This is a genomic window from Pseudomonas sp. SWRI77 (assembly GCF_014269105.1).
GTDB lineage: Bacteria > Pseudomonadota > Gammaproteobacteria > Pseudomonadales > Pseudomonadaceae > Aquipseudomonas > Aquipseudomonas capeferrum.
Map to the genome: position 1 here is coordinate 1 of NZ_JABWRV010000014.1, position 57,355 is coordinate 57,355.

The window sequence follows — 57,355 nt, forward strand, 5'->3', positions numbered from 1 at the left end:
TCCCATCCCGAACTCAGTAGTGAAACGATGCATCGCCGATGGTAGTGTGGGGTCTCCCCATGTGAGAGTAGGTCATCGTCAAGATTCATTTCGCAAAACCCCTATCTGCGCAAGCAGGTAGGGGTTTTGTCTTTCTGGCGTTTTTATAGCTCTAGCCCTGTCCCCCGGCAAAGATGTTTTGTCCGTCCTGTACCTCTTCAACTGCGCTCAAGGGTGCGACAATTAATCCTGTTCGTACACGTGACTTTGCCCTGCCTAGCCTGCGTCAAGACTTAGGTTCGGGGCAACCTCGCGCCCGGATAGAGCGATGCCAGCGTGCCGTGCTGCGCATTTATGGACTTTCACCGTCCTATCACTTGAGGTAGAGAGCAAGATGGCCAAGGCCGCCGATGTCGTTGTGCAATGCCTGGAAAACGAAGGTGTCGAGTATGTGTTCGGCATTCCCGGTGAGGAGAACCTCGACCTGCTGGAATCCCTGCGCAAGTCGAAGATCAAGCTGGTACTGACCCGTCACGAGCAATCCGCGGGCTTCATGGCCGCTACCTATGGCCGCCTGACCGGCAAGACCGGCGTCAGCCTGTCGACCCTCGGCCCCGGCGCGACCAACCTGGTCACCGCCAGTGCCTACGCCTACCTCGGCGGCATGCCGATGATGATGATTACCGGCCAGAAGCCGATCAAGAAGTCCAAACAGGGCCGCTTCCAGATCATCGACGTGTGCGGCATGATGGACCCCATCACCAAGTACACCCACCAGTTCGCCTCGGCCGACAACATCCCTTCGCGCATGCGTGAAGCGTTCCGCCTGGCCGAAGAGGAAAAGCCCGGTGCCGTGCACCTGGAGCTGCCGGAAGACATCGCTGCCGAGCAGACCGATGCCATGCCGATCCCGCGCAGCCTGCACCGTCGTCCGCTGGCCGAACATGTGGCCATCGAAGCCGCCATCGAGAAACTGCGCACCGCGCGCAGCCCGATCCTGGTGATCGGCGCCGGTGCCAACCGCAAGATGACCGCCAAGGTCCTCAAGCAATTGATCGACAAGACCGGTATCCCATTCGTCACCACTCAGCTGGGCAAGGGCGTGGTTGACGAGCGCAGCCCGCGCTTCCTGGGTAACGCTGCGCTGTCGTCCGGTGACTTCGTGCACCGTGCGATCGAAGCCGCCGACCTGATCATCAACATCGGCCACGATGTGATCGAAAAGCCGCCGTTCTTCATGGTCCGTGGCGGCACTGAAGTCATTCACATCAGCTTCCGCTCCGCCGAAGTCGATGCCGTGTACTTCCCACAGGTTGAAGTGATCGGCGACATCGCCAACGCCGTCTGGCAGATCGCCGAAGGCCTGGGCGACACCTCGCACTGGGACTTCACCCGCCTGATGGCCATCCGTGAAGCCAACGAAGCCCAAATCGCCGAAGGCGGCGACGACGACCGCTTCCCGATCTACCCGCAGCGCCTGGTGGCCGACATCCGTCGCGTACTGCCTTCTGAAGGCATCGTGGCTTTGGACAACGGCATCTACAAAATCTGGTTCGCCCGCAACTACAAGGCGCACAAGCCCAACACCGTGCTGCTCGACAACGCCCTGGCGACCATGGGCGCTGGCCTGCCGTCGGCCATGGCAGCGCATCTGGTGTACCCGGACCGCCCGGTGATCTCGGTGTGCGGCGACGGCGGCTTCATGATGAACAGCCAGGAGCTGGAAACTGCAGTCCGTCTGGGCATGCACGTTACCGTGGTGATTCTGCGTGACGACGGCTACGGCATGATCCGCTGGAAGCAGGCGAACATGGGCTTCACCGATTTCGGCCTGGACTACGGTAACCCGGACTTCGTCAAATACGCCGAAGCCTACGGTGCCAATGGCCACCGCGTGGATAGCGCCGAAGGCTTGCTGCCGCTGCTCGAGCACTGCATCAAGACCCCAGGTGTGCACGTGATCGACTGCCCGGTCGACTACAGCGAGAACGACCGCATCCTCAACAGCGAGCTGCGTGAGCGCGCGCTGGCGGTGTAAGGCCTAACCCCTTTGCGAGGCAAGTCGGAGCATCATTCCGACTTGCCCCGTGAATACGTTGGGTCAGCATCGAGTGGTATTAAATAAACACCGCTCTTGCCTACGTAAGCTCCGCCATTCTCATGTTCCCCAACCCCTTGGCGAACATGAGAACATGACTATTGGATCAACGCACAACCACCCCGCTCACTTGGCCATCGAGCCTTCAGCCCCGTCCCAGCCATGGGCTGCACGTTATCCCAATCCACCGGACCTTTGTTTTGATTACCGCCGTTTGATCAGTCAAGCGGGAGGTATAGCCCGTGCCACCCAACCGGATCATCGGATATGCATTATCGGCGCCGGTGTTACTGGTTTGACTGTGGCACGGGAGCTGTTGCGCTGCGGTTTTACCCATATCACCTTGATTGAGCAGTCGCAGCGTATAGGCGGGCGTCATTTGACAGTGGTCAACACGCTTGGAGATCACAAACATCCTACTACCCCATTCGAGATGGGGGCCATGCGCATGCCGTTCTTCAACAGGACAGGAGAGGCGCCCAAGGACGGATGCTCGCTCATGGCCTACTACGCCAGTTTGTTCGAGTTGCGCCTTTCCGACTTTCCCAATCCCGGTACACCTTGGGTGAATGCCACCGGAATCTATCTCCGAGAGGGGCAATTGGATGGGAAGGGTGAGCCCACGTTGTTGTTATGGCGTAACCCAGAGGGGCTGACGCCACCGCCCACGCTCACGCTGCAGAGGGTCTATAACAAATGGCGGCGCTTTGCTGAGCAGTTCGCCGCTCAGGTCGCTGCTCACTATGGCACCCGGGAATGGGAGTCGATGTGGTCTGCCATCGTGGAACGCTATCACCGCCTGTCATTTCGTGATCTGGTGCAATTGCCTGCCCTGGAAAACTGGAGTCCTGAACGTCCGGAAGACTTCGGCGGGTTAGGCATGAACAGCGACGAGTCGGCAATTTTCTACGCGATCGGCATCGGTGATGGCAGTTGGGGAGCATTTTACGACGTTTGTTGCTTGTATCCGCTTCGTACCGCGATCTTTGGTTTCAGCAGCCATTTGCAATTGGTACACGGGCGGGTTGATGAAAGCGGCATACCGTACGCAGCACCTTATTTAGGGGCCGGCCGTCTACCTGATAGCAAAGGGCTCATGTTTCAGGGGCCATCCTATCTCGGTCTGGCATCGATGGATGACTGTCTTCTGTTCATGGAGGTCGGCATACAAGGCACATCGCTGTATGACCACTTAATTCAACGACCCAATGGCCTGCTGACTAATAGTTCAGTCTGCGGGTTGCACAAGCTACCTGATGGCCGTATCCGGGTCGAATATCACTGGCAGCAAAGTAATCCGGAACACAGCCAGCGCTTGGATGATGAATTCGACAGCGTGATTCTTACCACGCCTTCCTGGCTAATTGAAACCCAGATACAAATCAGTGGTTTCAATAGGGAGATTCTGCCACAACCGATCATTGATGCTTGGAAGCAGGCCCATTGGGAAACGAGTTGCAAGGTCTACGCCCCACTGAAGAAAAGCTTCCTCGACTCCAATTTGACGCTCCCGCAGATACTGGTCACTGACAGCTTCGTTCATGATGTTTATGCTTATCGCTACAACGAAAGCTACCCCGATGACTGCATCTTGCTCAGTTACACATGGGAAGATGATGCAACCAAATTGGGTGCATTATCTGACGGGGAATTGGCCCACAAATGCATCAAGGAACTCGACCGAATTCTCCTGCGCTGCTCCAACATGGGGGAGGCAATATCCCCTTATATAGATACTCGAAATATCTGCATACAGCGTTGGATGACAGATAGAAATGCCCTCGGCTGTGCAAAGCTGTATAGAGCTGGCACATATTACGATGCGGTTAGGCTGATGAAGTACAACCGCGATCTGAGTGCTGCTTCTGGCCTTTACCTGGCGGGAGAGTCCTTCTCTGTTGACGCAGGTTGGACCGAGCCATGCCTGCGTACGGCGGTCGATACCGTTATCAACCTCTGCGATCGCACGGCAGCAACGTTCAATGGTGGCTTCACCCTGGAGCATTATCCCCATTATCAAGTGCGGTAATGCGGGCACGGGTAGTCCGTAAGTAGGAACTTTCCTTCAATGTGTGCTCTTTTTCCCTACGAGTGTATGGGAGTGACCTGGCTATCATTCCCAAGCTGAACCCCGCTTTACTGGCGCCCTTCCACAACAACAGAAAAGGAAGCCGCCATGTCTGAATATCGCGTCCCTGTTAGTCCGGTACGAATCGCAGTTATCCAGTGCGACCCTCAGGTGGGGATCGACCACTGTGATAGTAACTTGAGCAGGGGGTTGGCATTGGCCCGCCGGGCTGCGCGAGAGGGTGCCAATCTGATTGTGCTACCGGAACTTGCCAACACCGGTTATACGTTTCAATCGCGGCACGAGGCCTATGCCCATGCGGAGAACCTGCAGGAAGGCCGCAGTCTTCAAGCCTGGGCGGGCTTTGCGCGGGACCATAACGTTTACTTGGCTGCTGGATTCGCTGAGCGAGACGGTATGAAGCTCTATGACAGCGCAGTCCTCTTCGGCCCTGAAGGTATGCTTGGGCACTATCGCAAAGCGCACCTATGGAATCAGGAAAAGCTGTGGTTCACCCCAGGCGACCTCGGTTTCCCTGTTTTCGAAACGCCTATCGGCCGTATCGGCTTGCTCATCTGCTGGGATATTTGGTTTCCTGAAGTCCCTCGTTTGATGGCTGCGCAAGGCGCCGACATTCTCTGCAGCCTTAACAACTGGGTGTGGACGCCGCCGCCGCTATTCGATGAGGCCGGGCGCTGTATGGCGACCTACCTGACCATGACCGCAGCACACGTCAATAACGTTTTTATCGCCGCTGCCAACCGTATTGGCAGTGAGCGTGGTGGGCGCTTTTTGGGCTGTTCACTCATTGCGGGCACCAACGGTTGGCCGATCGGTGAGATTGCAAGTGCAGAAGAGGAGAGCGTCATCTATGCCGATGTCGATCTCAGTGCGGCGCGTTCTGCCCCTATTTGGAACAGTCTCAATGATCTCCCACGAGACCGTCGTACCGACCTCTATGACCCAACCCTCGGTTATCGGCTGCATGCTCCGATGCCGCGCTGAGGACTTGGACATGAAAGATCTAAGATTCCCTATTAGGCAATGGCCATCGCTGTTGATGCTGGTGTGTCTGGCGGCGCTGCTGATCGGTAGCCTGTTATTCGGGCAATGGCCGGACTACACGCAAATGACCGCCACTCTTGATCAGCCGCTAAGCCGGTTACGCTGGATCGTCGGCGACATCAGCGAAGTCGCTTTCTATAAGCACGAGTTGCCGGCGCTGGGCTTACTTCTGGGTGCCTGTCTGGCGCATTGGGCCTATGTTCGTGGCTACCGCTGGCAAGGCTTTGCCATTTGCTATGGCAATGGTCTGTGGCCGTGGGTTTTCACAAGCTCCCTGTTGAGTCTGTTGCTCAGCCACCTGTTGTGGGGGTGGACCCTGGCCGGGGGAGACTGGCAACCGACCTTCGTTGCCTTCGTGTCGTTGCCGGCTGCCATGGTCCTGCTGTTTGGCGGCGGCTGGCAGGTGACAATTAGCGGTGCGGTGCTCGGAGCGCTGTTGGTTACGCCTGCAAGCCTACTGCTGGTCAACTATGTATGTGTCCCCCTGGGGTTGCCGGTGCTCATCGGTAACGTTAGCGGCATGGCTGCGGCAAGCGTTGCGGCCTTCATGATGTGCAAGCGTTTCCCGTCATGGGTGAAGCAGGGGCAAAGGCCTAATGGATTGCAGGCAGTCTGCATTCAGCCTGACTACGGTGTGGTCTGGGTCCTTCGACGCGTCTTGGCTGATTTCAGCGAAGCCCCTTTTTTCGGTAATGAGCTTGCCAGTCTCGGCTTGTTGCTGGGCCTGCTGTTGGCTTACGTGATTGCCCCCGCTGCACCTGCCTACGGCTCGCAAATGGTCGTGCAGATGGTGGCAGGGCAAGCTCTGGCGTCATTGGTGGGTGTGTTGGTGTGGCGTCGTCAATGGCAAGCGCGTGGCTGGTATCCCACATACATACCCATTGTCTCGATCGTTCCTGTTGCCGTACTGACTCACGGCGGTGACTGGCAGGTTGTAGTGATCAGCGCAGTGCTGGGGGCGCTGCTCTCCCCGCCGTTGGCGACGGCCATCAGTGAGCGGCTGCCGAGCCATGTGCATGGCTATATCGGTAATGTCCTGTCCATGGCCATCAGCACGTTGGCAATAGTGCCGTTGGTAGGACTCATTGCAGAAGGTGGGGTATGACTGAGGCTACTACACGACTGCCTCGGCTGGCGATCGCCAGCCTGGGTGGCACAGTGAGCATGCAGACTGGTGCGGTGGAATGTGGTGTAACGCCAACGCTCGATTGTGAGAAGCAATTGTCAATGCTGCCGGAGTTGAGGGAGATGGCGCTTCTCGAAGTGGCGACGCTGGGTATGGTACCCAGCGCTTCACTTGGGTTCATGATGCTTCTTGAAGTACTGGCATGGGCGCGCGATCAGGTGGAGCGGGGTGCACAGGCCGTGATTCTCACCCAGGGAACGGATACGCTGGAGGAGACGGCTTATTTCTTCGACCTGCTTTGGCCATTGGATACACCTTTGGTGCTGACCGGTGCGATGCGCTCGGCAAGCCAGCCGGGAAGTGATGGGCCGGCGAACATACTGGCAGCAGCACAGGTGGCGTTAGCCCCTGCCAGCCATAGGCGCGGCGTGCTGGTCGTGATCAACGACCAGATCCACAGCGCGGCGAGCGTTCGCAAGACTGCCAGCTTGGCGATGGCTGCTTTTGAGTCACCCGGCAGGGGTCCCCTTGGTGAAGTGGTCGAGGGGGTTGCGTTCTATCATCAACAGCCTCCGCCACGCTTCGTATTGCCACTCCCCCATCGTCTAGAGCATCGCGTTGTACTGTTGGAGGCCTGCCTGGATGCGGATACTGCCCTTTTGCAGGCCCTGCCGATGCTGGGCTACGAAGGTTTGGTCATTGCCGGCTTTGGTGCAGGGCACGTCTCTGGCAACTGGTCCGAGATGCTGGAGCAACTGCTGCCGAGCATGCCGATCATAGTTGCTAGCCGCACAGGCAGTGGCCCTACGGCGCGGGCGACCTATGGGTTTGTCGGCGCCGAGATTGACCTGCAGAAACAGGGCGTGCACATGGCGGGGCAGCTTTGCCCGCGCAAGTGTCGAATTCTGCTTTGGTTACTGATCGGCACGGGGAGACAGTCACTGTTACATACCTGGCTTAATCAGTAGAGAAACTGCCCGCAGCAGCATAGCTGTGGGCAGTCTTCCGGTGCTTGCTGTGCTAGGGTGCTTGCACTTTTGCTTAACAGGTAATCTCGATGCTCCGCGCCCTCAGCGAAAAAGAACTCCACCGCCTTGAAGACCTGCTGATCACTTACGGCAACGATTATTCGGTGATCAACCTGGCCGAGCTCAATGGCTTTTTCACCGCCCTTGCCAGCTCGCCGGTCACTGTCCACCCCGAACAATGGTTACCTGCCGTTGCAGGTGGCAAGGTGCCAAACTTCAAGAAGCCTGCGCACGAAGAGGCCTACACGGCGCTGATGTTGCGTTATGCCAGCCAGGTGGCGGAAGAGCTCGCTGACAACGTCGATCACTTCGAGCCGGTATTCGAAGAAGGTGAAGACGGAGTGATCATCATGGAGGAGTGGTGCTTCGGTTACATGCGCGGCACCCAGGTCGCAGGCTGGAGCGAGTTGCCTGCGGAGCAGGATCCCCTGCTCAAAGCGATCTCGCTGCACGGCCTGGAAGACAATTTCGAGTTGCTCGACCAAATGAGCGAGGACGACATTCAAGCCTGTGTCCCCCATGTAATCGACGCGGCACGCGCGTTGTACCGTTTCCATCGTCAGCGTCATTGAAGCGACCGCATCCCCTGTAGAAGCGGCCTGATGTCGCTTCTACCCCGATTGTTTCGCTGATCGAAATTATCGTTTCCCTCCCGCGCTAATTCTGTTGCCTGTCGAATCAGTTCAACATGGCCTCCATCAGCCCATTCCGGTGCTGTCCAGGAGCCAAGCCCATGTCGAGCCCAATCAAACTCTACAACTTCCCCAAGTCCGGCCACGCCCACCGCATTGAGCTGATGCTCTCGCTGCTGAACCTGCCCACCGAGCTGGTCTTCGTCGACCTGGCCAAGGGTGCGCATAAGCAGCCCGAGTTCCTTGCCCTCAACCCGTTCGGCCAAGTCCCCGTCATCGATGACAACGGCACGGTCGTCGCCGACTCGAATGCCATCCTGGTGTACCTGGCCAAGCAGTACGACAACGGCACCTGGTTGCCCGAGGAACCCGCAGCCGCAGCCCGCGTGCAACACTGGTTATCGGTTGCAGCAGGGCCCTTGGCGTTCGGCCCGGCCGCCGCTCGCCTGGTCACCGTGTTCGGTGCTTCGTTCAACACCGATGAAGTCATCGGTCGTGCCCATACCCTGCTCAAGGTGATTGACGCCGAACTGGCCAAGTCCCCCTTCCTGGCTGGCAGCACGCCCACCATCGCCGACGTCGCCAACTATTCCTATATCGCCCACGCACCGGAAGGCAATGTCTCGCTGGAGCCTTACGCCAACGTGCGCAGTTGGCTGGCGCGGGTCGAGGCGTTGCCAGGTTTCGTGCCGATGCCACGCACTGCGGCGGGCCTGCAAGCCACCGTTTAAGCCCCAACCCTTCCGAGGAATGCCACCATGCATCAGCTACCAGGCCATCGCTCGTCACCTTGGCACAGCGGTGAGAAGACCCTGCAGGAAAAGGTCGGTGTGTCGGAGCGCATGGAGGTGTTCGGGCAGAAGGTAATCCGCGACCACATGCCCGATCAGCATCGCGCGTTCTATCAGCAACTGCCGTTCATGGTGGCGGGCAGCGTGGATGCCTATGGCAAACCGTGGGCGACGCTGCTCGAAGGCCCGGAAGGCTTCGTCAGCTCGTCCCACCCGCGGCAGCTGATGATCGATGCGTACCTGAACGCAGATGACCCTGCCACACAAGGCCTGGCGGGCGGGCAGGCGATCGGGCTGCTGGGCATCGAACTGCATACCCGCCGGCGCAACCGCATCAACGGCATGATCAGCCAGGCAACCAACGGCCAGCTGCAAGTAACCGTGGAGCAGTCGTTCGGCAACTGCCCGCAGTACATTCAACGGCGCGACTACACCCGTATCGATGAGCCCGCACAAGGTCGCTTCGATGCGACAGCACTCGATGCCCGCGCCGTTGCCATGATCGAGCTGGCCGATACCTTCTTCGTCGCAAGCTACGTGGACCACGAAGACGGCCAGCGTTCGGTGGACGTGTCCCACCGCGGCGGCCGGCCAGGGTTCGTCAAGGTCGAAGGCAACCGCCTGAGCATTCCCGACTACGCTGGCAACCTGCATTTCAACACGCTGGGCAACTTGCTGGTCAACCCCATGGCTGGCTTGCTGTTCATCGACTTTGCCACGGGCAATGTACTGCAGTTGTCCGGGCGTGCCGAGGTGATACTGGACAGCCCTGCCATCACCGCCTTCGAGGGGGCTGAGCGGCTGTGGACCCTGGAGGTCGAGCAGGTGGTGTGGCGCCCGGCAGCGGTGTCGTTGCGCTGGGCGTTCCAGGAATACGCGCCGACCAGTCTGATGACCGGTACCTGGGCAGAGGCCGACGCGCGCCTGCAGCAGCGCGAGCGCCAGCGCCAGTGGCTGGCGTGGCGCGTGGTGCGCCTGGAGCAGGAGAGCCGGGATATACGCTCCTTCTACCTGGCGGCAGATGCACCCGTGCAGTTTGCGCCGGGGCAGCATATCCCTGTGCGTATCGCGCTGGGCAGTGACGCCCCGCTGGTTCGCACTTACAGCGTCTCCAGCGCGCCGTCGGACGGCTACCTGCGCATCAGCGTCAAGGCCCAGGGCCCGGCCTCGCGCTATCTGCATGAACGCATCGCCGTGGGGGATCTGCTTGACGTGCGGCTGCCCATGGGCAGTTTTACCCTGAATGAGCAAAGCGAACGGCCGATCGTACTGATCGGCGCGGGCGTGGGCATCACCCCACTCATCGCCATGTTGCGCGAGCAATTGGCCAAGCGTCAGGCACGGCGTATTCACCTGTTTCACGGTGCCCGCAGCCTGGCGGATTTACCGTTCCAGCAAGAGCTGGCCAGCCTGCAGCAGCAGGCTGGCGCGCTGTTAGGCCTGTACCGCTGCCTCAGCCAGCCTGAAGCAGAGGCTGTGCTGGGCCGCGATTACGAACATGCTGGCCGGTTGGGCATCGAGCAGGTGAAGGCTACGCTGACGCTGGATGACTATGACTTCTACCTGTGCGGCCCCGCCCGTTTTACCCAGGACCTGTACGAAGGGCTGCGCACCGTGAACGTGCCCGACGCCCGCATCCATGCCGAAGCCTTCGGGCCCTCGACGCTCAGGCGGCACACCGATGACGACCAGCCTGTGCTGCAACAGCCGCCGGCTGCCAGCGCACCCGTGCCGGTGTACTTTGCCAGCTCGGCCAAGGAGGCGCGCTGGGCACCGGGCAGCGGGACCTTGCTCGAACTTGCCGAAGCGCGCGGGCTGTCGCCGGACTTCAGTTGCCGGGGCGGTTCGTGTGGCACCTGCAAGACCCGGGTAGTGAGCGGCCAGGTGCATTACACCAACCCACCAGCGGAAATGCCTGATGAGGGCACAGTGTTGATCTGCTGTGCAGTGCCTGCCAACGTGGGGGAGGGCGGGCAGGCCCTGGTGCTGGAACTTTGATGCGGTCTGCAAGGGCTCTTGCAGCAGCACAAAACCTGCTGATACCCGATAATCCCCCAACCCCCGACGCCCAGGAGCTGGCATGGACCACATCCACCTGATGAAGGTATTCGTCGCGGTCGGCGAGCTGGAAAGCTTCGCCGCCGCCGCCCGCCGGCTGGACATCTCGCCTGCGGCGGTGACGCGTGCCGTCAGTGCACTGGAAGAGCAGTTGGGTGTCAAGCTGCTGCTGCGCACCACGCGCAGCGTGCGCCTGACCGAGGCGGGAGGCCGCTACTTGGAAGACACCCGCCACATACTTGCCAGCATCCTCGAAGCCAACGAGGCGGCCGCTGGCATCAACGCCACGCCCAAGGGCGACCTGGCCGTCACCGCGCCGATCCTGTTCGGCAAGAAGTTCGTCATGCCGTGCATCGTACGGTACTTGCAGCAGTACCCCGAAGTGGATGTATCTGCCTACTTTCTCGACCGCATCGTCAACATGGTCGAGGAGGGCATGGACGTGGCCGTGCGCATCGGCCCGCTACCAGACTCGGGGCTGAAGGCACTGCGGGTGGGCAGGGTGCGGCGCATGCTCTGCGCCTCGCCCGACTACCTGGCGCGCCACGGCGTACCGCAGCACCCCTCGGATTTGCCGGACCATGCGGTAATCGGCACCACCAACCTTTCACCCCGGGCGGGTTGGCGCTTCGGCGTCACCGATGAACCGACCTTGGTGCGCATGAAGCCCCGGCTGACGGTGACCAGCAATGACGGGGCGATTGCCGCAGCCAGCGGTGGGTTGGGGATTGCACGGTTGTTGTCTTACCAGGTGGCGGACGAGGTGGCGAGTGGGCAATTGCAGGTGATTCTTGCCGAGTACGAGGAGGCGCCCTGGCCGATTCATGTGTTGCACCGTGAGAGCAAATACGGATCGGCCAAGGTGAGGGCATTCATCGACATGCTGGCCCATGAACTGCGGGCTCAAGGATTGGATTGAGGTCGTACAACTAGCCATTTCTCTGCCGGAAGTGCCGGTGCTGCCTTGGCCACGGGCTAGCAGAGCATGGTGTTCACCTTGGTGTTCGGCATCCTGGTGACGCAGATTGGTTACAGCCCGCTGCAGGCAAACCGGTTACAAGGCCTGGTATTGCATCCTGAAGCCCAGGCTCATTTCTTCACCCTGTTGCAGCAAGCGCAAGCCTGGTCGCCCGGGCAGGTGGTGCGCATTGATCGGGTGGCTGACCGGTTCAAAGCAGAAGAACGCCTTGCCCGGTGGGCAGAACAACAAAAAGTGCTCGCAGCCACTGGCCGTGCAGGCCAGCGAATAGCCCGCGCTGGGCTGTTCGATCACGCAACTGCCAGGCCAACCCCCAAACGCATGATCGACACCCGTCGCTGGCAACGCGCCCGGCGCCTCGAAGCACCAGTCTGCAGGCACCTCTGCCAGGTGTGACGGCAGCCGGCCGTCTTCCGCCAGCCACACATGCTGCGCCGCTGCCCGTAGCCGGGTGTCGGGGTAGCGGGGGAAGTAAGGGTGCAGCCCCAGTCCGTACCAGGTGGCAGCTTCGTCCAGGTGGGTCACATGCAAGTCAAGGTTCAGGCAACCCTCATGCAGGTGTACATCCAGCGTCGCCCGGTAGGCAAATGGCAGCGTACTGTCGAGCGACAGCCGGGCGCGGCGCTCGCTGTGGTGGTCCACATGCCAGGCCTGCTGCCAGGCGCTGCCATGAATCGGGTAAGGGTCGTGGGCGGTGTTGGGCGGCAAGGCCAGCCAGCCCTCGGGCCGTGCGAAGCCCCCTTCGGCAATCCGGTTGGACCACGGCGCCAACGGGTAGCAGGCCAGCTGCCGCGGCGTACCGCTGGCCAGCGCGGCGGGGTCGGAGTGGCGCAGTAGCGCCTGCCCGGTCGCCTTCACCTGCCAGTTGATCAGGCTGGCGCCCAGGTCGGGCGTTAGGCTCAATCGGGTCAGGTGGTCTTGCAGGTGCAGTTCGGTCACAGCCATCAGTGGCTCCTTCGAAAGTGTGTGGTCAGCTCGCCCGGCGGTAGGTCAGCAGCACGATGCCGCACACCACCACGGCCCCGCCGATCAACTGCAGGGTGCTCAGGCGTTGATCGAGCAACGCCCAGCCCAGCAGCAAGGTGGCGATCGGCTCGATATTCATCACCGGCGCGTTCTGCGCCATGTTCAGCCGTGGCACACAGACGAACAGCAGGGTAAAGGCCACGCCATACAGCACCACCAGGCTGGCCAAGGCCGCCCAGCCGCTGGCGCTGACGGGCATCGACAACCCCGAAGGCATCACCCCGCTGACGCCGGCGACCAGCATGCTGGAGAACACGATCAGCAAGGTCAGCAGGCTGCGTACCGGGCCGCGCACGGCTGCCAGTTTGTGATCGGTGATCCACAAGGCGCAGGCGAAGACACATGCAGCGCAGAATGCCAGGCTGACACCCAGGGCCCAGTGCGGGTTGGCATCGCCACTGTCGGCCAGCCGTGCCGGCACATCCAGCGCCAGCACCAGGCCACAAAGGATCAGACCCATGAACAGCACGGTACGGCCGGTCGGGCGCGCACCGCCCAGCGCCCAGCTAAGCAGTGCCAGCAACATCGGGAAGGTATTGCCCACCAGCAGCGCCAGTGCCACCGGAATGCGCGCCACCGCCGAATACAGGCACAGGCTCTGCGTGGCAATCAGCAGGCCGAGCAGCAATTGCCAGCGCCGTGTGCCCGCCGGCATGCCGAGTGCCTGGCGCTGCCACAACAGCAGGCCAGCCAGGACCAGGAAGGTAATGCCTGAGCGGCAGAGGATCGCCAGCAGCACGCCGGTGCCGTCATCGAACGCGATGCGCGCGGCGATGTGGTTGGCGGCGAACGCGCACGCCAGCAGCGCCAGCAGTGCAATTGCCAGCTTGCGCGGAAAGAGGGTTGCGACAGAAGAGGGAACAGCCATGTGCAGGATCCATTTGCAGAGAACGGGGCTGCAGCGCAGCCCCATTGGCATTTACAGCACGACGCTCGGCAGCCACAGCGAGATGGCCGGGATGTAGGTCACGGCCATCAACACCATGAACAGCGCCAGGTAGAACGGCAGCAGCGCCTTTATCGTGGCCTCGATGCTCACCTTGCCGATGGCCGCCCCCACGAACAGCACCGCACCCACCGGTGGTGTGATCAGCCCGATGCCGAGGTTCACCAGCATGATCATGCCGAAGTGCACCGGGTCCACGCCGATGCCGGTAATCACCGGCAGCAGGATCGGGGTGAGGATCAGGATCAGCGGCGCCATGTCCATCACCGTGCCCAGCAGCAACAGCATGAAGTTGATGCACATGAGGATCACATAGCGGTTGTCCGACAGGGTCAGGAACGCCGTGGTGATCTTCGAGGGAATCTGCATCAGCGTCATCACGTAGCCAAAGCTTGCGGCAAAGCCGATCAAGATCATCACGATCGAGATGGTGCGTACCGTGCGGTGCATCAGCTTGGGCAGGTCACGCCACTTGTAGTCGCGGTAGATGAACATGGTCACGAAGAACGACCAGACCACCGCCACGGCTGCCGACTCTGTCGCGGTGAACACGCCCGACAGAATACCGCCGAGGATGATGACCATCGCCATCAACCCCCACAGCGCCTCACCGGCGATCTTCAATGCCTGGCGAAGCGGGATCACTTCGCCTTTGGGGTAGTTGCGTTTCTTCGCGAAGATCAGGCACAGCCCCATCATCACTGCGCTCAGCAACAGCCCGGGCATGACCCCGGCCATGAACAGCGAGGCGATCGACACCGTGCCGCCGGCGGCCAGCGAGTACAGCACCGAGTTGTGGCTGGGCGGGGTCAGCAGCGCCTGCACCGAGCCACTGACGGTCACTGCGGTAGAGAACTCACGCGGGTAGCCCTTGCGCTCCATTTCCGGGATCAGCACCGAACCTACCGACGCGGTGTCGGCTACGGAAGAGCCAGAGATTGCGCCAAAGAACGTCGAGGCCATGATGTTGACCAGCGACAGCCCGCCGCGCACGAAGCCTACCAGCACCCCGGCGAACGCCACCAGCCGGCGTGACATGCCGCCTTCGGCCATGATCGCGCCGGCCAGCACGAAGAACGGAATCGCCAGCAGCGAAAACTTGTTAACCCCACTGGCGACCTGGATCATCATCGCCTGCAGCGGGATGTCGATCCACCAGGCGCCGATCAATGCCGATAGGCCCAGCGCATAGGCCACCGGCATGCCGATCAGGATCAGCGCGATGAAACTGCCCAACAGAATGAACGCATCCATTTACGCAGCTCCTTCGTTTTCTTCGACCAGGTCAAAGCGCACCACCTTGCGGTTGCTTTGATCGCCCAGCAGGAGTCTTTCCAGCACGAACACCAGCGTCAGCACGCCACCGATCGGGATCGGCGCGTAGGTCATGCCCACCCGCACACCGGGCAGCGAGGCCAGCGACTGGTTCCAGGTGGTGATGCACAGCCTGGTGCCGTAGTAGGTCATGAACACGCACACCACGATCATCAGCAGTTGCACCAGCAGCGCGACCAGCTGGCGCTGCAGCGGTGGCAAACGGTCGGTGATCATCCCCACCGCCATATGCGCCCCGGCGCGGTAGCTGGCGGCGGCACCGACGAAAGTGAACACCACCATCAGCAGGATCGAGACTGGCTCTGGCCAGCTGGAGCCGGTGCCCAGCACGTAGCGGGCGAAGATGCCCCACGGAATGATCAGCGTCATGGCCAGGATCGACAGGCCCGCGATCCAGATGCAACTGCGGTACAGCGTGTCGTTCACGCTCAGGAAAAGCGATTTCATAGGCATCACCAAAGCGGCAGTGCGGCGGCCGCCGCACTGCCGAGGTCGTCTTGGAAGGGGCGGTATTACTGGACGGCGTCGATACGCTTCATCAGGTCGGCGTACGGCGCGCCGTACTTCTCGCGCACCGAAGCAGTGGCCTCGAAGAACGGTTTCTTGTCGACGGTGATGAACTCGACACCTGCAGCCTTGAGCTTCTCTTCGCTGGCGGAGGACTTGGCGTCCCACAGCGCACGTTCTTCCATCTGCGCCTCACGCGCGACCTTCTTCACCAGTGTTTGCTGTTCGGCGGTGAGTTTGTTCCAGGTGGTCTTGGACATCACCACCGGCTCCGGCAAAATCAGGTGGCCGGTAAGGGTGTAGTATTTGGCGCTCTGGAAGTGGTTGTGTTCGAGCAGGGTCGGCGGGTTGTTTTCGGCGCCGTCGATCACGCCCGTCTGCAGGGCGCTGAAGATCTCGCCGGTGTCCATGGCGATGCCGTTGCCACCCATGGCGTTCATCATGTCGATGAACAACGGGTTGCCCTGCACGCGGATCTTCATGCCCTTGAGGTCTTCCAGGCTGCGTACCGGTTTTTTCGTATAGATGCTGCGCGAGCCGCCATCCATCCAGGCCAGGGCTACCAGGTTGAATTCGGAGTTGGTGATCTTGTCGAGGATCTCTTGGCCGATGTCGCCGTCGATGATCTTGCGCATGTGCTCATGGTCGCGGAACACGAACGGCATGTTGAACACGTTCACATCCGGCACCACCGGGCCGACGATACCCAGGCTGACCCGAGTCATCTGCACGGCACCGATCTGCGCCTGCTCGATCACTTCCTTCTCGGAGCCGAGTACCCCACCGGCGAACATCTTGAAGGTGATTTCGCCATTGCTGGCGGCTTCGAGCTTCTTGCCCATGTTCTGTTCAGCGACCACGGTCGGGTAGCCGGCCGGGTGGATTTCGGCGAACTTGATGTCCAGCGCGGAGGCCGGCATCGACAGGCTGAAGGCGAAGGGGAGTACGGCAAGGAGCAGCTTGCGTTTGAAGGTCATGATGAAACTCCGTGGTTTTTATTATCCGGTTTCGTTTGTGCGAGCGTTGTTGGCAGTGCGGTTGTTCAGCCTCGGTAGGCGGGCTCCTCCAGGCCTTTGACGCCGAGTTCGAAGGCAAATACCCCACCGGCCAGCGGCTGGTCGGAGAGGTCGATGCCCGCAGGGCGGATCGAGGTGACGAACAGGGTGTCCAGGTTGGCGCCGCCAAAGGCGCACATCGCGGGTTTCTTCACCGGTAGGTTCAGTGAGCGGTCGAGGCGGCCATCGGGGGTGAAGCGGTGGATCTGGCCGGCGTCGTTGCCGCAGATCCAGTAGCAGCCATCCTGGTCGATGGCGGCGCCGTCTGGGCGGCCGGGGAAGGCCTGCATGTCGACGAACAGGCGTTTGTTGTGGGGCGTGCCGCTGTCGATGTCGTAGTCGAAGACCCAGATCTTATGCACGTTGGGGTGCGAGTCCGAGAGGTACATGCGCGTGCCATCGGGGCTGAAGGCCAGGCCATTGGGCACGATCATGCCGTCCTGCTGCAGGTGCAACTGCCCTTCGCCGTCATGCCGGTACAGCGCCCCGACCGGGGCGCCCTGGGGCATGTCCATCAGCATGGTGCCGGCCCAGAAACGGCCTTGGCGGTCGCAGCGGCCATCGTTGAAACGCATGCCGCCCATGGCATGTTCGACGCGACTGAGCAAACGGCTGTCGAGGCTGCCATCGGCCTGGGTTTCGAGCGCGAAGATGCCGCTTTCCATTCCTGCAACCCAGCCCTGTTCGGTGCGTGCGATGCAGGCCAGCATTTCGTCACCTTGCCAGGTGTGGTGGGCACCGTCGGGCTGCCAGCGATGTAGCTGGCGGGCGGGGATATCGACCCAGTACAGGGCTTGTTCGGTGGGGTGCCACACAGGGCTCTCGCCGGTACCGTTGCGGGCGTCGACGATCAGTTCGCAATTCATGGCCGTGTCTCCTGGCGCGCTGGGGTCAGTTGAACGGTCCGGCCACGGCGAAGGCGCCGCCCTGATAGACCATGCTCGGGTCATCGGCGGCAGGCGCCGGTTGCGCTTCAACCGCTTCGCGGAACACCTCGGAGGTGTCTTTGGGCTCATAGCCCAGGTGCGCGGCATGGCGGTTGTCCCACCACATGGTGCGGTTGTCGGAGGCGCCATAGACGACGGTGTGGCCGACGTCGGGCGTGAACAGCCCGCGTTCGATCAGTTGCACCAGGTCGTCGTAGCTGAGCCAGGTGCACAACATGCGCGGGTTCTGCGGTTGCGGGAACGACGAGCCGATGCGGATGCTCACGGTCTCGATGCCATAGCGGTCGAAGTAGAAGCTGGCGACATCCTCGCCATAGCACTTGGACAGCCCGTAGTAACTGTCGGGGCGGCGCGGGGCGTGGGCGTCGATGCGCTCGTCCTGGCGGTAGAAGCCGATAGTGTGGTTGGAGCTGGCGAAGATGATGCGCTTGACCCCATGCTTGCGCGCCGCCTCGTAGACGTGGAACACGCCGCAGATGTTGGGGCCTAGGATGTCTTCGAACGAATGCTCGGTGGACACGCCGCCGAAGTGGATGATGGCGTCTACGCCTTCGACCAGTGCATGCACAGCGGCTTTGTCGGCGAGGTCGCAGGTCACGACTTCTTCATGCGGGCCCGCGGCGGGCGCCATCGGGCTGATATCGGAAAGGCGCAGGACCTCGGCGTAACCTTGCAGGCGTTCGCGAAGGACCTTGCCCAGGCCGCCTGCGGCTCCGGTGAGCAGCAGGCGATTGAGGGGGGTAGTGGTCATGGCCGGCTCATTGTTAGTTGTTGTAGGTTGTCGTATGACTTCGTTGATTATTGGCAGTGGCGTTGGCTGTTGTCAATGAGGCGTGTGCGGCTTTCGCCTGGCTAGGTGGTCAACTGTAGGAGCGGCCTTGCGTCGCGAAAGGGCTGCGCAGCGGCCCCGGAACTCTACCGGCCCCGCCATTGCTGGGCCCGCTTTGCGGGCCTTTCGCGACGCAAGGCCGCTCCTACAGGGAAGCCTGGGTTACAACAGCGACAGGGGGTAGTTGAAGATCAACCGGTTCTCATCGAACTCGTTGTTGCTGTAATCCCGGCGAATACTCGAGTTACGCCACTTCACACTCAAGTCCTTGAACGCCCCGCTCTGGATCACATAGGCCAGCTCCGTCTCGCGCACCCATTCCTTGCCATCGGTAACCGCCCCTGTGTGCACATCCTGCCCGCTGATGTAGCGGTTCATCAATGTCAGCCCAGGCACCCCGACGGTGACGAAGTTGAAGTCGTGCCGCACCTGCCACGACCGCTCATTGGCGTTATCGAAGCTTGAGTTGTAGCTGTCGTTGGCCAGCGTCCCGCCGCTGGTGCCGTTGACCCGCATCCAGGTATCGCCATCGACCTTCTGCAGGCCGACCCAGAAGGTGTTGCCGCCGTACTTGGCCGAGAACATCCCCGAATAGGTCTTGTTGTCCAGCTGCCCGGCACGTTCGGAGCCGTCTTCATCGCCATGGAAGTAGCCCAGGTTGGCACCCAGGGTCCAGTCACCCACTGGCTGGCTGTGGCTCAACTGCAGGTACTGCTGCTGGTAGACGTCCTTGAGCACTGCATTCCATAGCCCGACCAGCGTGCGGTCCTGGTTGAACTTGTATTCGCCGCCGACGAAGTTGAAGCGGTCCGAAAGCCCACCGCCGTAGCTCATGTCCTCCATGCTCGCGTCGTTGCGCGGGCTGTTGCCACGGAACTGCCCGCCATACAGCGTCAGCCCGGCGATCTCGTTGGAGGTGACCTGCCCCCCGCGGAACGTCTGCGGCAGCGAACGGCCATCGTCGGAACGCAGAATCGGCAGCACCGGCATCCATTCCCCGATCTTCAGCTCGGTCTTCGAGATGCGCGCCTTGCCTGCCACCGCCAGCCGCCCGTAATCATCGGCCGGCTGCCCATCGTCGTGGCGCGGCAGCAGCGCGGTGCCGTAGGTGCCGCCACCGCCATCGAGCTTGACCGACCACAGCCCCAGCACATCCACACCGAACCCCACCGGCCCCTCGGTGAACCCCGAGCGGGCATCGAGGATGAAGCTCTGCGTCCATTCCTCGGCCTTGCTTTGCGGGTTGCTGGGGTTGGTGAAGTTGCGGTTGATGTAGAAGTTGCGCAGGCCGAGCGTGGCCTTGGAGTCTTCGATGAAGCCCGCCGCCACGCTGGTGCCCGGCAGGCTCCCGAGCATGCCGGCGCCCAGCAGGGCAAAGGGGAGGGTTTGGCAGATTTTCATTATTGTTGTGCTCCACAAAAGGGTGTGGCAGCCCGTCCACCGGGCACGCGCAAGCGGCCTGCGGCGAGGGCGGGTGGGTAATGGACCGGTCAGGGCCTAGGGGGTGAAAACGGGACAGGCGAGCGGCGAGGGTAGTGCGCGAGGTGTGTCGACATGGGATTTTCCACTGATTGTTGTTTTTGTTATGCGTTGTCGTACAACTTGGGCGATTTTTAGCAAGTGGGGAGGGGGATGTCAACGCTTTGTGGTGCGATGGCTTTGTAGAGGTACTATGACTTTGGTTTTGGTGCAGGTTCTCGACGGGGATCGCGAATAGGCTGGCGGGTGTATGCCTTGAGAAAACGGCACCCGAAGGCGGCGGCAGCCAGCCCCTATTTCACCCGCGCAAACACCTTCGCCAGCGCCTCCACCGCTACCCGCATCTCGGCTGGCGTCTGCGCCGCGAACCCCATCAACAGGCCGGTATCATTGCGCGGCGTCGCATACAAACTGCCGAGCCCCAGCAGATCAATCCCTACCGCGCGCGCCGCCTTGACCACCGCCTCTTCAGGCAAACCCTGCACGAAATGGCAGGGCATCTGCAGCCCGCCGGCCGGGATGCACGGCGCTAGAAACGCCCCCAGATGCTTGTGCACGAGTTCAGCCAGCACGTCCCGTCTCTCGGCATACAGCGCCCGCATGGCCCGCACATGAGCCGTGTAATGCCCGCCCTCCATGAACCTTGCCAAGGTCAGTTGCGCAATGGACGCGTTATGCCCGTCCTGCAGCGTACGTGCGCTGGTCATCGGGGCGACGAGCGAGGGGGGCAACAGCAGGTAGCCGATACGCAGGCCGGCAAACAGCGACTTGGTGAAGGTACCGATGTAGAGCGTGCGGTCATGCGCGTCCAGGCCCTGCACACAGGCAGTCGGCCGGCCTTCGTAGTGGAACTCGCTGTCGTAGTCGTCTTCGATGATCCAGGCTCGCTGCTGCCGGGCCCATTCGATCGCCTGCAGGCGCCTGTCCAGCGACAAGGTCGCGCCGGTGGGGTATTGGTGGGAGGGCGTAAGAAAAACCGCCCTGGCATTGACGGCCAGCCGCGCCATGTCCTCTACCCGCATGCCGTTTTCATCCACCGGCACGGGCACGCCTGCCAGGCCTGCGGCGGCGATGGCTTTGCGGGTGCCTTGGTAGAGCGGGTCTTCGACCAGCACCTGATCGCCGGCATCCATGAGCACTTGGGCGCACAGGCCAAGTGCCTGCTGCGAGCTGGTGAGGATCAGCACCCGATCGGCAGTCGCCTGAGCCCCCCGTTCGAGGTTGAGGTAGTCAGCGATCGCGCTGCGCAGCGCAGGCATGCCTTGTGGCGCACTGTGCTCCAGCGCCTGGGTGCCATATTCCTTGTAAACCTGGCGCTCCAGCTTCTCCCAGGTTGTGAGGGGAAACTGCCGGGTCTCGGCAACCCCCGGTGCGAACGGGCGCGGCCCCTGGAAGTTGTTCACGCCCCCGCTGTGCAGCACGGCCATTGCTCTGCGGCTCAGGTGAGCTGGCTCATCGCAGAGCACCTCGCGTTGGCGCTTGCGCCGCGGCAGGTGCCGCGCGCGTTGTGACACGAAGCTTCCGCTGCCCACCCGGCGCTCGATGAAGCCCTCTGCATGCAACTGGCTGTATGCCGCCTCGACGGTATCCCGCGAGACGCCCAGGGAAAGCGCCAGCGGGCGTGAAGCCGGCAGCGACTTGCCGACCGGCAATGCGCCCTCAAGGATCAATTGGCGAATCGCCCTCTGGATCCGTAAGTGTAGCGACAACGCCCCATGGGCGGGGTCACTCATCCAGGCTTTCACCGATTGCAACTGTGCATGTTTGAACATTGGTCTGCTTCACTTGCGAAAAGTGGCGGGGCTATTCAGGCCATTCTATCGCTATAAATGCACCTGTTTCCGACCATTCCCACATTGAGAGGGGTTCACCATGACAGTTGCACAAACATTGGTTTCGGTTCGCGAGTTGAAGCAGAGCGATTTGCAGCAATGGAGCGCGTATTGGGAGCAGTATCAGGCGTTCTACAAAGTAGAGCTGAGCAAGGCCACGACCGAACTGACCTGGGCCCGTTTCTTCGACCCGGCCGAGCCCGTGCACTGCGCCGTGGCCACGGACGGTGAGCGGGTGCTCGGCTTCGTCCATTATGTGTTCCATCGCTCGACCTGGGGGCGTAATGACTTCTGCTACCTGGAAGACCTGTTCGTTTGCCCGAGCACACGGGGCAAGAAGGTGGGCAAGCAGTTGATCGAGTTTGTGCAGGGCCAGGCGCAGGAGAAGGGCTGTGACCGGCTCTACTGGCATACCCAGGAAACCAACCAGACCGCACAGCGGCTGTACGACTGGATCGCTGAAAAGCCCGGGGTGATCGAATACCGGATGGCGCTGGCTTGAATGCGAGCTGACCCACCTGGTTTGTTCAGCCCGGCGCATATCCTGTGGGAGTGGGCATGCCCTGGGTACACACCGAAGACATGACTTACCCGCCAAGGCGGCAGCACACAGTACTGTTACCAAGGCACGGGATTGATTGATCACTAACGTACAGCCCAAAAAAAAGGCTGCCAATTGGCAGCCTTCTTGTTTCTCAGCCCGGACAATCAATCCCAGCTCAAAGCCCCGCCAGTCTGATACTCGATCACACGCGTCTCAAAGAAGTTCTTCTCCTTCTTCAAGTCCATGATCTCGCTCATCCATGGGAACGGGTTGGTGGTGCCTGGGTACTCTTCCTTCAGGCCAATCTGGGTCAGGCGGCGGTTGGCGATGAACTTGAGGTAGTCCTCCATCATCGCGGCGTTCATGCCCAGTACGCCACGCGGCATGGTATCGCGGGCGTATTCGATCTCCAGTTGGGTCCCTTGCAGGATCATCTGGGTCGCTTCTTCCTTCATCGAGGCATCCCACAGGTGCGGGTTCTCGATCTTGATCTGGTTGATCACGTCGATACCGAAGTTCAGGTGCATCGACTCGTCACGCAGGATGTACTGGAACTGCTCGGCAACGCCGGTCATCTTGTTGCGGCGGCCCATCGACAGGATCTGGGTGAAGCCGCAGTAGAAGAAGATGCCTTCCAGTACGCAGTAGTAGGCGATCAGGTTGCGCAGCAGCTCTTTGTCGGTTTCCGGGGTGCCGGTGTTGAATTCCGGGTCGGAGATGGCGCGGGTGTACTTCAGGCCCCAGGCGGCTTTTTTCGCGACCGACGGGATCTCGTGGTACATGTTGAAGATCTCGCCTTCATCCATGCCCAGCGACTCGATGCAGTACTGGTAGGCGTGGGTGTGGATCGCCTCTTCGAAGGCCTGGCGCAGGATGTACTGGCGGCACTCCGGGTTGGTGATCAGGCGGTACACGGCCAGGGCCAGGTTGTTGGCAACCAGGGAGTCGGCGGTGGAGAAGAAGCCCAGGTTGCGCATGACGATGCGGCGCTCGTCTTCGGTCAGGCCGTCCTGGCTCTTCCACAGGGCGATGTCGGCGGTCATGTTGACCTCTTGCGGCATCCAGTGGTTGGCGCAGCCGTCGAGGTACTTCTGCCAGGCCCAGTCGTACTTGAACGGTACCAGCTGGTTCAGGTCGGCGCGGCAGTTGATCATGCGCTTTTCGTCGACCGCAACGCGGGCAGCGGAGCCTTCCAGCTCGGCCAGGCCTTCGGCAACGTCGAGGGCGTCGAGGGCGGCCTTGGCGCGTTTTACGGCTTCGGAGTCAGAAGCGGTAGCAGCACGGGCTTCCAGGGCGGCGGCACCGCCGGCGCTGTCGAGCTTGTCGAGGGTGGCGGCGGCGTTGGCCTGCGCAGGGGTGTTGCCTTTGGCGGCTACTTCGCCGTCTTCGTTGTCGAATTCGTCCCAGCTCAGCATGGTTTGGCTCCTGCTTGAGGGTTGCCCTGAGGCAACCGGTTGGATTTTAAGAATGTGATGCCTGACGCAAGGCCGTTACGGCGAATGGACAGCTCGAGAGGCTGACTCTCGTTACATCTGACGTGTGCCTGGCCAGGCCTCGGGGAGGGGCCAGGGACTTGAATGGGTGCCCTTTTCAGAGGGGGCGCAGTATACCGGAATTCGTCTTCGATCGGGGCGCGTGTCTGGCGGTCGGGGGTAACTTTTTCGACCGGTTTTAGGTGCGTCCGTTCACGAGGCTTGTGTCGGTATTTACGGGGTGGAAGTGTAGCGGTAAAAAGCGCATGTCACTACATGTTGTGTGTTTTAATTTTAGCGGCACATTATGTTGTGTCTGGCGCGATTCTTGTAGGAGCGGCCTTGTGTCGCGAAAGGGCTGCGTAGCGGCCCCATCGATACCCGCGGCGACGCTAAAATCCTGGGGCCGCTGCGCAGCCCTTTCGCGACACAAGGCCGCTCCTACAGAACCGCGTTCAGCCGGCCACTGTGCAGATACAAAAATGCCGCAAAGGGGTACCCGTGGGCACCCCTTTTGCGGCATCAGGCCTTACTGGCAGGCTTCGCAGTCAGGCTCGTCGATCGCGCAAGCTTTCGGCACTGGTGCCGGGCCGGCAGCCTGGACCGGGGCGCTGTCGCCGCCGCTGGAAACGGCGTTGAGCTTGCCGGTGTTGATGGTCGACTTCTCGGTGCTGGTCGCGGCCAGGGCACGGAGGTAGTAGGTGGTTTTCAGACCACGGTACCAGGCCATGCGGTAGGTCACGTCCAGCTTCTTGCCCGAAGCGCCGGCAATGTACAGGTTCAGCGACTGAGCCTGGTCGATCCACTTCTGGCGACGCGAGGCGGCATCGACGATCCACTTGGTCTCGACTTCGAACGCAGTGGCGTACAGGTCTTTGAGCTCTTGTGGAATACGCTCGATCTGCTGCACCGAACCGTCGTAGTACTTCAGGTCGTTGATCATGACCGAGTCCCACAGGCCGCGGGCCTTCAGGTCGCGGACCAGGTACGGGTTGATCACGGTGAATTCGCCCGACAGGTTCGATTTCACGTACAGGTTCTGGTAGGTCGGCTCGATGGACTGCGATACGCCGGTGATGTTGGCGATGGTCGCGGTCGGCGCGATGGCCATGATGTTCGAGTTACGAATACCTTTTTGTACGCGAGCACGCACCGGTGCCCAGTCCAGGGTCTCGTTCAGGTCGACATCGATGTACTTCTGGCCACGGGCTTCGATCAGGATCTGTTGCGAATCCAGCGGCAGGATGCCCTTGGACCACAGCGAACCTTGGAAGGTCTCGTAGGCGCCACGCTCGTCGGCCAGGTCGCAGGAAGCCTGGATCGCATAGTAGCTGACCGCTTCCATCGACTTGTCGGCGAACTCGACGGCAGCGTCGGAGCCGTAGGCGATGTGCTGCAGGTACAGTGCGTCCTGGAAGCCCATGATGCCCAGGCCGACCGGGCGGTGCTTGAGGTTCGAGTTACGCGCTTGCGGCACCGAGTAGTAGTTGATGTCGATCACGTTGTCGAGCATGCGCACGGCGGTATTCACGGTGCGTTGCAGCTTGGCGGTGTCCAGCTTGCCATCGACAATGTGGTTCGGCAGGTTGATCGAGCCCAGGTTGCAGACCGCGATCTCGTCCTTGTTGGTGTTCAGGGTGATCTCGGTGCACAGGTTCGAGCTGTGGACCACGCCCACGTGCTGCTGCGGCGAACGCAGGTTGCACGGGTCCTTGAAGGTCAGCCATGGGTGGCCGGTCTCGAACAGCATCGACAGCATCTTGCGCCACAGGTCTTTGGCCTGAATGGTCTTGAACACCTTGATCTTGTTGTACTCGGTCAGGGCTTCGTAGTACTCGTAGCGCTCTTCGAAGGCCTTGCCGGTCAGGTCGTGCAGGTCTGGCACTTCCGACGGCGAGAACAGGGTCCACTTGCCGTCATCGAAGACGCGCTTCATGAACAGGTCAGGGATCCAGTTGGCGGTGTTCATGTCGTGGGTACGACGACGGTCATCACCGGTGTTCTTGCGCAGCTCGATGAATTCTTCGATGTCCAGGTGCCAGGTTTCCAGGTAGGCACAGACAGCGCCCTTGCGCTTGCCGCCCTGGTTGACCGCAACGGCGGTGTCGTTGACCACTTTCAGGAAGGGTACGACGCCCTGGGATTTACCGTTGGTGCCCTTGATGTAGGAGCCCAGTGCACGCACAGGGGTCCAGTCGTTGCCCAGGCCACCGGCGAATTTCGACAGCATGGCGTTGTCGTGGATCGCGTGGTAGATGCCCGACAGGTCGTCCGGCACGGTGGTCAGGTAGCAGCTGGACAGCTGCGGGCGCAGGGTACCGGCGTTGAACAGGGTCGGGGTCGAGGCCATGTAGTCGAAGGACGACAACAGGTTGTAGAACTCGATCGCACGGGCTTCTTTTTCTTTCTCTTCCAGCGCCAGGCCCATGGCCACGCGCATGAAGAACACCTGTGGCAGCTCGAAGCGCACGCCATCCTTGTGGATGAAGTAGCGGTCGTACAGGGTCTGCAGGCCCAGGTAGGTGAATTGCTGGTCGCGCTCGTGGTTGATCGCCTTGCCCAGTTTTTCCAGGTCGAAGTCGGCCAGGGCCGGGTTCAGCAGTTCGAACTCGATACCTTTGGCGATGTAGGCGGGCAGGGCCTTGGCGTACAGCTCGGCCATCTCGTGGTGGGTGGCGCTGTCGGCAACGCTGAGGAAGCCCAGGCCTTCGGCACGCAGGGTGTCCATCAGCAGGCGGGCGGTGACGAACGAGTAGTTCGGCTCACGCTCGACCAGGGTACGGGCGGTCATCACCAGGGCGGTGTTGACGTCCTTGATGGCCACGCCGTCGTACAGGTTCTTCAGGGTTTCGCGCTGGATCAGGTCGCCATCGACTTCGGCCAGGCCTTCGCAGGCTTCGCTGATGATGGTGTTCAGGCGCGCCATGTCGAGCGGCGCCATGCTGCCGTCGGCCAGGGTGATGCGGATGCTTGGGTGCGGCTCGACCACAGCGTCGGTGTTGGCGCGGGTGGCGCGCTCTTTCGCGCGCTGGTCGCGGTAGATCACGTAGTCGCGGGCGACTTTCTGCTCACCGGCACGCATCAGGGCCAGTTCGACCTGGTCCTGGATTTCTTCGATGTGGATGGTGCCACCCGATGGCATGCGACGCTTGAACGTGGCGGTGACTTGCTCGGTCAGGCGCGCGACGGTGTCGTGGATGCGCGACGAGGCGGCGGCGGTGCCGCCTTCAACTGCGAGGAACGCCTTGGTGATGGCCACGGTGATCTTGTCGTCGGTGTAGGGGACGACAGTGCCGTTACGCTTGATCACGCGCAGTTGGCCGGGCGCGGTGGCAGCCAGATCCTGGTTGGCATCGGCGGCCTGCGGCACCTGGGCCTGCGGGTTCTCGCGAGTTGTGTCGGTTTGCATGGGTGGGTGTCTCCACAGTTTCTATATTGTACAGGCGCCTTTTGAGCGCCCACCGTTCCGTCCACTTGCTCGATCACCTGGCGGGGGATGCGTCATGCGCGCGCATCCGCCCGCTCGGGCGTACCGACTTCGGGACAGACTCAGGAATAAGGGGCAATAGCTTGCCGCTCCCTGGCCGAAGTCAAAGGCTTTGGGCTGAGCCCAAAAGCTGTTGCAGTTCAGTACTCCGCTGGAGCGGTATGGCTGGTCAGATCACCTGAAGTTCAACCGTAAAATCGAATAATTTGCCGGGTTGACTTTTGTGTGTGATTTTGCACGAACCCCAACATCTAGTGGTTCGCTGCGATCGGGATACAAGATAATGCGGTATTGGGGTCTTTGCAAGGCGAGCGCCTGTGGATAAGTTGTGCGTACTTTGTGGGTATGGCCTGTAGGCCTTGTGCCAAGTGGTTTGCAGTATTTTTCTTTCGCTCGCTGCCCCAAGGCAGAATTTTGAGGGCGCGAACCCTACCACAAAAAACGGTTCAGTCCAGTGGCTTGTGCGGCACCGCTGGCCGGTTGGCAGTACCCGGGGCGGCACGTAGTATCGGCCACAGAACAACAACAATTGCAAAGGCACAGGCCATGGACCAACCCGCACCGCGCATCCTCATCGTTGAAGACGACCAGCGCCTGGCCGAACTCACGGCCGAATACCTGCAGGCCAACGGCTTCGATGTGGCCGTCGAGGGCGATGGTGGCCGCGCCGTGCGGCGAATCGTCGACAGCCAGCCCGACCTGGTGGTGCTCGACCTCATGCTGCCCGGTGAAGACGGCCTGAGCATCTGCCGCCGGGTACGCAGCCAGTACGCGGGCGCGATCCTCATGCTCACCGCCCGCAGCGACGAGCTCGACCAGGTGCAGGGGCTGGACCTGGGCGCCGACGACTATGTCTGCAAACCTGTGCGCCCGCGCTTGCTGCTGGCCCGTATCCAGGCCCTGCTGCGGCGCAGCGAGGCGCCGGAAAGCAAGCGCCAGGCCCTGGCCTTTGGTGCGCTGCGCATCGACAACCGCCTGCGCGAAGCCCGGCTGGGCGAGCAGCTGATAGACCTGACCGGCGCCGAATTCGACCTGCTCTGGTTGCTGGCCAGCAACGCCGGCCGGGTGCTGTCGCGCGAGCAACTGTTCACCGCCCTGCGCGGTGTCGGCTACGACGGCCAGGACCGCTCCATCGATGTGCGCATCTCCAAGATTCGCCCCAAGATCGGTGACGACCCGGTCCACCCACGCCTGATCAAGACCCTGCGCAGCAAGGGCTACCTGTTCGTCGGCGAGGCGCCATGAACAACTCGATCTTTCTGCGCATCTATGGCGGCATGCTCGCCGTGCTGGTGCTGGTGGCGCTGCTCGGCGTGCTCAGCCTGCACCTGGTCAACGAAGTGCGCGCCGCCCAGCACCGCGAGGGCCTGGCCCAGGGTACCTTCAGCCTGATGGCTGACAACCTGGCCGGGCAGAACGAAACCGAACGCAAGCGCTCGCTGCTGATGTGGGAGCGCCTGCTCGGGGTGCCGCTGGCGCTGCAGCCGATGTCGGCGCGTACCCTCGATGGCGGCCAGCGTGCCCGCCTGTACCGTGGCCTGGTGGTGGTCGAGAAGACCGGCCCGCACGCCGCCCAGGTGCTGCGCAAGGTCGGCCGCGAGGAGGTGCTGCTGGTGGCCCAAGTGAAGCAGGTCAGCGAGCAACTGGCGCGGGCCACCCTTTATCTGTTGGCCGACGAACTGGTGCGTTACCCGGTTACCGAGCAGCAGCAACGCCTGGCGCAGCTCAAGCAGAGCAAGGGCTTTGGTTTTGACATTGCCCTGCAGCGCCTGGAGCGGGTTGGCCTGGATGACGACCAGCGGCGCCGGGTCGAGGAGGGCGACACGGTCATGGCCCTGGGCAAGGATGGCGATTCGATCCGGGTATTCGCCGGGCTGTCGGGCTCGCCCTGGGTGCTGGAAATCGGCCCGTTGCATCAGTTGAACCCCTATCCGCCGCAGTTGCTGATCTTGATCGCCTTCCTTGGGCTGTGCCTGATCGGGCTGGTGGTGTACCTGCTGGTGCGTCAGCTGGAGCGGCGTGTGTCGGGGTTGGAGGTTGCCGCCACGCGTATTGCCCAGGGCAGCCTCGACACGCGGGTACCGGCTGGCGATGCCGACTCGGTCGGGCGCCTGGCTGCGGCATTCAACGGCATGGCCGAACATTTGCAGCGCTCGCTGACCATGCAGCGCGAGCTGGTGCGGGCGGTGTCCCACGAGCTGCGCACGCCGGTGGCGCGGCTGCGTTTTGGCCTGGAGATGATAGAGACCGCGAGCACTGAGCAGGCCCGTGCCAAACACTTGGCAGGCATGGATGGCGACATCCAGGACCTGGACAAGCTGGTCGATGAAATGCTGACCTACGCACGCCTTGAGCAAGGCGCACCGGCCCTGAAATTCCAGCGGGTCGACCTGGATGCGTTGCTGGACCGGGTAATCGAGGAGCTGGCGCCGCTGCGCGCTGAAATCAAGGTGGTGCGCGGCGCATGCCAAGGGGATGAAAGCGATGGCGCCTGGGTCGAAGCTGAGCCGCGCTACCTGCACCGGGCCCTGCAAAACCTGGTGAGCAATGCCATGCGCCATGCCGAGGCCGAGGTGCGCCTGAGCTACCAGTTGGGCCAGCAACGCTGCCGGGTCGACGTGGAAGACGACGGCCCGGGTATCCCGGAAGGGGTCTGGGACCGCATCTTCACGCCCTTCACCCGGCTCGACGACAGCCGCACCCGTGCGTCGGGCGGGCATGGCCTGGGCCTGTCGATCGTTCGGCGGATCATCTACTGGCACGCAGGCCGGGCCACGGTAGGGCGCAGCGAAACCCTCGGCGGTGCCTGCTTCAGCCTGAGCTGGCCGCGGGCACAGGCGCCGCTGTAGGGCTCAGACGCTGATCAGGCTGAGCAGGTGGCCGTCCTGAAGGCAGAACTGGCCTTGCAGCTCGGTGCCCTGCTGCCACTCGGCCGATAGGTCGGTGAGCAGGCGCAGACGGGCCAGGCCCTCGGCCGACCATTCCAGCACCTCGGCGTGCTCGAAATAGAAACGCTGGCGGGTCAGCGGGTAGAGGGTCTTGAACAGGCTTTCCTTGAGCGAGAAGGTCAGGGTCACTGCCAGGCCGAGCTGGCGGCGGTCCAGGCGCTCTATTTCGGCGGGCGTGAGGATTTCGGCTAGCAGGCGCTCGGCGCGTTCGTCGTCCAGCAGCGCTTCCTGGTCCAGGCCCAGGCCGCGGCAACTGCCCTGGCCGGCGACCACGGCGGCGGCCCAGCCTTGGCCGTGGGTGATCGAGCCGTGAATGCCGGCGGGCCAGATGGGCGAGCGGTCTTCATGGCTGGCTGGCACGTAGTTGCGGCCGTCCAGGCGTTGCAGCGCGGCACGGGCGCAGACACGGCCGGCCAGGTACTCGGCCTGGCGCTTGGCCACCGAGCGTTGCAGGCTGGCGCTGGGGACGATGCCGGCACGCTGGAAGTCGTCGGCAGCCAGGCGGGCGGGGTCGAAGGCGCAACTGACCAGCACCGCACCTGGCAGCGGGCGGGGCAGGGGCCAGTGGTGCTGAAGCGGGGCGCAGCAGGTGGGGAGTGTGTTCATGGGGGGTATTGTGCCAGCCGTAGCGGCTGTAGGGGAGGTGGGCGCGTCGGGGGCGCTTGCGCCCCCAGCGATCATTACTGGAACGCCTTCTTGAAGAACGCCTGCATATCCTTCCACGAGCTTTCATCAGCCGCTTTGTTGTAACCAATGTCCGGCCCGCCATGCTCGCCATGGCTCAAGCGGTCGGCATCCGGGTTGGTAAACCCATGCTTGGCCTCAGGAATACTGACGAACTGGTAATTGACCTTGGCTGCGTCCATTTCCGCCTTGAACGCTGCAACCTGCTCCTCGGTCACCATGCTGTCTGCCGCGCCGTGCTCGACCAGTATGTCGGCCCTGACCACGCCGGGCTTGGCCGGGGTCTGTGTGGCCAATGCCCCATGGAAACTCACCACGCCGTCCAGCTTCTCACCCCGGCGCGCCGCATCGAGCACCACCTTGCCGCCAAAGCAGTAACCCACGGCGCCCAATTGGTGCTTGTTCACGTTGGGCTGCTTTTTCAGCAACTCAAGGCCTGCGTCGAAGCGCGCGGCCGCCGCTGCCGGGTCTTTCATTGCCTCGGCCATGAATGCCTGGGCATCCTGCGGATGCTCGGTGTGCTTGCCATCGCCGTACATGTCGATGGCCAGCGCTTTATAGCCCAGGGCCGCCAGGTCGCGGGCGCGGCGCTTGGCATAGTCGTTCAGGCCCCACCATTCATGCACCACGACGATGCCCGGGCGCTTGTCGTCCAGCGCATCGTCATAGGCGTAGTAGCCGACAAAGCGCTTGCCTTCGTCGTCCTGGTAGGGGATATCGCGGGTCACCACTTGCGCCTGGGCAAGGGCGGCGCTGCACATCAGGGTCAAGGCCAGCAGGGCACGCATGTTCACTACTCCTTGTTCATCGCAAACGGTTCGTTCAGCCGCGGTTCAGCCAGGGTTCAGTCACGGTTCAGGGTGCCCTCCTTACTCTAGCTTCCAGACCGAAACAGCGCATCCAACTGGAGTACGAAGCCATGAAATCCTTCAACACCCTGCTCGCTGCCATGGCCGTTTGCGCCGCTGGCATCACCACCGTCCAGGCCGCCGATGACAATTTCGCCAGCCTGACCTACGGCCAGACCAGCGACAAAGTCCGCAAGTCCGGCCTGCTGCAGCGCAACACCGACAACCTGAACGCCGACGGCATCATCGGCAAGGACGACACCTGGGGTGTGCGTCTGGGCAAAATCAATGACCAGGGTCGCTACTACATGACCTACGACAACGTCTCGGGCGACCACAGCGGCCTCAAGCTGCGCCAGGAAAACCTGCTGGGCAGCTATGACCTGTTCCTGCCGGTGGGCGACACCACCAAGCTGTTCGGCGGTGGCAGCCTGGGCATGACCAAGCTGACCCAGGATTCGCCAGGTGCCAGCCGTGATACCGACTACGGCTACGCGGTCGGCCTGCAGGCCGGTGTGATCCAGGAGATTACCGACAAGGCGTCGGTGGAACTGGGCTACCGTTACCTGCGCACCAATGCCGCGACCGAAGTCGGCCAAAGCGGTGGGCCCAAGGACGGCACCCTGCGCCTGACCAGCAGTGCACAGACGTATCTGTCGGCCAACTACAAGTTCTGAGGTAGTTGTTATCCTGTACTGCCCTGTGCGCGGGTAAACCCGCGCACAGGGCAGTACAGGCCATAAAAAAGGAGCTGCACATGAAACTGCTGGTGGTCGAGGACGAAGCCCTGCTTCGCCATCACCTCTACACGCGCCTGGGCGAAAGCGGCCATGTGGTCGAGGCGGTGGCCGATGCCGAAGAAGCGCTGTACCAGGCCGAGCAGTACCACTTTGACCTGGCCGTGATCGACCTGGGGCTGCCGGGCATGAGCGGCCTCGAACTCATTGGTCGCCTGCGCAGCCAGGACAAGACCTTCCCCATTCTCATCCTCACCGCCCGTGGCAACTGGCAGGACAAGGTCGAAGGCCTGGCCGCCGGTGCCGACGACTACCTGGTCAAGCCCTTCCAGTTCGAAGAGCTCGAAGCGCGCCTCAACGCCCTGCTGCGCCGCTCCAGCGGTTTCACCCAGTCGACCATCGCCGCCGGGCCACTGGTACTCGACCTCAACCGCAAGCAGGCGACCCTGGACGATCAGCCCCTGGCCCTGACCGCCTACGAATACCGCATCCTCGAATACCTCATGCGCCATCACCAGCAGGTGGTGGCCAAGGACCGCCTGATGGAGCAGCTGTACCCGGGCGATGAGGAGCGTGACCCCAATGTCATCGAAGTGCTGGTCGGGCGCCTGCGTCGCAAGCTCGAGGGCGAACGAGGCTTCAAGCCCATCGATACGGTACGTGGCCTGGGTTACCTGTTCACCGAGCGCTGCCGATGATCCGTTCCCTGCGGGTGCGCCTGATGCTGGCGGCCGCAGTGCTGGCGCTGCTGTTCATGCTGGCGCTGCTGCCTGCCTTGCAGAAGGCCTTCAGCCTTGCCCTGCAGGAATCCATCGAGCAACGCCTGGCCTCGGACGTGACCACGTTGATCTCCGCAGCACGCATCGAACACGGCCAGTTGCAGATGCCGACACTGTTGCCGGACGAGCGCTACAACCTGCCGTACACCGGCCTGCTTGGCTATATCTTTGACCGTGAAGGCCATCTGGTGTGGCAGTCGCGGGCCACTGCAGACCAGAACGTCAACTACCGGCCACGCTACGACGGGCGTGGCAACGAGTTCGCCCGCATCCACCAAGGCGATGGCGAAGAGTTCTTCGTCTATGACGTCGAAATAAAACTGCTCGGCGGCCAGAGTGCGGCCTACAGCATCGTTGCGCTGCAACCGGTGCGCGAGTACCAGCACACCCTCGATGGCCTGCGTGAAAAGCTCTACCTGGGCTTTGGCGCAGCGCTGCTGGCGCTGCTGGTACTGCTGTGGGCCGGCCTGACCTGGGGCCTGCGTTCGCTGCGGCGGCTGAGCCGGGAGCTGGACGAGGTCGAGGCTGGCGCGCGGGACGGGTTGAGCCGCGAGCACCCGCGTGAACTGCTGCGCCTGACCGGTTCGTTGAACCGCCTGCTGCACAGCGAGCGTGAACAACGCCAGCGCTACCGAGACTCCCTGGATGACCTGGCGCATAGCCTCAAGACACCGCTGGCGGTGTTGCAGGGGGTGGGCGAGAGCCTGCGCCAGCGCAGTGGTGAGCGCGAGCAGGCGCGGGTGCTGCAAAGCCAGATCGAGCGCATGAGCCAGCAGATCGACTATCAACTGCAGCGCGCCAGTTTGCGCAAGAGCGGCCTAGTGCGCCACAGCGTGCACCTCAAGCCATTGCTCGACAGCTTGTGCAGCACGCTGGACAAGGTCTATCGGGACAAGCGCGTCAGCGTGCTGCTGGAAATACCCGAGGCCGCGCAGGTGCCGATGGAGCAGGGCGCCTTATTGGAACTGCTCGGCAACCTGCTGGAGAACGCCTACCGGTTGAGCCTGGGCCAGGTGCGGGTGAGCCTGGAACAAGCGCCAGGCCAACTGACCCTGTGCATCGAAGACGATGGGCCCGGGGTGCCGGCCGATCAGCGCGAGCGCATTCTTGAGCGCGGCGAGCGGCTGGACAGCCAACACCCGGGGCAGGGCATCGGCCTGGCGGTGGTCAAGGATATCGTCGACAGCTATGACGCCAGCTTGAGCCTGGGGGATTCGCCACTGGGCGGCGCGGCGTTCCGGGTCACCTTCAGGCTGGATTGACGTGCGGCCAGGGGCAGCCCTTTCGCGGGGGAACCCATAGCGGGCGGATTCCCGCCATCATCCCCTGTACAAAATCCGCCACCGGGCGGATATCCGCCAGCCTTCCTCAGCATTTTCGCCCTGTCGTTGGGCAGTGACCCCTAGCAAACAGTGCCTTTGCACCCTTCATGGGCATTTTGGCATTGCCCTTGCTATTGATCCTGGCAGAGGCCTGCAAAGGCAACTCGAACACAACGACAAATCCCTCCAAGTGCAGGAGGGTTAGCGATTCAGGTGCCCTCACCCTGGGAAGGGTGAAAACCGGCACACTTGAGGAAATTAGCCATGACGACACGTCAGCCGCTGTACAAATCCCTGTATATCCAGGTGTTGGTCGCCATCACCATCGGCATCCTGCTCGGCCACTTCTATCCTGAAACCGGTGTCGCCCTCAAACCGCTGGGTGACGGCTTCGTCAAACTGATCAAGATGGTCATCGCCCCCATCATCTTCTGCACCGTGGTCAGTGGCATCGCTGGCATGCAGAGCATGAAGTCGGTAGGCAAGACCGGCGGCTACGCGCTCCTGTACTTTGAAATCGTCTCCACCATCGCCCTGATCATCGGCCTCGTCGTCGTCAACGTGGTCAAGCCGGGCGCTGGCATGCACATCGACGTCACCACCCTGAACGCCAGCAGCGTGGCCGCTTATGCCGCCGCCGGCGCGCAGCAGACCACCGTTGGCTTCCTGCTCAATATCATCCCCAACACCGTGGTCGGTGCCTTCGCCAACGGCGACATCCTGCAAGTGCTGATGTTCTCGGTGATCTTCGGTTTCGCCCTGCATCGCCTGGGCAGCTACGGCAAGCCGGTGCTGGACCTGATCGACCGCTTCGCCCATGTCATGTTCAACATCATCAACATGATCATGAAGCTGGCCCCGGTCGGTGCCTTCGGTGCCATGGCCTTCACCATCGGCCAGTACGGCGTGGGTTCGCTGGTGCAGCTGGGCTACCTGATGGCCTGCTTCTACGTGACCTGCCTGCTGTTCGTCCTGGTGGTGCTCGGTGGTATCTGCCGCGCCCACGGCTTCAGCGTCATCAAGCTGATCCGCTACATCCGTGAAGAGCTGATGATCGTGCTGGGCACGTCCTCCTCCGAGTCCGCCTTGCCCCGCATGCTGGCCAAGATGGAGCGCCTGGGTGCGAAGAAATCCGTGGTTGGCCTGGTTATCCCGACCGGTTACTCGTTCAACCTCGACGGTACTTCGATCTACCTGACCATGGCCGCTGTGTTCATCGCCCAGGCGACTGACACCACCATGGACATCACCCACCAGATCACCCTGCTGCTGGTGCTGCTGGTGGCCTCCAAAGGCGCTGCTGGTGTAACCGGTTCGGGCTTCATCGTACTGGCCGCTACGTTGTCTGCAGTTGGCCACCTGCCGGTTGCCGGCCTGGCGCTGATCCTCGGCATCGACCGCTTCATGTCCGAAGCCCGCGCCCTGACCAACCTGGTTGGCAACGCTGTCGCTACCGTGGTCGTGGCCAAGTGGGTCAACGAAATGGACAACGACAAGCTGGCCTCGGAACTGGCTTCCGGTGGCGCCCCGCTGGAAGATACCCGCCCGACCGACGACCTCGGCGTGGCCGAAGGCCCGGCTCGCTGATCGCGCAACTGAAATGAAAAAGGCGACCTTCGGGTCGCCTTTTTCGTGGTGGGTCGATCAACAGTCCTGGACCACTTCCAGCACCCGGATCAGCGTGGGCTGCGGATAATGCCAGCGCACCTGCACATCCCAGAACTTCACCCCGTACACCCGCTCCGCAGGTGGCACCTGATACGCCGGCCGCGGGTCTTGCCCCAGGCACTGCTCGATCAGTTCCACCAGCGGCTCACCCAGGCGCAGTGCATGCGCGCGGGCCTGGGGCAGGGCATTGTCGTGCCACTGCACGGCGATTGCGTCAGGCGCTTCGCTGGCCATCAGGTTGCTGGCGCCGGCAACACTGTCGGCGTACGGTACGTAGGGCTTGATATCCAGCACTGGGGTGCCATCGAGCAAGTCGATCCCGGACAGCAGCAGGCGCCCAGGCTCAACGCCCTCCAGGCGTACCACCGACTGGCCGATACCGTTGGGCCTGTGGGTGGCGCGGGTGGCGAACACCCCCATGCTCTTGTTGCCGCCGAGGCGGGGTGGCCGCACTTTCAGGCGTGGTTTGTCTTCCAGGGCCTGGTGAAACAGAAACAGCAGCCACACATGGCTGACCTGTTCCAGCCCCGCCACTGCATCACCCTGGTCGAACGGCGGCAGCAACTCCAGCACACCACGCGCCGCCGGTGCCAACTGCGGCTGGCGCGGGATGGCGAACTTTTCCTTGAAGCACGAGCGGACGATGCCGACCGGTGAAACCGTATGCTGCATGGCCACTCAGCCGCGCACGCGCAGGGTCAGGCCCTTGAGGAAGTTGCGCAGCAACTGGTCGCCGCACGGGCGGTAGTTGTCATGGCCGACTTTGCGGAACAAGGCGCTGAGTTCGGGTTTGGAGACCGGGAACTTGACCGAATTGAGGATGACATGCAGGTCTTCTTCCTTGAGTTCGAACGCTACCCGCAGTTTTTTCAGGATGGTGTTGTTGGTCACCGGCAGCTCCACCGGCTGGGCCGGGCGGCTGTCGTCCTTGCCGCGACGGTGAATCACCAGGCCATCCAGAAAGTGCGCCATGACCGGGTCAGGGCAGCGCACGAAGCCGGGCTCTTCTTCTTTCTTGACGTAGCTGGCCAAGGCCTCGGCGCTGACCTCCAGGCCAGACAGCTTGATGATGCCCACCATCTTGGCATCATTGATCTTGAGCATGTAGCGCAGGCTGCGCAGTACATCGTTGTGGTTCATTTGACTCGAATCCTGTTCAGAGCCGCGCCATCTGGCGCGGCGGTATTGCTTAGAAACGTTCGCTGGCGGCCATGTAACGCCACTGTGCCAGTGGCAGCTTGCCCATGGACACACCGCCCAGCCGAATGCGGCGCATGCTGATGATCTGCAGGCGCAGGCTGGCGCACAGCTCGGAGATCTGCCCCGGTTGCGGGTTTTTCAAGGCCAGGCGCAGGTGGGTTTCGTTCTGCCAGCTGGCTTTGGCCTTGGGCAGTTCACGGTCGTTGCGCATGATGCCGCGGGCCAGGCGCTCCAGCGCCTGTGGCGTGGCTTCGCCGCTTACTTCGATGATGTACTCCTGCTCCAGGCGCCGCAGGTCGGCGTCGATCTTGCGGGCAACCCGCCAATCCTGGGTGAACACCTGCAGGCCGCTGGCGCCGCGCTCCAGCGGGGCAATGCAGGACAGCTTGGTGAAATGCCCATGCAATGGCCGTACGCCTTCACGGTGCGCCTCGCTGAGGCTGTCCATGGTCATGCTGATACGCGCCGACTCGGTGTCCAAGCCAGCAGGCTGGTTGAGCAGCAGGGTGACGGGCTCAAGGCTGTCGGCACGCGCGCCAGGTAGCAGCGCGACCTGCTGGCCGTCGACCTTGAACTGCGGCTGCTCGACCACCACGCCATCGACCGTGACCCAGCCGCCTTCGATATACAGCTCGGCTTCGCGGCGGGAGCAGCCGAACTGCTCGATAAGGCGTTTGGACAGGCGGACGGGCTCAGACATGACGGTGATTCGCAAAGGCAGGGAAAGGCCGCCATTGTACCTGCCTGAGCGGTCGAAGGGCTCGGAATCTGTGTCATTTACGCCGTTTTGGCGAGACAACACGGCAGGCGGCTCAGGCCCCTGTGCGGATCAGCCGCAGGTGCAGCAAGGGGTAGGGCTGCCCCAGCCCATCGGTCTGCGAGCGGCCGACCACCTCGAAGCCTTCGTGCAGATAGAACCCCAGCGCCTGCGGGTTCTGCTCGTTGACGTCCAGGCGTTCGGCATTGAGTTCGTCGATGGCGTAGCGCAGCAGCCGCTTGCCAATGCCCATGCCACGGCAGGCGGGCGCGACGAACAGCATGTCGACCTGCCTGTTGGACACGCCGGCAAAGCCCTGTATGCGTTGCTGGCTGTCCTTGCTGCAGATCAGCATCACTGCGTCCAGGTAATGGCGCAGTACATGCTCGCGAAGCAGGACGATATAGGCATCAGGCAGGAAGTCATGGGTCGCGCGCACCGAGTCCTCCCAGACCTGGGTCAGCTCGGGGTAGTCGCTAAGATGAGGGGTTTGTAGCGTCGATACCTGGCGCATCCGTGTATTCCTCTAGGGGATTGAGGAAAACATAGATGTAAAAAACAGAGGGGGCCTGGCGGATGTTGGGGCTGCAACGCAGCCCCCGGCATTTCACACCTATACGGCGATCAGACAGGCTCAGCCCACATGTCGTATTCGTCGGCATCCACCACCCGGCAACGCACTTTGTCGCCTGGCTTGAAGCCGTGGTCGCCATCGATGAACACGCTGCCGTCGATTTCCGGCGCGTCGAAGAAGCTACGGCCCACCGAACCTTGCTCTTCGACTTCGTCGATCAGCACTTCGATCTCCTTGCCGATGCGCAGTTGCAGGCGGGCGCTGCTGATGGCCTGCTGATGGGCCATGAAGCGGTCCCAACGGTCCTGCTTGACCTCATCCGGTACTTCATCAAGGCCCAGGTCATTGGCCGGGGCACCTTCGACAGGCGAGTACTGGAAGCAGCCGACGCGGTCGAGCTGGGCTTCGGTCAGCCAGTCGAGCAGGTACTGGAAGTCTTCTTCGGTTTCGCCGGGGAAGCCGACGATGAAGGTCGAGCGGATCACCAGCTCAGGGCACTGCTCGCGCCAGTTCTTGATGCGCGCCAGGGTACGGTCTTCGAAGGCCGGGCGCTTCATCGCCTTGAGCACCTTGGGGCTGGCGTGCTGGAACGGGATGTCCAGGTACGGCAGGATCTTGCCGGCGGCCATCAGCGGGATCACGTCGTCGACGTTCGGGTACGGGTATACATAGTGCAGGCGCACCCAGGCGCCCAGGCTGCTCAGCGCTTCGCACAGCTCGAGCATACGGGTCTTGACCGGGCGGCCGTTCCAGAAGTCGGTCTTGTACTTGACGTCGACACCGTAGGCGCTGGTGTCCTGGGAAATCACCAGGATCTCCTTGACGCCGGCCTTGACCAGGCGCTCGGCCTCGCTCAGCACTTCGCCAACCGGGCGGCTGACCAGCTTGCCGCGCATCGACGGGATGATGCAGAAGCTGCAGCTGTGGTTGCAGCCTTCGGAAATCTTCAGGTAGGCATAGTGGCGCGGGGTCAGCTTGACGCCCTGCGGCGGCACCAGGTCGATCAGCGGGTTGTGGTCCTGGCGCGGTGGCACTACCTGGTGCACGGCGTTGACCACTTGCTCGTACTGCTGGGGGCCGGTCACCGACAACACGCTTGGGTGCACATCGCGGATGCTGCCTTCCTCGACACCCATGCAGCCGGTGACGATGACTTTGCCGTTTTCCTTGATGGCTTCACCGATCACTTCAAGCGACTCGGCCTTGGCGCTGTCGATGAAGCCGCAGGTGTTGACCACCACCACGTCGGCGTCCTCGTAGGTAGGCACGACTTCATAACCTTCCATGCGCAGCTGGGTCAGAATGCGCTCGGAATCGACCAGGGCTTTTGGGCAACCCAGGCTTACGAAACCTACCTTGGGAGTGGCGGGAGTGGTGGACATGACTAACCTCGGTATTGAATGCAGGTCGCCCGGCCGGAAACGGGGGCGATCTTGACGGGCGCTTATTGGCGCCTCTGATCAAAAAGTGCGCAATTCTAGCGAGCGCAAGGTCACTTGACTAGCAGAAATGCGACGAACGCTGCGCTATGCTTCGCGCCGTTGCGTCCGGGCATCTGCCATGCCCTGGCGTGGGGGTGAATTCTATCGGCCGAGAGGGCCGTCTGCGGGAGTGGTCGATGGTTCAGGCAAGCAGTCATGCCGAAGGCGGGCACGCGGGGAAGCAGGGCGCGACACGGTCGCTGGGCCTGCTCGTGGCGGCAGTCGGGGTGGTCTATGGCGATATCGGCACCAGCCCGTTGTATACGCTCAAAGAAGTCTTTACCGGTGGCTATGGCGTGCCGGTCAACCATGATGGCGTGCTGGGGATCCTGTCGCTGATCCTCTGGTCGCTGCTGTGGGTGGTCTCGTTCAAATACGTGATGTTCATCCTGCGCGCCGACAACCAGGGCGAGGGCGGCACCATGGCGCTAACCGCGCTGGCGCGGCGGGCCACTGCGGCCCACCCGCGGCTGCGTAGCTTGATGGTCATCTGCGGGTTGATCGGCGCTTCGCTGTTCTATGGCGACAGCATGATCACCCCGGCCGTATCGGTGCTGTCGGCTGTCGAGGGCATGGGCCTGGCCTTCGACGGCATCGATCACTGGGTGGTACCTATTTCGCTGGTGGTGCTGGTGGCGCTGTTTCTGGTGCAGAAGCATGGCACCGAGAAGATCGGCAAGCTGTTCGGCCCGATCATGGTGGCCTGGTTCGTGGTGCTCGGGGCATTGGGGGTGCACGGCATCTCGCAGAGCCCCGAAGTGCTCAGGGCGTTCAACCCAGGCTGGGCGGTGAACTTCTTCATCGTCCACCCCGGCATGGGCGTGGCCATTCTCGGCGCCGTGGTGCTGGCGCTGACCGGTGCCGAGGCGCTGTACGCCGACATGGGCCACTTCGGCCGTAAACCCATCGCTCGCGCGTGGTTTGCCTTGGTGTTGCCGGCGCTGGTGCTCAACTATTTCGGCCAGGGCGCAATACTGCTGCAGAACCCGGAGGCGGCGCGCAACCCCTTCTACCTGCTGGCACCTTCCTGGGCGCTGTTGCCGCTGGTGGGGCTGGCGACCATGGCCACGGTGATCGCTTCGCAAGCCGTGATTTCCGGGGCGTTCTCCCTGACCCGCCAGGCCATCCAGCTGGGCTACATTCCGCGCATGCACATCCAGCACACGTCCAGCGATGAGCAGGGGCAGATCTACATCGGTGCGGTGAACTGGACGCTGATGGTTGGTGTGGTGTTGCTGGTCATCGGTTTCGAATCTTCCGGTGCCCTGGCGGCGGCCTACGGTGTGGCGGTCACCGGCACCATGTTGATGACCACGATTCTGGTGTCGGTGGTGATGTTGCTGCTATGGAAGTGGCCGCCGGTGCTGGCAGTGCCGATTCTGCTGGGCTTTCTCTTCGTCGACGGGCTGTTCTTCGCCGCCAACGTGCCCAAGATCGTGCAGGGCGGGGCGTTCCCGGTACTGGCAGGTGGTGTGCTGTATCTGCTGATGAGTACCTGGAAGCGCGGCAAGCAGATCCTGGTCGAGCGCATCGATGAAGGGGCGCTGCCGCTGCCGGTGTTCATCAGCAGCATCCGCATACAGCCGCCGCACCGGGTTGAAGGTACTGCCGTGTTCCTGACTGCACGGCCGGACGCCGTGCCCCATGCGCTGCTGCACAACATGTTGCACAACCAGGTGCTGCACAGCCAGGTGGTGCTGCTGACGGTGGTCAGCGAAGACCGGCCACGGGTGCCGGAGCAGGAGCGTTTCGAGGTGGAAGCCTATGGCGACGGGTTCTTCCGTGTGCTGTTGCATTTTGGCTTCATGGACGAGCCGGACGTGCCGGCGGCCCTGAAGTTGTGCCATCTGGATGACCTGGATTTCAGCCCGATGCGCACCACCTACTTCCTCAGCCGCGAAACGGTGATTGCTTCGCGGCTGGAGGGTATGTCGCGCTGGCGTGGCAACCTGTTTGCGTTCTTGCTCAAAAATGCCAACGGTAACCTGCGGTTCTTCAATCTGCCGTTGAACCGGGTGATCGAGTTGGGCACCCAGGTCGAGATCTGAATGGGTGCCTGATCTGCGTAGTGGGTTAGGCGTGGCTCAATTCTGCTCGGCCACGCTCGACTTGCCCTGGCGCGTCTCGATCTCACCGATCAGGCGCTTGGCCAGGGCCGGGTAGTTCTCGTCGAAGTGGTGCCCGCCCGGCAGCTTCAGGCGCTCGCCCACCGCCGTCTTCTCGGTGCAACCGCTCTCGTCGGTCTCTTCCACGCCATACACACACACCACTTTGGACGCCGGCAGCCGGGCCATTTCCGGCCCGGTTGGCGCCTCCTGGCCTTCCTTGCCCAGCCAGCCTTCCACCTCGATCTCGAAGCTGCCGCTACGGGCGAAGGCCAGTAGCATCACCGCATCGATACGCTGCTGGTCCTCGGCCGGCAAGCGGTTGTAGATCGCTGGCAGCACGTCGGCGCCAAACGAGTAGCCGGTCAATACAAAGCGCTTGGTGCCCCATTTCTGGCGATAGTGCTGCATCAGTTCCGACAGGTCTGCGGCGCTCTGCTCGGGGGTCTTGTGTTGCCAGTAATAACGCAGCGTGTCGATGCCGACCACCGGATAGCCTAGCTTGGCCATTTCTCCGGCCACGTCGCGGTCCAGGTCGCGCCAGCCGCCATCCCCGGAGAGGAACAGGGTGACGGTGTCGGTGGATTGCCCTGCCGGCACCTCGACTACTGGAATGGCCAGGGCGTTGCCGTCGTGGCCGACCAGGGCTTGGGTCAGCTGTGACTTGAGCACCTGCGGCAAGTGGATGTCGTAATCGCTGATGCTGGTTTCGGCGTTGGCCTGGTCGCGCACGAAGGCTGCGCTGGCGTCATCCGGGTTGTCGTTCCAGGCGACGTTCCAGTGGCCATGGGCCGCCGCTTTGGGTAGCGCGGCCTGGCAGCCGGGTTGCTCCAGGCTGAAGTCCACGGAAATGGCCCGCGCCTTGTCGTCGGTCTGTGCCGCCAGCCAGCGCCAGGCCTGCGCCGCGCCTGGGCCGATACCGGCTACCAGGGTCGGTTTTTCGGACAGCTGGGTCGCTGCCAGGTCCAGCGCTTGTTGCTGCTGGGTGCAGTCGTTGGGTGGCAGGATAACCTGCACCAGTTGCGCTTCCCCAGCCTGGCTCAGGTCCAGCAACTGCTTGTCGGTCAGAGCCTGGTCCTGAGGGACGCCGATGGCGACCCGGGCCTTGGCGTGCACGCCCGGGGTCACGCGGGTGATGCTGAGGTTGTTGAGGGACAGCTGTTCGAGGTGCGCCTCAGGCGCAGGGCGCGTCCATAGCCAGAAGGCCACGGCACCGCCCAGGGCGGCCAGCAGCAGGGGAATCGCCAGGTACAGCCAATAGCGTCGGATCATCAGCGTTTCACCAATCCAGTCAGGCCGCCAGCGATGAGGGCGGCAGTGTCGGCCAGTGCCACCAGCGGGTCGAGCCCCGCAGGCACGGCCATGTAACGGGGTTCCCAGTCCGGTTGGAATTTGTCCTTGAAGCGTCGAAGCCCCTGGAAGTTGTAGAGCTGTTCGCCACGGCGGAACACCATTGAACCCAGGCGCTGGGTCAAGGGCGCGCCGCGCCGTGGCTGCAGCCCGGACAGCGGGACCATGCCCAGGCTGAAGCGGGCATAGTCGTGGCTTTTGTAGTGCAGGATGAGCCCTATCATCATGAACTCCATGGTCAGCTTCGGAGCTTCAGGGTGGGCCCGCATCAGGTCGAGGCTGGCCAGCTCGCGACCGTGGGTTTCCAACAGGTTGGCAAAGGCCACCGGCCGGCCCTGGAAGCGAATCAGGGCGATGCGAAAGTGCTGCAGGTACTCGGGGCTGAAGCGCCCGAGCGAGAAGCCTTTCTCGCGCACGTTCTTGCCACCCAGCCAGGCATCGGAGATTTCCTTGAGCGCTATCAGTGGCGCGTGACCGGGTTCGTGGATTTCCAGGCTGAGGCCGTCACGGCCACCGCGGTTCCAGGTGTAGCGCAGGTCTTTCATCTCCTTGCCCTTGGCTTCGAGGTCGAAGCGGCGCAGGTCGACCCGGGCCTCCTCGCCAAGTTTGAGCGCGGTCAGGCCAATGTCCATGTAGAACGGCAGGTTCTCCGCGCGGACCTGATAAAACACCGGCCTGGCGTGGTGCAGGTCGCACAGGTCGCGGAACTGCCAGATCATCTCGGCGCGCTCCTGGGCCGGGCCGATCGGGTCATACAAGGCCACCAGGCTGCGACCGCGACGGGCGTACATAAGGAAGGCGTTGTCGCGCGGGTGGAACAGCAAAGCCTTGTCGCCGGTCAGGGCCAGGCCGCCATCGGGCTGGTCGGATGCCAGCAGGATGCGGTTGGCGCGTTGCAGTTCTGCGTCGTCAGGCAGGTGGATGACCGGCGGTGCGGTGCGCAGCAGCCAGGTCAGGGCGACAGCCACCAGCAGCACGGCGCTGCCCATGGCGGCGCGCAGGCCCCGCGGTGCATCGGCGTCCAGGGTGAACTGCCACCACAGTTGGTGGCTGTAGGGCACATCTTGGTAGGCGAACAGCAGCAGCCATACCGAGGCCCCGACCACGCAGGCGCTGGCCACCAGAAACACCGGAGAGAAGGGCAGTTCCAGCAGGCGGCTGGGGCGGTAGAACGAACGGCGGAACAGGGCCAGCAGCGCGGCGGTGAACGTCAACAGGCAGGCTTCTTCCCAGTCGAAGCCCTTGAGCAATGACAACAATGCGCCGACCAGCAGCAAGGTGGTGGTCAGCAGCCAGGCTGCGGACAGGCGCCGGCGCAAGCCTTGGGCCAGCAGCAGGCACAGCACGCCGATCAGGCTGGCGCCGAAGTGCGAAGCATCGATCAGGCGGTGGGGTACCAGAAAGCCCATGTGTTCCAGGCGCGTGTCGATCTCGGGCGTGGCCCCCGAGAACAGCAGCACCACCCCGGACAGAAACACCAGAATTGACAGCACCGGCGCCGCCAGGCCGGAGGCCACCTTGATGGCCTGTTGCGCGAACAGCAGACGCCGGGCTTCGTTGGCCAGCAGCAGTACACACGCCAGCAGCAGCGGCAACACCACATAGATCAGGCGATAGAGCAGCAGGGCCGCAGCCAGTGGCGCGGCGCCCAACTGGTCGGCAAAGGCTGCCAGCAAGATCGCCTCGAACACCCCGATGCCCCCTGGCACATGGCTGAGCACGCCTGCGGCCAGGGCCAGCAGGTACACCAGGATGAAAGCGCCAAATGGCGGGGCTTCTGGCAGCAGGAGATACAGTACGGTGGCGGCGGCGGCCACATCCAGGGCGGTGATCAGCAATTGCAGCGAGGCGAGGCGACCGTTTGGCAGGCGCAGGGTACGCCGGCCCAGCTGAACCAGCAGGTTGTCGGCCAAGGGCTGTTCGGCCAGGCGCTTGCGGTAAAGCCCGAGCACCAGCACGGCAGCCAGCACCAGCACGGCTGCGGCGATGCCGGCCAGCAGCCCCGGCGAAAGGCCCAGTGCGGTCGAGGCTGCTGGCAGGTCGCTCAAAGTAGCCAGAGCAGCCAGGGGGGGCAGCGCACACCCTAGGGACAGGCTGGCAAACACGGTCATCCGCGCGACTTCGCCAGCCCCCAGGCCTTGGCGGGCATACAGGCGGTAACGCACCGAACCACCAGACAGCATCGACAGGCCGATGGCGTTACCAATGGCGAAGGCGCTGAAGCCGCCCAGTATCAAACTGCCTGCTGGCAGTTTTACCCCGGCATAGCGGCTGGCCGACCACTCGTACCCCAGCAGAATCACGAACCCGACAGCCGTGGCCAGCAAGGCCCCCAGCAGCGACTGCGTCGGCACGCTGAGCATGGCATCGTGCAAGGCGTAGATGTCCAGCTCGCTGAGCAGGTGGCGGCAGGCAACCAGGGCCATGGCGAACAGTATCAGCGTCACCGCCAGGCTGATGGGTTGACGATAGCGGCTCAATCGCTCGATCAGGGGCAGGCGCTGCGCGGCCGTGGGTAGCACCGAAGCAAGGGGCTCCGGAGGTTCGGGGTTATGGGAGGTCATGAATCAATACCCCGAGCAGGCAGCGCGAGGTGAGGGCGAGGTGCGGCCAAGTGAAAGTCCCTTAGGAAAACGTATCCAATGTTACTCCGGGCACAGACGCTTTCAGCTGCCTGGCAGGGTTAAAGATAGTTCATCCAAAGGGCGACATCTCAAGCCTGGGGGTAGGCTGATGGCAAGGCATTTCCAGGCGACGAAATGCAGAGGGCGTAAAGCAACAAACCCCGCGCTGCTGTTACACAGGCGGGGTTTGTTCTGACGAATATGGTTGCGGGAGCCGGATTTGAACCGACGACCTTCGGGTTATGAGCCCGACGAGCTACCAGACTGCTCCATCCCGCGTCAGAGGTGCGCATTCTACAGCTTGTTGAAACTGTGTAAAGCGTTAATTGTTGATTTATCGATCTTTTTTCTTCGGCATCATTTTCGATGCAAAGAAAAAGGCCACTGCGTTAACAGTGGCCTTTTCTTAAAGCTGGTTGCGGGAGCCGGATTTGAACCGACGACCTTCGGGTTATGAGCCCGACGAGCTACCAGACTGCTCCATCCCGCGTCTGTGGGGCGCATTCTACAGTTAATCGAATCAGTGTCAAGCGCTACTAATTGATTTCTCGCCAGTTTTTGCCAATGGCTTTTCTACGGGCAAAGAAAAAGGCCACTGCGTTAACAGTGGCCTTTTCTCGAATCTGGTTGCGGGAGCCGGATTTGAACCGACGACCTTCGGGTTATGAGCCCGACGAGCTACCAGGCTGCTCCATCCCGCGCCTGTGAGATCGAATTCTACGGATTTACGCAACTATGTCAAGCGTTTTTCCTAAAAAACCTTTTTCGTTCAAACCCTTAGCACTCGCTCAAAGCACGCGGCTCAGGCGCGGCGGGGGGTTCAGGCCGATTGTCGAGGCAAGCGGCGTGCAATCTGTTGCAGCGTAGGAGGCATGCGATATTATCTGTATGAATCTACAGTACTGACGGTCATCCATGTCCTTGCGCAAGATCATCCATGTCGACTGCGATTGTTTCTATGCCGCAATCGAAATGCGTGATGACCCGCGCCTGGCCGGTCGGCCCATGGCCGTAGGCGGGTCGGCCGACCACCGCGGGGTGATCGCCACCTGTAATTATGAAGCGCGGGCCTATGGTGTGCGCTCGGCCATGTCATCGCGCCATGCGCTCAAGCTTTGCCCTGACTTGTTGATCGTCAAGCCACGCTTTGAAGCCTATCGCGAGGCATCCCGTGAGATTCACGCCATTTTCCGTGACTACACCGAGCTGATCGAGCCGTTGTCGCTGGATGAAGCCTACCTGGATGTGAGCGATAGCCAGTGGTATGCCGGCAGCGCCACGCGTATCGCCGAAGATATCCGCCGGCGCGTTGCCCGTACCTTGCATATCACCGTGTCGGCGGGTGTTGCACCCAACAAGTTCCTGGCCAAGATCGCCAGTGACTGGCGCAAGCCCAACGGGCTGTTCGTCATAACCCCGGGTGAAGTCGAAGCCTTTGTCGCGGCTTTGCCGGTGGCCAGGTTGCACGGCGTTGGCAAGGTCACGGCGGACAAACTGGCGCGGCTGGGTATCGATACCTGCCTGGACCTGCGTGACTGGTCGCGCTTGGGGCTGGTGCGCGAGTTCGGCAGCTTTGGTGAGCGGTTGTGGGGGTTGGCGCGGGGTATTGATGACCGCGCCGTGCACAACGACAGCCGCAGGCAGTCGGTCAGCGTGGAAAACACCTACGACACTGACCTGCCAGACCTGGCCAGTTGCCTGGAGCGTCTTCCAGCCTTGCTCGACAGCCTTAATGAACGCATTGCCCGCATGGACAGCAGTTACCGGCCAGACAAGCCTTTCGTCAAGGTCAAGTTCCATGACTTCAGCCAGACAACGATGGAACAGGCAGGGGCTGGCAGAGACCTGGAAAGTTATCGGCAGTTACTGCGGCAGGCGTTTGCCCGGGGTGGCAAGCCGGTGCGCTTGCTGGGGGTAGGGGTGAGGTTGAAGGACTTGCGCGGGGCGCATGAACAGTTGGAATTGTTCCCGCCTAAATGAAAGGGGCCGCAAGGCGGCCCCTGAATCAGTTCACTGCACGCCAGGGTCGGCGACCAATCGCCCGGTTGCCTTGGTCAGCGACTGCAGAAATTCCTGCTGCAGTTCCGGATCGTTGCGCGTCAGCTCGATCAGGCTCTGCTCCATTTCGCTGGCTTCCTCTTCCAGGCCCAGTTCGGACAGGCGTTTGACCCGGTGTACCCACTGGCCGACATCATCGTCTTCCAGGTCGTCGAAGATCAGTTCGTGGGCTTCGAGCAGCTTGTTGCGCAGGGTGGCGCTGACCAGCAGGCTAGCGTCACCGCGCACCGCGTTGTCCTCATCGACCACCTGCAAGTGCAGGGTACCAATGTGGTTGAGGTTCTGCTCGGAGAACGGGCTGTCGAGCAGGTTTAGGCGCAGTACGCCGTTTCTGTCGGTGGTCAGCTCGTGGGTCATCTTGCCGGCCTTGACCTCGACCAGGCGCTCGCTCCAGGGCAGGCTGGTGGATTCTTCGCGCTGGTCCTTCTGCACTTCGCTGATCCCGGCAAGGTTCTGCTGGGCGCGACCGTTGGACTGCACGTTCATGAACGGGTTGAGCCCCGCCGCGCCATAGCTGAGCCAGTCGTGGGTCACGCTTTTGGGCAGGTTGCCCAAGGCGAACACATTGACCACGTTGGCGCCCACGCCGGCCACCACAGCCACCGCGCCCAGCGGGATCTCGTAGACCTCCCGCCAGGGCTGGTAGGGCGTGTAGCGGTCGTAGCGACGGGTGACTTCGAATTCGGTGACTTCGAAGCGCTTCTGCTCATGCACGCGCACACGTCGTTGCGGCAGCTCCATCACCTTCGGCTCGCCGACATCGATCTGCAGACTGTGTTCGAGCAACTTGCGCTCGACGCGCTCCTCATGCTCGCTGCGCTGGGACATCTGGTTGGCGCAGCCGCTGATGAGCAGGGCGCCGCTAAGTGCGGCGCCCCCCAGGGTAAAGGTACTTCGCTTGGACATGATCACTCGTGCATTGATTATCAGCGGCGAACGCGGGCCTGCAGGAACGACAGCACTTCATTGAGTGGCAGCGCTTGAGCATCCTGTTCGGTGCGGTGCTTGTATTCCAGGTTACCTTCGGCCAGCCCGCGGTCGCTGACGACGATGCGGTGCGGGATGCCGATCAGCTCCATGTCGGCAAACTTGATGCCTGGGCTGGTCTTCTTGTCGCGGTCGTCCAGCAACACTTCAAAACCGGCGGCGGTCAGCTCGGCATACAGCTTGTCGGTAGCCTCGCGAACCACGTCGGTTTCGTAGCGCAGCGGCACCAGGGCGATCTGGAATGGCGCCAGGGCATCGTTCCAGATGATGCCTTTGTCGTCGTAGCTCTGCTCGATCGCGGCGGCGACCACGCGGGAAACGCCGATGCCGTAGCAACCCATCGACAGCACCACCGGCTTGCCGTTCTCGCCCAGTACCTGGCACTTGAGCGCCTCGCTGTACTTGGTGCCGAGCTGGAAGATGTGCCCGACTTCGATGCCGCGCTTGATCACCAGGGTGCCCTGGCCGTCCGGGCTCGGGTCGCCTTCGACGACATTGCGCAGGTCGGCGACTTGCGGTACCGGCAGGTCGCGTTCCCAGTTGACGCCGAAGTAGTGCTTGTCGTCGATGTTGGCGCCAATGCCGAAGTCGCTCATCAGGGCAACCGAACGGTCGATGATGCATTCCAGCGGCAGGTTCAGCGGGCCGAGCGAACCTGCGCCGGCGCCAATGGCGTCGTGCAGTTCGGCTTCGGTGGCCATGACCAGCGGGTCGGCAACCTGTTCGAGTTTGGTGGCCTTGATTTCGTTGAGCTCGTGGTCACCACGGACGATCAGGGCGATCAGCTTGCCTTCTTCGGCGCCGCGCACGATCAAGGTCTTGACGGTTTTCTCGATCGGCAGGCCGAACTGCTCGACCAGTTGCGCGATGGTCTTGGCGTCCGGGGTGTCGACCAGGCGCAGCTCCTCGGCAGGGGCAGGGCGCACGGTTTCACGCGGGATGGCCTCGGCCTTCTCGATGTTGGCGGCGTAGTCGGAGCTGTCGCTGAAGATCACATCGTCTTCGCCGGACTCGGCCAACACGTGGAACTCGTGCGAATAGCTGCCACCGATGGAGCCGGTATCGGCCTGCACCGGGCGGAAGTCCAGGCCCAGGCGGGTAAAGATGTTGGTGTACGCCTGGTGCATGCGGTCGTAGGTTTCCTGCAGGGAAGCCTGGTCGGCATGGAAGGAGTAGGCGTCCTTCATGATGAACTCGCGGCCGCGCATCAGGCCGAAGCGCGGGCGGATCTCGTCACGGAATTTGGTCTGGATCTGGTACATGTTGAGCGGCAGCTGTTTATAGCTGGACAGCTCGTTACGGGCCAGGTCGGTGATGACTTCTTCGTGGGTCGGGCCAACGCAGAAATCACGGTTGTGGCGGTCTTTGAGGCGCAGCAGCTCGGGGCCATACTGCTCCCAGCGGCCGGATTCCTGCCACAGTTCGGCGGGCTGGATGCTTGGCATCAGCACTTCCAGGGCGCCGGCGGCGTTCATTTCTTCGCGGACCACGGCTTCGACCTTGCGCATTACTCGCAAGCCCATCGGCAGCCAGGTGTACAGGCCCGAGGCCAGTTTGCGGATCATGCCGGCGCGCAGCATGAGCTGGTGGCTGATGACCACTGCGTCGGCAGGGGTTTCTTTCTGGGTGGCGAGCAAATATTGACTGGTGCGCATGGTGGGCCGTGTCGATTGCCTAAGACGTTGAAATGACCCCGCATTGTACGGGGGTGAAACGAAGGCGTACAGGATGCCCCAGGGCGTGGCAATTGTCAGCCAAGAAAAAGCCCGGCAATCGTGCCGGGCTTTTTCAGGTGCGGGGCACTATAAGCGAGGCTTACAGGATGCTCAGCGGGTACTCGACGATCAGACGCAGTTCGTCGATCGAGCTCGAACCGTAGTACACACCGTCGCTGGAACGGTAAGTGGCCTGACGGACACGGAAGCTCAGGTCCTTCGCTGGGCCGCTCTGCAGGACGTACTTGACGTCGATGTCGCGTTCCCATTCCTTGCCGTTGTCGGTGGTGCGGGTGGTTGCACCGCTACCGCGAGCATAACGGGTCATGAAGGTCAGGCCTGGTACGCCGAACTCGGCGAAGTTCAGGTCGTAGCGCGCCTGCCAGGACTTCTCGTCTTCGGCGTTGAAGTCGGAACGGGCGATGGAGTTGGCCAGGAACACGGTACCGCCGCCGTCTACGCCGTAGGCGTAGTCGCCGTCACCGCTGACCTTCTGGTAGGCCAGGGTAAAGGTGTGGGCGCCGATGTTGTAGGCGCCGGACAGGCTGGCTGCGATGTTGTCGAGTTCGTTGCTGCCGTCGGACTTGGTGACGAACGCGCCAGTGCGGTTGTCGCCGATGGACTTGGTGTCATAGATGTTGAAGTCGAACACCAGGCCTTGCTTGTCGCTGATCGGCAGCGCCCAGTTCACGTTGCCGTACCACTTGCGGAAGTGATCTTCGACGCGCGAGTAGTAGATGCTGGTGCTGAGGCTGTCGGTAAAGGCGTAGGTGCCACCGAAGATGTTGGCTTCGCTCAGGTTCAGGCTGTCGTGGTAGGTCTGAGCCTGGGCATTCATCGCGGTGAAGTGACCGGCGTTCAAGGTCAGGCCGCTGATCTCGTTGCTGGTGATCAGGCCGCCTTCGGCAACTTCCGGCAGCAGTCGGCTGTCGTCGGTGGCGAATACTGGCATGGCGGTGAACTGGTCGCCGAACTTCAGCACGGTATTGGAGATGCGCATTTTTACAGCGCCACCGCCTTCGGAGTAATCATCTTGCGAGCGACCGTCGGAGCCTTGTGGGAACAGGCCGGTGCCGGCACGGCCACGGCCGCTGTCCAGCTTCAGACCAAGCATGCCGATGGCGTCGACGCCGAAGCCTACGGTGCCCTGGGTGAAGCCCGATTCGTAAGTGCCGAGGAAGCCAAGGCCGGTTTCTTCCACGCGGCTCTGGGTGCCGGCTGGGTTGTTGCGGAAGTCACGGCTGAAGTACAGCATGCGAGTTTTGACGTTCAGCTGGCTGTCTTCGATGAAACCCTTGGACTCGTCTTGTGCAGAGGCGAAGGCCAATTGCGAGGTCCCTGCCGAAACGGCCAGGGCGATCATGCTCCACTTCATCACGCGCATCGTGATTTGCTCCTTTGGTTTTTAGGAAGAGTACCGCTGCGCCCAAGTCTTTTAGTTATATGGGGCAGCTCTTTCTTGTTATGTCGGCGGAAATGTATAGCACGCTGACTGTTGTTGGCGATATGGGCATATAGAACCTTTCGGGATCTTTATGGTCATGTCGCTTGTAGGTAATTCCATGTCGCAAATCACGTCCCGGATTCCCGGGCCGTACAACGCCAGCGCCGTTCCTGTCACCGTAACGAATCTGTAACTACAGATTCCGGCTAGGGAAACTCCCTGGTGTATCCAAAGCGGCTGTTGTTATTTGTCGCGTACATCCCTTGATGCAGATGTCGTGCCGACTTGGTGTGGAGGGAATGCAACAAGCGTGCACAAAATTAACCCCGGTTCATGAAATTTTCACAAATCGGGGTGCCGAAGGTCGGAAAGTACCGAAAACACGGGCTGAAGCTTGTCTGATGGTGTGCCAGATAAGTTAGGCGTTTGAAACCCAAAAGCTGTCATAAAAGTCAATGTGTTACCGGCCACTGTTAATGCAGTGTCATTCGAGTGGGTAAAAGCGTAGTGGTGTGCTCGTTTGCGGCCTCATTTTGGTGCGAAAAGTAGCGCTGTGTTACCGCCGTTGTGCAGGCGGGGGGCATAGATGAACTTAAAGTGTGCAGCGCAGGGCAGCGCTTGCATGCCGGCGCCTGCGAAGCAAGGTATCCTTGCCCGATGCCCCGTGTAGGGCGGGCCCGTTTTTGTCTGTTGGAGGTTTTGCAGTGTTTGAGATGGATACGCGTTTGCAGCAGGATTGCCTGGTGCTTGGAGACTTCCCGTTGTGCCGTCTGCTGCTCAGCAAAGATGCCAATTACCCCTGGTTCATCCTGGTGCCCAGGCGCGCCGGCGTGAGCGAAGTGTTCGACTTGAGTCAGGAAGACCAGGCCCAGCTGTTCAAGGAAACCACGGACCTGTCGCAGGCGCTCAAGGGTGAGTTCAAGGCTGACAAGATGAACGTTGCCACGCTGGGTAACGTGGTCAGCCAGTTGCACATGCATGTCATCGTTCGCCGCCATGGCGATGTGGCCTGGCCTGCGCCGGTGTGGGGCAAGGTGCCTGCGGGCGAGTATGCGCCTGGGCAGGTCGACGGCATTCGTCAACGCCTTCGCACGCTGCTCGACAACGATTACCGGGAGGCCTGATATGTCACCTGAATCGCGAATTATCGAGCTTGAAACCCGCCAGGCGTTCCAGGACGACACGCTCCAGGCGTTGAATGATGTTGTGGTCGAGCAGGGGCGTGTGATCGACCGCTTGCAGCTGCAGATGGCCGAACTGCTCAAGCGTTACGAAGAAATGGTAGGGCAGTACGGCAGCGAGGGAGAAGAGGCGCCGCCCCCTCATTATTGAGTTCAGGCAGCCCTGGCATTGCACCAGGGCTGGCAAGGTCAGCGACGGGTTACTGCCACCACATCTTCGGCCTGCAGGCCTTTGTCACGGTGCATGACCGAAAACTCGACGCGCTGGCCTTCCACCAGAATACGGTGGCCTTCGCCCCGAATAGCGCGAAAGTGCACGAAGATGTCATCGCCCGAATCGCGGGAAATAAAGCCAAAGCCTTTGGAAGTATTGAACCACTTCACGGTGCCCGTATCGCGGTTGCCGGCCTCCAGTGGGGCGCTCTGGCTGCTGCGGGCCTTGCGGGGGCTGCGGGCGAAACCTGCGGCCAGGTGCAGGGCCACGGCCAGCACCGCGCACACCAGTGCAGCCAGGTTGCCCATCTCGGGCCGAGCCAGCAGGGTCAGTGTCTGCAGTACCACGGCGACCACCAGCAAGGCGCAAGCCAGGTGTTGCAGCTGTTGCCGTGCACCTCGGTAGTACAGCGGCACGACCGGGGCCAATACCAGGTTAAGCAGGCCGAGCAGTGCCAGGTAGACCGCATCGGGTTGCTGCAGGAAGGGTGTTGCATCGGTTTTCAGGCTGGGCATGAGCGATAGCAGCAAAGCCGCTACGCCCGTCACCAGATGGACGATCTTGAACATGGGGTTGGCTCACAGTTGACAAGCTGATCACAGGAAGAGCTGGCGACACGGTGCGCATGAGGTGTAAAGCGCGAACACGTGATGGGCCAGCCTATGCACCCGGCAATGACAATCCGCACGGGTGGCACCCTGCCTATTTAACAGCAAAGGCGCAGGCTACTCAAACCGCAGGTCTGCGCAGCCGATGTGTTGCGCCATGTCACAGGCGGCTTTTGCCAAGTGTTGATACAGTGTCAAGGGCCCGCTTGATCATCAAGCCTTATGGAAAGGGGAACTTCATGGCAATCGATATCGGTATCAGTGAAGAAGATCGCAAGTCCATCGTCGACGGGCTGTCGCGCCTGTTGTCGGATACCTATGTGCTGTATCTGAAAACCCATAACTTTCATTGGAACGTCACCGGCCCTTCGTTTCGCACCCTGCACCTGATGTTCGAAGAGCAATACAACGAGCTGGCCCTGGCGGTCGACTCGATCGCCGAGCGGATTCGAGCCCTGGGCTTCCCGGCACCGGGGTCCTATGCATTTTATGCGCAGCATTCTTCGATCAAGGAGGAGGGGGGCGTGCCGGTGGCGGATGAGATGATCCGTCAGTTGGTGCAAGGCCAGGAAGCGGTCGTGCGCACGGCGCGCAGCATCTTCCCGGTGGTGGATAAGGTCAGCGATGAGCCGACCGCCGACTTGCTGACCCAGCGCATGCAGGTGCACGAAAAGACTGCCTGGATGCTGCGCGTGTTGCTTGACGGTAAATAGCCGCCGTAGCGTCAGAAATGCCTGAAAAGCCCGGTTGCCGTCACGGCAACCGGGCTTTCTGCATTTCTGCGGGAAGGTTTTGCCGCTGCTGCGGATGCGCAGGCTGGCGCTTCATGGCTGCCGTAGCCCTGGGTGCAGGGCAATGACAGTCGATGGATGGAGTGGCCCGATGGCGAGTATGTGGCAGGTGGACAAGCGGGGCGCTGGTCGGGGGGGGTGGCCAGGCAAGCAATGCGTCGACCCCTTCAAGGCCGATTTCGACATGCTGCAGGTCAGGCCGGTGTCACGCTCGGTCCGGCTCAATGGGTTTTCAACCTGCCTGCGGCTGGAAGCAGTCTACTGGGGCATTCTGGAGCGTATCGCCGAGGCCAACCGCTGTTCGGTCAGTGCGGTGCTGTCGTATGTGGACCGCGAGGTGCATCTGCGCCAGGGTGGGGTGCGCAACTTCAGCGGCCTGATCCGCGTGATCTGCGTCGCCTGGCTGCTCGACCCGCCGAGTGCACGCTGATCGCCAGGCGGGCTGCGCAGTGCTTGCTAACCATATATAATCCCGCTTTTTGCTGCCCCGGCAGCCAGCGTTATGGTTGACGAGAGACACCCATGCCCCTTTATGACTATCAATGTGCGTCCTGCGAGCACCGCATGGAAGCGCTGCAGAAGATCAGCGCCGCGCCGCTGACCGATTGCCCGGCCTGTCAGGCGCCGGCACTGAAGAAGCTGCTGTCTGTCCCAGGCTTTCGCCTGAGCGGCACCGGTTGGTACGAAACCGACTTCAAGACCGGGGCAAAAAAGAATCTGGCAGGCGGCGACAAGGCCGACTGAGTTGAATGCTGTGACCGGGTCTTGCAGTATTAGCCCTCTGGGCGGCCAAGGCCTCCACCGAATACACGAATCACGAGAAGCGAAACCACCATCATGATGCGCAGCCATTATTGCGGCCAACTGAACGAGAGCCTGGACGGCCAGGAAGTCACCCTTTGCGGCTGGGTCCATCGTCGCCGCGACCACGGCGGGGTGATCTTCCTCGACATCCGTGACCGCGAGGGCATGGCCCAGGTCGTATTCGACCCTGATCGCGCCGAAACCTTCGCTGCCGCCGACCGTGTGCGCAGCGAGTACGTCGTGCAGATCACCGGCAAGGTACGCCGCCGTCCGGAAGGCGCGGTCAACCCGAACATGGCCTCCGGTGGCATCGAAGTGCTGGGCTACGAGCTGCAGGTGCTCAACGAGGCCGAAACGCCGCCGTTCCCGCTCAACGAATACTCCGACGTCGGCGAGGAAACCCGCCTGCGCTACCGCTTCATCGACCTGCGTCGTCCGGAAATGGCCGACAAGCTGCGTCTGCGTTCGCGCATCACCAGCAGCATCCGTCGCTTCCTCGACGAGAACGGCTTCCTTGACGTCGAGACGCCGATCCTCACCCGCGCCACCCCAGAAGGCGCGCGTGACTACCTGGTGCCGAGCCGCACCCACGCTGGCAGCTTCTTTGCCCTGCCGCAGTCGCCCCAGCTGTTCAAGCAGTTGCTGATGGTTGCCGGTTTCGACCGTTACTACCAGATCGCCAAATGCTTCCGTGACGAAGACCTGCGTGCTGACCGCCAGCCGGAATTCACCCAGATCGACATCGAGACCAGCTTCCTCGATGAAGCCGAGATCATGGGCCTCACCGAGAGCATGATCCGCAAGCTGTTCAAGGAAGTCCTGGACCTGGAGTTCGGTGAATTCCCGCACATGACCTTCGAAGAAGCCATGCGCCGTTACGGTTCCGACAAGCCAGACCTGCGTAACCCGCTGGAACTGGTCGACGTTGCCGATCAGCTCAAGGACGTCGAGTTCAAGGTCTTCGCAGGCCCGGCCAACGATCCTAAGTGCCGCGTTACCGCCCTGCGTCTGCCAGGCGGCGCCAGCATGCCGCGCAGCAAGATCGACGAGTACACCAAGTTCGTCGGCATCTATGGTGCCAAGGGCCTGGCGTACATCAAGGTCAACGAGCGCGCCAAAGGCGTCGAAGGCCTGCAGTCGCCGATCGTCAAGAACATCCCTGAGGCCAACCTCAACGTGATCCTTGATCGCGT

Annotated in this window: 48 protein-coding genes and 3 tRNA genes (1 of these 51 cut by a window edge); 24 read left to right on the forward strand and 27 right to left on the reverse strand. The window is 62.0% G+C overall.

Features of this window, described 5'->3' with window-relative positions; all coding sequences use genetic code 11:
• The first annotated feature begins 373 nt into the window (after positions 1–373).
• From HU766_RS14820 to HU766_RS14860, 9 genes are all read left to right on the forward strand, one after another.
• Positions 374–2,017, forward strand: coding sequence for an acetolactate synthase large subunit (locus tag HU766_RS14820; RefSeq protein ID WP_033699916.1), 1,644 nt, complete (start codon positions 374–376; stop codon positions 2,015–2,017).
• 154 nt (positions 2,018–2,171) lie between these two features.
• Positions 2,172–4,106 (forward strand): FAD-dependent oxidoreductase, encoded by a 1,935-nt coding sequence (locus HU766_RS14825; RefSeq protein WP_186658218.1) that lies wholly within the window; start codon positions 2,172–2,174, stop codon positions 4,104–4,106.
• A 147-nt stretch (positions 4,107–4,253) separates the two neighbouring features.
• Positions 4,254–5,150 carry a nitrilase family protein gene (locus tag HU766_RS14830; protein ID WP_033699912.1) on the forward strand — a complete coding sequence of 299 codons (897 nt, stop codon included), beginning with the start codon at positions 4,254–4,256 and terminating at the stop codon, positions 5,148–5,150.
• 55 nt (positions 5,151–5,205) lie between these two features.
• Positions 5,206–6,315, forward strand: coding sequence for a hypothetical protein (locus HU766_RS14835; protein WP_238338618.1), 1,110 nt, complete (start codon positions 5,206–5,208; stop codon positions 6,313–6,315).
• Positions 6,312–7,304, forward strand: coding sequence for an asparaginase (locus HU766_RS14840; RefSeq protein ID WP_033699910.1), 993 nt, complete (start codon positions 6,312–6,314; stop codon positions 7,302–7,304). Before HU766_RS14835 ends, HU766_RS14840 begins: the two co-directional genes overlap by 4 nt.
• An 89-nt stretch (positions 7,305–7,393) precedes the next feature.
• The gene (locus tag HU766_RS14845) at positions 7,394–7,936 is read left to right on the forward strand and encodes a UPF0149 family protein (protein ID WP_186658228.1); all 543 of its coding nucleotides are present in this window, start codon (positions 7,394–7,396) and stop codon (positions 7,934–7,936) included.
• Positions 7,937–8,097: 161 nt separating this feature from the next.
• Positions 8,098–8,727, forward strand: a complete 630-nt coding sequence (locus tag HU766_RS14850) for a glutathione S-transferase (RefSeq protein WP_186658231.1) — start codon at positions 8,098–8,100, stop codon at positions 8,725–8,727.
• Between the two features lie 27 nt (positions 8,728–8,754).
• Entirely contained in the window at positions 8,755–10,785 is a 2,031-nt protein-coding gene (locus HU766_RS14855) for a pyridoxamine 5'-phosphate oxidase family protein (protein ID WP_186658247.1), read from the forward strand.
• An 82-nt stretch (positions 10,786–10,867) separates the two neighbouring features.
• Positions 10,868–11,764 (forward strand): LysR family transcriptional regulator, encoded by an 897-nt coding sequence (locus tag HU766_RS14860; protein WP_033699904.1) that lies wholly within the window; start codon positions 10,868–10,870, stop codon positions 11,762–11,764.
• Positions 11,765–11,899: 135 nt separating this feature from the next.
• On the opposite strand, the gene HU766_RS14865 is transcribed toward HU766_RS14860, so the two are convergent.
• From HU766_RS14865 to HU766_RS14905, 9 genes are all read right to left on the reverse strand, one after another.
• Positions 11,900–12,769 (reverse strand): aldose 1-epimerase, encoded by an 870-nt coding sequence (locus tag HU766_RS14865; protein WP_186658249.1) that lies wholly within the window; start codon positions 12,767–12,769, stop codon positions 11,900–11,902.
• Positions 12,770–12,794: 25 nt separating this feature from the next.
• Entirely contained in the window at positions 12,795–13,718 is a 924-nt protein-coding gene (locus tag HU766_RS14870; protein WP_186658251.1) for a DMT family transporter, read from the reverse strand.
• A gap of 51 nt (positions 13,719–13,769) precedes the next feature.
• On the reverse strand, positions 13,770–15,050 hold the full coding sequence (locus HU766_RS14875; protein ID WP_186658253.1) for a TRAP transporter large permease: 1,281 nt from the start codon (positions 15,048–15,050) through the stop codon (positions 13,770–13,772).
• Complete coding sequence (locus HU766_RS14880) at positions 15,051–15,578, reverse strand: TRAP transporter small permease (protein WP_186658255.1); 528 nt, start codon at positions 15,576–15,578, stop codon at positions 15,051–15,053.
• A gap of 65 nt (positions 15,579–15,643) precedes the next feature.
• The gene (locus HU766_RS14885; RefSeq protein ID WP_033699894.1) at positions 15,644–16,615 is read right to left on the reverse strand and encodes a TRAP transporter substrate-binding protein; all 972 of its coding nucleotides are present in this window, start codon (positions 16,613–16,615) and stop codon (positions 15,644–15,646) included.
• 65 nt (positions 16,616–16,680) lie between these two features.
• Positions 16,681–17,559, reverse strand: coding sequence for an SMP-30/gluconolactonase/LRE family protein (locus HU766_RS14890; protein ID WP_186658257.1), 879 nt, complete (start codon positions 17,557–17,559; stop codon positions 16,681–16,683).
• A gap of 25 nt (positions 17,560–17,584) precedes the next feature.
• Entirely contained in the window at positions 17,585–18,391 is an 807-nt protein-coding gene (locus HU766_RS14895) for an NAD(P)-dependent oxidoreductase (RefSeq protein WP_186658276.1), read from the reverse strand.
• A 240-nt stretch (positions 18,392–18,631) separates the two neighbouring features.
• Positions 18,632–19,870, reverse strand: coding sequence for an OprD family porin (locus tag HU766_RS14900; RefSeq protein ID WP_095065189.1), 1,239 nt, complete (start codon positions 19,868–19,870; stop codon positions 18,632–18,634).
• 371 nt (positions 19,871–20,241) lie between these two features.
• Positions 20,242–21,720 carry a PLP-dependent aminotransferase family protein gene (locus tag HU766_RS14905; RefSeq protein ID WP_186658279.1) on the reverse strand — a complete coding sequence of 493 codons (1,479 nt, stop codon included), beginning with the start codon at positions 21,718–21,720 and terminating at the stop codon, positions 20,242–20,244.
• A 100-nt stretch (positions 21,721–21,820) separates the two neighbouring features.
• Between HU766_RS14905 and HU766_RS14910 the strand changes: the two genes are divergently transcribed.
• Positions 21,821–22,282, forward strand: a complete 462-nt coding sequence (locus HU766_RS14910) for a GNAT family N-acetyltransferase (RefSeq protein WP_033699887.1) — start codon at positions 21,821–21,823, stop codon at positions 22,280–22,282.
• Between the two features lie 206 nt (positions 22,283–22,488).
• Here the strand turns inward: HU766_RS14910 and HU766_RS14915 are convergent, their stop codons facing one another.
• Positions 22,489–23,739, reverse strand: a complete 1,251-nt coding sequence (locus HU766_RS14915) for a ribonucleotide-diphosphate reductase subunit beta (protein WP_033699886.1) — start codon at positions 23,737–23,739, stop codon at positions 22,489–22,491.
• 586 nt (positions 23,740–24,325) lie between these two features.
• Positions 24,326–27,205 (reverse strand): ribonucleoside-diphosphate reductase subunit alpha, encoded by a 2,880-nt coding sequence (locus HU766_RS14920; protein ID WP_033699885.1) that lies wholly within the window; start codon positions 27,203–27,205, stop codon positions 24,326–24,328.
• A gap of 624 nt (positions 27,206–27,829) precedes the next feature.
• Here HU766_RS14920 and HU766_RS14925 point away from each other — a divergent pair.
• Positions 27,830–28,528, forward strand: a complete 699-nt coding sequence (locus tag HU766_RS14925; RefSeq protein ID WP_186658282.1) for a response regulator transcription factor — start codon at positions 27,830–27,832, stop codon at positions 28,526–28,528.
• Entirely contained in the window at positions 28,525–30,132 is a 1,608-nt protein-coding gene (locus HU766_RS14930; protein WP_186658285.1) for an ATP-binding protein, read from the forward strand. Before HU766_RS14925 ends, HU766_RS14930 begins: the two co-directional genes overlap by 4 nt.
• Before the next feature lie 3 nt (positions 30,133–30,135).
• On the opposite strand, the gene HU766_RS14935 is transcribed toward HU766_RS14930, so the two are convergent.
• The gene (locus HU766_RS14935) at positions 30,136–30,837 is read right to left on the reverse strand and encodes a 4'-phosphopantetheinyl transferase superfamily protein (RefSeq protein WP_033699882.1); all 702 of its coding nucleotides are present in this window, start codon (positions 30,835–30,837) and stop codon (positions 30,136–30,138) included.
• A gap of 74 nt (positions 30,838–30,911) precedes the next feature.
• Positions 30,912–31,703 (reverse strand): dienelactone hydrolase family protein, encoded by a 792-nt coding sequence (locus HU766_RS14940; protein ID WP_033699881.1) that lies wholly within the window; start codon positions 31,701–31,703, stop codon positions 30,912–30,914.
• Positions 31,704–31,834: 131 nt separating this feature from the next.
• Here HU766_RS14940 and HU766_RS14945 point away from each other — a divergent pair, with 131 nt between their 5' ends.
• The 4 genes from HU766_RS14945 to HU766_RS14960 all read left to right on the forward strand — a co-directional run bounded on the left by HU766_RS14945 (position 31,835) and on the right by HU766_RS14960 (position 36,188).
• Positions 31,835–32,440, forward strand: coding sequence for an outer membrane beta-barrel protein (locus tag HU766_RS14945; RefSeq protein ID WP_033699880.1), 606 nt, complete (start codon positions 31,835–31,837; stop codon positions 32,438–32,440).
• A gap of 80 nt (positions 32,441–32,520) precedes the next feature.
• Positions 32,521–33,198 carry a response regulator gene (locus HU766_RS14950; protein WP_033699878.1) on the forward strand — a complete coding sequence of 226 codons (678 nt, stop codon included), beginning with the start codon at positions 32,521–32,523 and terminating at the stop codon, positions 33,196–33,198.
• Positions 33,195–34,541: an ATP-binding protein gene (locus HU766_RS14955; protein WP_033699876.1), complete on the forward strand. Its 1,347-nt coding sequence runs from the start codon at positions 33,195–33,197 to the stop codon at positions 34,539–34,541. Before HU766_RS14950 ends, HU766_RS14955 begins: the two co-directional genes overlap by 4 nt.
• A gap of 324 nt (positions 34,542–34,865) precedes the next feature.
• A complete protein-coding gene (locus HU766_RS14960; RefSeq protein ID WP_186658288.1) occupies positions 34,866–36,188 on the forward strand; it encodes a dicarboxylate/amino acid:cation symporter in 1,323 nt (440 codons plus the stop codon).
• 57 nt (positions 36,189–36,245) lie between these two features.
• On the opposite strand, the gene tsaA is transcribed toward HU766_RS14960, so the two are convergent.
• The 5 genes from tsaA to rimO form a co-directional block, all read right to left on the reverse strand.
• Positions 36,246–36,941: a tRNA (N6-threonylcarbamoyladenosine(37)-N6)-methyltransferase TrmO gene (gene tsaA / locus HU766_RS14965; RefSeq protein WP_047583258.1), complete on the reverse strand. Its 696-nt coding sequence runs from the start codon at positions 36,939–36,941 to the stop codon at positions 36,246–36,248.
• Between the two features lie 6 nt (positions 36,942–36,947).
• Entirely contained in the window at positions 36,948–37,409 is a 462-nt protein-coding gene (locus HU766_RS14970; protein WP_186658291.1) for a DUF1456 family protein, read from the reverse strand.
• 49 nt (positions 37,410–37,458) lie between these two features.
• Positions 37,459–38,169, reverse strand: coding sequence for an rRNA pseudouridine synthase (locus HU766_RS14975; RefSeq protein WP_033699870.1), 711 nt, complete (start codon positions 38,167–38,169; stop codon positions 37,459–37,461).
• A gap of 112 nt (positions 38,170–38,281) precedes the next feature.
• On the reverse strand, positions 38,282–38,740 hold the full coding sequence (locus HU766_RS14980; protein ID WP_033699869.1) for a GNAT family N-acetyltransferase: 459 nt from the start codon (positions 38,738–38,740) through the stop codon (positions 38,282–38,284).
• 110 nt (positions 38,741–38,850) lie between these two features.
• Positions 38,851–40,182, reverse strand: a complete 1,332-nt coding sequence (gene rimO, locus HU766_RS14985) for a 30S ribosomal protein S12 methylthiotransferase RimO (RefSeq protein WP_033699866.1) — start codon at positions 40,180–40,182, stop codon at positions 38,851–38,853.
• A 236-nt stretch (positions 40,183–40,418) separates the two neighbouring features.
• On the opposite strand from rimO, the gene HU766_RS14990 reads away from it, so the two are divergent.
• Entirely contained in the window at positions 40,419–42,329 is a 1,911-nt protein-coding gene (locus HU766_RS14990) for a potassium transporter Kup (RefSeq protein WP_186658293.1), read from the forward strand.
• Between the two features lie 36 nt (positions 42,330–42,365).
• Here the strand turns inward: HU766_RS14990 and HU766_RS14995 are convergent, their stop codons facing one another.
• The 5 genes from HU766_RS14995 to HU766_RS15015 form a co-directional block, all read right to left on the reverse strand.
• Positions 42,366–43,658, reverse strand: coding sequence for a virulence factor family protein (locus tag HU766_RS14995; protein WP_186658295.1), 1,293 nt, complete (start codon positions 43,656–43,658; stop codon positions 42,366–42,368).
• Positions 43,658–46,300 (reverse strand): bifunctional lysylphosphatidylglycerol flippase/synthetase MprF, encoded by a 2,643-nt coding sequence (mprF, locus tag HU766_RS15000; RefSeq protein WP_186658297.1) that lies wholly within the window; start codon positions 46,298–46,300, stop codon positions 43,658–43,660. The genes HU766_RS14995 and mprF overlap by 1 nt, the downstream gene beginning before the upstream one ends.
• Before the next feature lie 262 nt (positions 46,301–46,562).
• Positions 46,563–46,639: transfer RNA gene (locus HU766_RS15005), tRNA-Met, on the reverse strand.
• A 134-nt stretch (positions 46,640–46,773) separates the two neighbouring features.
• A tRNA-Met gene (locus HU766_RS15010) sits at positions 46,774–46,850 on the reverse strand.
• A 134-nt stretch (positions 46,851–46,984) separates the two neighbouring features.
• Positions 46,985–47,061 (reverse strand) — tRNA-Met (locus tag HU766_RS15015).
• Between the two features lie 220 nt (positions 47,062–47,281).
• On the opposite strand from HU766_RS15015, the gene dinB reads away from it, so the two are divergent.
• On the forward strand, positions 47,282–48,340 hold the full coding sequence (gene dinB, locus HU766_RS15020; protein WP_186658513.1) for a DNA polymerase IV: 1,059 nt from the start codon (positions 47,282–47,284) through the stop codon (positions 48,338–48,340).
• A 30-nt stretch (positions 48,341–48,370) separates the two neighbouring features.
• Here the strand turns inward: dinB and HU766_RS15025 are convergent, their stop codons facing one another.
• The 3 genes from HU766_RS15025 to HU766_RS15035 form a co-directional block, all read right to left on the reverse strand.
• Positions 48,371–49,324 carry a hypothetical protein gene (locus HU766_RS15025; protein ID WP_186658299.1) on the reverse strand — a complete coding sequence of 318 codons (954 nt, stop codon included), beginning with the start codon at positions 49,322–49,324 and terminating at the stop codon, positions 48,371–48,373.
• 20 nt (positions 49,325–49,344) lie between these two features.
• Positions 49,345–51,060 (reverse strand): proline--tRNA ligase, encoded by a 1,716-nt coding sequence (locus tag HU766_RS15030; RefSeq protein WP_033699858.1) that lies wholly within the window; start codon positions 51,058–51,060, stop codon positions 49,345–49,347.
• A gap of 160 nt (positions 51,061–51,220) precedes the next feature.
• A complete protein-coding gene (locus HU766_RS15035; protein ID WP_186658301.1) occupies positions 51,221–52,504 on the reverse strand; it encodes an OprD family porin in 1,284 nt (427 codons plus the stop codon).
• Between the two features lie 764 nt (positions 52,505–53,268).
• On the opposite strand from HU766_RS15035, the gene HU766_RS15040 reads away from it, so the two are divergent.
• The gene (locus tag HU766_RS15040; RefSeq protein ID WP_186658303.1) at positions 53,269–53,688 is read left to right on the forward strand and encodes an HIT domain-containing protein; all 420 of its coding nucleotides are present in this window, start codon (positions 53,269–53,271) and stop codon (positions 53,686–53,688) included.
• Position 53,689: 1 nt separating this feature from the next.
• The gene (locus tag HU766_RS15045) at positions 53,690–53,896 is read left to right on the forward strand and encodes a SlyX family protein (protein WP_186658305.1); all 207 of its coding nucleotides are present in this window, start codon (positions 53,690–53,692) and stop codon (positions 53,894–53,896) included.
• Positions 53,897–53,934: 38 nt separating this feature from the next.
• On the opposite strand, the gene HU766_RS26450 is transcribed toward HU766_RS15045, so the two are convergent.
• Positions 53,935–54,528, reverse strand: a complete 594-nt coding sequence (locus tag HU766_RS26450) for a cold-shock protein (protein ID WP_186658308.1) — start codon at positions 54,526–54,528, stop codon at positions 53,935–53,937.
• Between the two features lie 278 nt (positions 54,529–54,806).
• Here HU766_RS26450 and HU766_RS15055 point away from each other — a divergent pair, with 278 nt between their 5' ends.
• From HU766_RS15055 to aspS, 4 genes are all read left to right on the forward strand, one after another.
• Entirely contained in the window at positions 54,807–55,280 is a 474-nt protein-coding gene (locus HU766_RS15055) for a Dps family protein (protein ID WP_186658311.1), read from the forward strand.
• Between the two features lie 178 nt (positions 55,281–55,458).
• Positions 55,459–55,788 (forward strand): ribbon-helix-helix domain-containing protein, encoded by a 330-nt coding sequence (locus tag HU766_RS15060; RefSeq protein ID WP_186658518.1) that lies wholly within the window; start codon positions 55,459–55,461, stop codon positions 55,786–55,788.
• 92 nt (positions 55,789–55,880) lie between these two features.
• Positions 55,881–56,102, forward strand: a complete 222-nt coding sequence (locus HU766_RS15065; protein WP_033699849.1) for a zinc ribbon domain-containing protein — start codon at positions 55,881–55,883, stop codon at positions 56,100–56,102.
• A gap of 93 nt (positions 56,103–56,195) precedes the next feature.
• Positions 56,196–57,355, forward strand: partial view of an aspartate--tRNA ligase gene (gene aspS, locus HU766_RS15070; RefSeq protein ID WP_033699848.1) — the 5' portion only. The gene runs 616 nt beyond the window's last position; 1,160 of the gene's 1,776 nt are visible here — the first part of the coding sequence; the start codon lies at positions 56,196–56,198; the stop codon falls past the right edge of the window.

Excerpts from the sequence above, each read along its gene's own strand:
- HU766_RS14820 (WP_033699916.1), top strand. The coding sequence starts at position 374 with ATGGCCAAGGCCGCCGATGTCGTTGTGCAATGCCTGGAAAACGAAGGT.
- HU766_RS14825 (WP_186658218.1), top strand. The coding sequence starts at position 2,172 with ATGACTATTGGATCAACGCACAACCACCCCGCTCACTTGGCCATCGAG.
- HU766_RS14830 (WP_033699912.1), top strand. The coding sequence starts at position 4,254 with ATGTCTGAATATCGCGTCCCTGTTAGTCCGGTACGAATCGCAGTTATC.
- HU766_RS14835 (WP_238338618.1), top strand. The coding sequence starts at position 5,206 with ATGCTGGTGTGTCTGGCGGCGCTGCTGATCGGTAGCCTGTTATTCGGG.
- HU766_RS14840 (WP_033699910.1), top strand. The coding sequence starts at position 6,312 with ATGACTGAGGCTACTACACGACTGCCTCGGCTGGCGATCGCCAGCCTG.
- HU766_RS14845 (WP_186658228.1), top strand. The coding sequence starts at position 7,394 with ATGCTCCGCGCCCTCAGCGAAAAAGAACTCCACCGCCTTGAAGACCTG.
- HU766_RS14850 (WP_186658231.1), top strand. The coding sequence starts at position 8,098 with ATGTCGAGCCCAATCAAACTCTACAACTTCCCCAAGTCCGGCCACGCC.
- HU766_RS14855 (WP_186658247.1), top strand. The coding sequence starts at position 8,755 with ATGCATCAGCTACCAGGCCATCGCTCGTCACCTTGGCACAGCGGTGAG.
- HU766_RS14860 (WP_033699904.1), top strand. The coding sequence starts at position 10,868 with ATGGACCACATCCACCTGATGAAGGTATTCGTCGCGGTCGGCGAGCTG.
- HU766_RS14865 (WP_186658249.1), bottom strand. The coding sequence starts at position 12,769 with ATGGCTGTGACCGAACTGCACCTGCAAGACCACCTGACCCGATTGAGC.
- HU766_RS14870 (WP_186658251.1), bottom strand. The coding sequence starts at position 13,718 with ATGGCTGTTCCCTCTTCTGTCGCAACCCTCTTTCCGCGCAAGCTGGCA.
- HU766_RS14875 (WP_186658253.1), bottom strand. The coding sequence starts at position 15,050 with ATGGATGCGTTCATTCTGTTGGGCAGTTTCATCGCGCTGATCCTGATC.
- HU766_RS14880 (WP_186658255.1), bottom strand. The coding sequence starts at position 15,578 with ATGAAATCGCTTTTCCTGAGCGTGAACGACACGCTGTACCGCAGTTGC.
- HU766_RS14885 (WP_033699894.1), bottom strand. The coding sequence starts at position 16,615 with ATGACCTTCAAACGCAAGCTGCTCCTTGCCGTACTCCCCTTCGCCTTC.
- HU766_RS14890 (WP_186658257.1), bottom strand. The coding sequence starts at position 17,559 with ATGAATTGCGAACTGATCGTCGACGCCCGCAACGGTACCGGCGAGAGC.
- HU766_RS14895 (WP_186658276.1), bottom strand. The coding sequence starts at position 18,391 with ATGACCACTACCCCCCTCAATCGCCTGCTGCTCACCGGAGCCGCAGGC.
- HU766_RS14900 (WP_095065189.1), bottom strand. The coding sequence starts at position 19,870 with ATGAAAATCTGCCAAACCCTCCCCTTTGCCCTGCTGGGCGCCGGCATG.
- HU766_RS14905 (WP_186658279.1), bottom strand. The coding sequence starts at position 21,720 with ATGTTCAAACATGCACAGTTGCAATCGGTGAAAGCCTGGATGAGTGAC.
- HU766_RS14910 (WP_033699887.1), top strand. The coding sequence starts at position 21,821 with ATGACAGTTGCACAAACATTGGTTTCGGTTCGCGAGTTGAAGCAGAGC.
- HU766_RS14915 (WP_033699886.1), bottom strand. The coding sequence starts at position 23,739 with ATGCTGAGCTGGGACGAATTCGACAACGAAGACGGCGAAGTAGCCGCC.
- HU766_RS14920 (WP_033699885.1), bottom strand. The coding sequence starts at position 27,205 with ATGCAAACCGACACAACTCGCGAGAACCCGCAGGCCCAGGTGCCGCAG.
- HU766_RS14925 (WP_186658282.1), top strand. The coding sequence starts at position 27,830 with ATGGACCAACCCGCACCGCGCATCCTCATCGTTGAAGACGACCAGCGC.
- HU766_RS14930 (WP_186658285.1), top strand. The coding sequence starts at position 28,525 with ATGAACAACTCGATCTTTCTGCGCATCTATGGCGGCATGCTCGCCGTG.
- HU766_RS14935 (WP_033699882.1), bottom strand. The coding sequence starts at position 30,837 with ATGAACACACTCCCCACCTGCTGCGCCCCGCTTCAGCACCACTGGCCC.
- HU766_RS14940 (WP_033699881.1), bottom strand. The coding sequence starts at position 31,703 with ATGCGTGCCCTGCTGGCCTTGACCCTGATGTGCAGCGCCGCCCTTGCC.
- HU766_RS14945 (WP_033699880.1), top strand. The coding sequence starts at position 31,835 with ATGAAATCCTTCAACACCCTGCTCGCTGCCATGGCCGTTTGCGCCGCT.
- HU766_RS14950 (WP_033699878.1), top strand. The coding sequence starts at position 32,521 with ATGAAACTGCTGGTGGTCGAGGACGAAGCCCTGCTTCGCCATCACCTC.
- HU766_RS14955 (WP_033699876.1), top strand. The coding sequence starts at position 33,195 with ATGATCCGTTCCCTGCGGGTGCGCCTGATGCTGGCGGCCGCAGTGCTG.
- HU766_RS14960 (WP_186658288.1), top strand. The coding sequence starts at position 34,866 with ATGACGACACGTCAGCCGCTGTACAAATCCCTGTATATCCAGGTGTTG.
- tsaA (WP_047583258.1), bottom strand. The coding sequence starts at position 36,941 with ATGCAGCATACGGTTTCACCGGTCGGCATCGTCCGCTCGTGCTTCAAG.
- HU766_RS14970 (WP_186658291.1), bottom strand. The coding sequence starts at position 37,409 with ATGAACCACAACGATGTACTGCGCAGCCTGCGCTACATGCTCAAGATC.
- HU766_RS14975 (WP_033699870.1), bottom strand. The coding sequence starts at position 38,169 with ATGTCTGAGCCCGTCCGCCTGTCCAAACGCCTTATCGAGCAGTTCGGC.
- HU766_RS14980 (WP_033699869.1), bottom strand. The coding sequence starts at position 38,740 with ATGCGCCAGGTATCGACGCTACAAACCCCTCATCTTAGCGACTACCCC.
- rimO (WP_033699866.1), bottom strand. The coding sequence starts at position 40,182 with ATGTCCACCACTCCCGCCACTCCCAAGGTAGGTTTCGTAAGCCTGGGT.
- HU766_RS14990 (WP_186658293.1), top strand. The coding sequence starts at position 40,419 with ATGGTTCAGGCAAGCAGTCATGCCGAAGGCGGGCACGCGGGGAAGCAG.
- HU766_RS14995 (WP_186658295.1), bottom strand. The coding sequence starts at position 43,658 with ATGATCCGACGCTATTGGCTGTACCTGGCGATTCCCCTGCTGCTGGCC.
- mprF (WP_186658297.1), bottom strand. The coding sequence starts at position 46,300 with ATGACCTCCCATAACCCCGAACCTCCGGAGCCCCTTGCTTCGGTGCTA.
- HU766_RS15025 (WP_186658299.1), bottom strand. The coding sequence starts at position 49,324 with ATGTCCAAGCGAAGTACCTTTACCCTGGGGGGCGCCGCACTTAGCGGC.
- HU766_RS15030 (WP_033699858.1), bottom strand. The coding sequence starts at position 51,060 with ATGCGCACCAGTCAATATTTGCTCGCCACCCAGAAAGAAACCCCTGCC.
- HU766_RS15035 (WP_186658301.1), bottom strand. The coding sequence starts at position 52,504 with ATGCGCGTGATGAAGTGGAGCATGATCGCCCTGGCCGTTTCGGCAGGG.
- HU766_RS15045 (WP_186658305.1), top strand. The coding sequence starts at position 53,690 with ATGTCACCTGAATCGCGAATTATCGAGCTTGAAACCCGCCAGGCGTTC.
- HU766_RS26450 (WP_186658308.1), bottom strand. The coding sequence starts at position 54,528 with ATGTTCAAGATCGTCCATCTGGTGACGGGCGTAGCGGCTTTGCTGCTA.
- HU766_RS15055 (WP_186658311.1), top strand. The coding sequence starts at position 54,807 with ATGGCAATCGATATCGGTATCAGTGAAGAAGATCGCAAGTCCATCGTC.
- HU766_RS15060 (WP_186658518.1), top strand. The coding sequence starts at position 55,459 with ATGTGGCAGGTGGACAAGCGGGGCGCTGGTCGGGGGGGGTGGCCAGGC.
- HU766_RS15065 (WP_033699849.1), top strand. The coding sequence starts at position 55,881 with ATGCCCCTTTATGACTATCAATGTGCGTCCTGCGAGCACCGCATGGAA.